This is a genomic window from Rhodoblastus acidophilus, from assembly GCF_025961575.1.
GTDB lineage: Bacteria > Pseudomonadota > Alphaproteobacteria > Rhizobiales > Beijerinckiaceae > Rhodoblastus > Rhodoblastus acidophilus_C.
In genome coordinates this window covers 57,320-104,336 of the sequence record NZ_JAOQNX010000019.1, presented here as the reverse complement: position 1 = coordinate 104,336, position 47,017 = coordinate 57,320, and the positions used below count along the sequence as shown (strand labels likewise).

At 65.1% G+C, this 47,017-nt stretch carries 47 protein-coding genes and 2 tRNA genes (1 of these 49 only partly in view); 23 read left to right on the top strand and 26 right to left on the bottom strand.

Features of this window, described 5'->3' with window-relative positions; all coding sequences use genetic code 11:
* Positions 1-264: 264 nt before the first annotated feature.
* A complete protein-coding gene (locus M2320_RS14510; protein ID WP_184429618.1) occupies positions 265-675 on the bottom strand; it encodes a MarR family winged helix-turn-helix transcriptional regulator in 411 nt (136 codons plus the stop codon).
* Positions 676-860: 185 nt separating this feature from the next.
* Here M2320_RS14510 and M2320_RS14505 point away from each other — a divergent pair, with 185 nt between their 5' ends.
* The 3 genes from M2320_RS14505 (at position 861) to M2320_RS14495 (ending at position 2,081) form a co-directional block, all read left to right on the top strand.
* Entirely contained in the window at positions 861-1,427 is a 567-nt protein-coding gene (locus M2320_RS14505; protein WP_264597893.1) for a hypothetical protein, read from the top strand.
* 97 nt (positions 1,428-1,524) lie between these two features.
* On the top strand, positions 1,525-1,731 hold the full coding sequence (locus M2320_RS14500; RefSeq protein ID WP_184429616.1) for a hypothetical protein: 207 nt from the start codon (positions 1,525-1,527) through the stop codon (positions 1,729-1,731).
* A gap of 62 nt (positions 1,732-1,793) precedes the next feature.
* On the top strand, positions 1,794-2,081 hold the full coding sequence (locus M2320_RS14495) for a hypothetical protein (protein ID WP_264597892.1): 288 nt from the start codon (positions 1,794-1,796) through the stop codon (positions 2,079-2,081).
* Here M2320_RS14495 and M2320_RS14490 read toward each other — a convergent pair.
* From M2320_RS14490 to M2320_RS14475, 4 genes are all read right to left on the bottom strand, one after another.
* A complete protein-coding gene (locus tag M2320_RS14490) occupies positions 2,006-2,668 on the bottom strand; it encodes a class I SAM-dependent methyltransferase (RefSeq protein ID WP_264597891.1) in 663 nt (220 codons plus the stop codon). The two genes, M2320_RS14495 and M2320_RS14490, sit on opposite strands and share 76 nt — an antisense overlap.
* 13 nt (positions 2,669-2,681) lie before the next feature.
* The gene (locus tag M2320_RS14485) at positions 2,682-3,998 is read right to left on the bottom strand and encodes a sensor histidine kinase (protein ID WP_264597890.1); all 1,317 of its coding nucleotides are present in this window, start codon (positions 3,996-3,998) and stop codon (positions 2,682-2,684) included.
* Entirely contained in the window at positions 3,995-4,672 is a 678-nt protein-coding gene (locus M2320_RS14480; RefSeq protein WP_264597889.1) for a response regulator transcription factor, read from the bottom strand. The genes M2320_RS14485 and M2320_RS14480 overlap by 4 nt, the downstream gene beginning before the upstream one ends.
* Before the next feature lie 68 nt (positions 4,673-4,740).
* Positions 4,741-4,965 (bottom strand): hypothetical protein, encoded by a 225-nt coding sequence (locus M2320_RS14475; protein WP_264597888.1) that lies wholly within the window; start codon positions 4,963-4,965, stop codon positions 4,741-4,743.
* 172 nt (positions 4,966-5,137) lie between these two features.
* Between M2320_RS14475 and M2320_RS14470 the strand changes: the two genes are divergently transcribed.
* Genes M2320_RS14470 through M2320_RS14460 form a run of 3 tightly spaced genes read left to right on the top strand, consistent with a single transcriptional unit; the run spans position 5,138 to position 9,628 of the window.
* Positions 5,138-6,232: an efflux RND transporter periplasmic adaptor subunit gene (locus M2320_RS14470; RefSeq protein WP_264597887.1), complete on the top strand. Its 1,095-nt coding sequence runs from the start codon at positions 5,138-5,140 to the stop codon at positions 6,230-6,232.
* 1 nt (position 6,233) lies between these two features.
* Positions 6,234-9,341, top strand: a complete 3,108-nt coding sequence (locus tag M2320_RS14465; protein WP_264597886.1) for an efflux RND transporter permease subunit — start codon at positions 6,234-6,236, stop codon at positions 9,339-9,341.
* Positions 9,317-9,628: a DUF3240 family protein gene (locus M2320_RS14460; RefSeq protein WP_264597885.1), complete on the top strand. Its 312-nt coding sequence runs from the start codon at positions 9,317-9,319 to the stop codon at positions 9,626-9,628. Before M2320_RS14465 ends, M2320_RS14460 begins: the two co-directional genes overlap by 25 nt.
* Positions 9,629-9,690: 62 nt before the next feature.
* Here M2320_RS14460 and M2320_RS14455 read toward each other — a convergent pair whose 3' ends face one another.
* Positions 9,691-11,313, bottom strand: a complete 1,623-nt coding sequence (locus tag M2320_RS14455; RefSeq protein WP_264597884.1) for a methyl-accepting chemotaxis protein — start codon at positions 11,311-11,313, stop codon at positions 9,691-9,693.
* A gap of 398 nt (positions 11,314-11,711) precedes the next feature.
* Here M2320_RS14455 and M2320_RS14450 point away from each other — a divergent pair, with 398 nt between their 5' ends.
* Both M2320_RS14450 and M2320_RS14445 read left to right on the top strand, forming a co-directional pair.
* The gene (locus M2320_RS14450; RefSeq protein ID WP_264597883.1) at positions 11,712-12,599 is read left to right on the top strand and encodes an MBL fold metallo-hydrolase; all 888 of its coding nucleotides are present in this window, start codon (positions 11,712-11,714) and stop codon (positions 12,597-12,599) included.
* 28 nt (positions 12,600-12,627) lie between these two features.
* A complete protein-coding gene (locus M2320_RS14445; RefSeq protein WP_264597882.1) occupies positions 12,628-12,900 on the top strand; it encodes a hypothetical protein in 273 nt (90 codons plus the stop codon).
* Between the two features lie 25 nt (positions 12,901-12,925).
* Here M2320_RS14445 and M2320_RS14440 read toward each other — a convergent pair whose 3' ends face one another.
* The 10 genes from M2320_RS14440 to M2320_RS14395 form a co-directional block, all read right to left on the bottom strand.
* On the bottom strand, positions 12,926-13,360 hold the full coding sequence (locus tag M2320_RS14440) for a hydrogenase (RefSeq protein WP_264597881.1): 435 nt from the start codon (positions 13,358-13,360) through the stop codon (positions 12,926-12,928).
* A gap of 114 nt (positions 13,361-13,474) precedes the next feature.
* On the bottom strand, positions 13,475-16,672 hold the full coding sequence (locus M2320_RS14435) for an autotransporter domain-containing protein (RefSeq protein ID WP_264597880.1): 3,198 nt from the start codon (positions 16,670-16,672) through the stop codon (positions 13,475-13,477).
* Positions 16,673-16,898: 226 nt separating this feature from the next.
* Complete coding sequence (ppk2, locus tag M2320_RS14430) at positions 16,899-17,825, bottom strand: polyphosphate kinase 2 (RefSeq protein WP_264597879.1); 927 nt, start codon at positions 17,823-17,825, stop codon at positions 16,899-16,901.
* A 62-nt stretch (positions 17,826-17,887) separates the two neighbouring features.
* Entirely contained in the window at positions 17,888-19,327 is a 1,440-nt protein-coding gene (locus tag M2320_RS14425; protein ID WP_264597878.1) for a carbohydrate porin, read from the bottom strand.
* Between the two features lie 12 nt (positions 19,328-19,339).
* Positions 19,340-20,047 carry an MgtC/SapB family protein gene (locus M2320_RS14420; RefSeq protein WP_184429600.1) on the bottom strand — a complete coding sequence of 236 codons (708 nt, stop codon included), beginning with the start codon at positions 20,045-20,047 and terminating at the stop codon, positions 19,340-19,342.
* A 152-nt stretch (positions 20,048-20,199) separates the two neighbouring features.
* Positions 20,200-21,834: an NRAMP family divalent metal transporter gene (locus tag M2320_RS14415; RefSeq protein ID WP_264597877.1), complete on the bottom strand. Its 1,635-nt coding sequence runs from the start codon at positions 21,832-21,834 to the stop codon at positions 20,200-20,202.
* A gap of 174 nt (positions 21,835-22,008) precedes the next feature.
* Positions 22,009-22,206, bottom strand: a complete 198-nt coding sequence (locus tag M2320_RS14410; RefSeq protein WP_264597876.1) for a hypothetical protein — start codon at positions 22,204-22,206, stop codon at positions 22,009-22,011.
* A 363-nt stretch (positions 22,207-22,569) separates the two neighbouring features.
* Positions 22,570-22,645: transfer RNA gene (locus M2320_RS14405), tRNA-Asn, on the bottom strand.
* Between the two features lie 295 nt (positions 22,646-22,940).
* Positions 22,941-23,159: a helix-turn-helix domain-containing protein gene (locus tag M2320_RS14400; protein WP_264597875.1), complete on the bottom strand. Its 219-nt coding sequence runs from the start codon at positions 23,157-23,159 to the stop codon at positions 22,941-22,943.
* Positions 23,159-23,698, bottom strand: a complete 540-nt coding sequence (locus tag M2320_RS14395) for a DUF2975 domain-containing protein (protein WP_264597874.1) — start codon at positions 23,696-23,698, stop codon at positions 23,159-23,161. Before M2320_RS14395 ends, M2320_RS14400 begins: the two co-directional genes overlap by 1 nt.
* 120 nt (positions 23,699-23,818) lie before the next feature.
* Here M2320_RS14395 and M2320_RS14390 point away from each other — a divergent pair, with 120 nt between their 5' ends.
* Positions 23,819-24,418, top strand: coding sequence for a hypothetical protein (locus M2320_RS14390; RefSeq protein WP_264597873.1), 600 nt, complete (start codon positions 23,819-23,821; stop codon positions 24,416-24,418).
* A 214-nt stretch (positions 24,419-24,632) separates the two neighbouring features.
* On the opposite strand, the gene M2320_RS14385 is transcribed toward M2320_RS14390, so the two are convergent.
* Positions 24,633-24,706: transfer RNA gene (locus tag M2320_RS14385), tRNA-Gln, on the bottom strand.
* Between the two features lie 183 nt (positions 24,707-24,889).
* Between M2320_RS14385 and M2320_RS14380 the strand changes: the two genes are divergently transcribed.
* The 5 genes from M2320_RS14380 to hflX all read left to right on the top strand — a co-directional run bounded on the left by M2320_RS14380 (position 24,890) and on the right by hflX (position 28,593).
* Positions 24,890-25,411 carry a chromate transporter gene (locus tag M2320_RS14380; RefSeq protein ID WP_264597872.1) on the top strand — a complete coding sequence of 174 codons (522 nt, stop codon included), beginning with the start codon at positions 24,890-24,892 and terminating at the stop codon, positions 25,409-25,411.
* Positions 25,408-25,944 (top strand): chromate transporter, encoded by a 537-nt coding sequence (locus tag M2320_RS14375; protein ID WP_264597871.1) that lies wholly within the window; start codon positions 25,408-25,410, stop codon positions 25,942-25,944. Before M2320_RS14380 ends, M2320_RS14375 begins: the two co-directional genes overlap by 4 nt.
* Positions 25,945-25,954: 10 nt before the next feature.
* The gene (locus tag M2320_RS14370) at positions 25,955-26,815 is read left to right on the top strand and encodes a D-amino-acid transaminase (protein ID WP_264597870.1); all 861 of its coding nucleotides are present in this window, start codon (positions 25,955-25,957) and stop codon (positions 26,813-26,815) included.
* 155 nt (positions 26,816-26,970) lie between these two features.
* Positions 26,971-27,222 carry an RNA chaperone Hfq gene (gene hfq, locus M2320_RS14365; RefSeq protein ID WP_184427553.1) on the top strand — a complete coding sequence of 84 codons (252 nt, stop codon included), beginning with the start codon at positions 26,971-26,973 and terminating at the stop codon, positions 27,220-27,222.
* Between the two features lie 9 nt (positions 27,223-27,231).
* Positions 27,232-28,593 (top strand): GTPase HflX, encoded by a 1,362-nt coding sequence (gene hflX / locus M2320_RS14360; protein ID WP_264597869.1) that lies wholly within the window; start codon positions 27,232-27,234, stop codon positions 28,591-28,593.
* 141 nt (positions 28,594-28,734) lie between these two features.
* Here the strand turns inward: hflX and M2320_RS14355 are convergent, their stop codons facing one another.
* The 4 genes from M2320_RS14355 to M2320_RS14340 form a co-directional block, all read right to left on the bottom strand.
* On the bottom strand, positions 28,735-29,349 hold the full coding sequence (locus M2320_RS14355; RefSeq protein WP_264597868.1) for a phosphatase PAP2 family protein: 615 nt from the start codon (positions 29,347-29,349) through the stop codon (positions 28,735-28,737).
* 31 nt (positions 29,350-29,380) lie between these two features.
* Positions 29,381-30,067, bottom strand: coding sequence for a cation transporter (locus M2320_RS14350; protein WP_264597867.1), 687 nt, complete (start codon positions 30,065-30,067; stop codon positions 29,381-29,383).
* A gap of 9 nt (positions 30,068-30,076) precedes the next feature.
* Complete coding sequence (locus M2320_RS14345; protein ID WP_264597866.1) at positions 30,077-31,951, bottom strand: ABC-F family ATP-binding cassette domain-containing protein; 1,875 nt, start codon at positions 31,949-31,951, stop codon at positions 30,077-30,079.
* Positions 31,952-32,123: 172 nt separating this feature from the next.
* Entirely contained in the window at positions 32,124-32,885 is a 762-nt protein-coding gene (locus tag M2320_RS14340) for a DsbA family protein (protein ID WP_264597865.1), read from the bottom strand.
* 76 nt (positions 32,886-32,961) lie between these two features.
* Between M2320_RS14340 and M2320_RS14335 the strand changes: the two genes are divergently transcribed.
* Complete coding sequence (locus M2320_RS14335) at positions 32,962-34,110, top strand: pyridoxal phosphate-dependent aminotransferase (protein WP_264597864.1); 1,149 nt, start codon at positions 32,962-32,964, stop codon at positions 34,108-34,110.
* A 128-nt stretch (positions 34,111-34,238) separates the two neighbouring features.
* On the opposite strand, the gene M2320_RS14330 is transcribed toward M2320_RS14335, so the two are convergent.
* On the bottom strand, positions 34,239-35,705 hold the full coding sequence (locus M2320_RS14330) for a hypothetical protein (protein ID WP_264597863.1): 1,467 nt from the start codon (positions 35,703-35,705) through the stop codon (positions 34,239-34,241).
* 378 nt (positions 35,706-36,083) lie between these two features.
* On the opposite strand from M2320_RS14330, the gene M2320_RS14325 reads away from it, so the two are divergent.
* The 5 genes from M2320_RS14325 (at position 36,084) to M2320_RS14305 (ending at position 40,506) form a co-directional block, all read left to right on the top strand.
* On the top strand, positions 36,084-36,758 hold the full coding sequence (locus tag M2320_RS14325) for a PhoH family protein (RefSeq protein ID WP_264597895.1): 675 nt from the start codon (positions 36,084-36,086) through the stop codon (positions 36,756-36,758).
* Positions 36,759-36,921: 163 nt separating this feature from the next.
* The gene (locus tag M2320_RS14320) at positions 36,922-37,287 is read left to right on the top strand and encodes a hypothetical protein (protein WP_264597862.1); all 366 of its coding nucleotides are present in this window, start codon (positions 36,922-36,924) and stop codon (positions 37,285-37,287) included.
* A 440-nt stretch (positions 37,288-37,727) separates the two neighbouring features.
* Positions 37,728-39,176 (top strand): copper-containing nitrite reductase, encoded by a 1,449-nt coding sequence (gene nirK / locus M2320_RS14315; protein WP_264597861.1) that lies wholly within the window; start codon positions 37,728-37,730, stop codon positions 39,174-39,176.
* A gap of 5 nt (positions 39,177-39,181) precedes the next feature.
* A complete protein-coding gene (locus M2320_RS14310) occupies positions 39,182-39,949 on the top strand; it encodes a formylglycine-generating enzyme family protein (protein ID WP_264597860.1) in 768 nt (255 codons plus the stop codon).
* Positions 39,949-40,506: an SCO family protein gene (locus tag M2320_RS14305; protein ID WP_264597859.1), complete on the top strand. Its 558-nt coding sequence runs from the start codon at positions 39,949-39,951 to the stop codon at positions 40,504-40,506. The genes M2320_RS14310 and M2320_RS14305 overlap by 1 nt, the downstream gene beginning before the upstream one ends.
* Positions 40,507-40,512: 6 nt before the next feature.
* Here M2320_RS14305 and M2320_RS14300 read toward each other — a convergent pair whose 3' ends face one another.
* On the bottom strand, positions 40,513-40,761 hold the full coding sequence (locus tag M2320_RS14300; RefSeq protein ID WP_210304468.1) for a hypothetical protein: 249 nt from the start codon (positions 40,759-40,761) through the stop codon (positions 40,513-40,515).
* 146 nt (positions 40,762-40,907) lie between these two features.
* Here M2320_RS14300 and M2320_RS14295 point away from each other — a divergent pair, with 146 nt between their 5' ends.
* A complete protein-coding gene (locus tag M2320_RS14295) occupies positions 40,908-41,261 on the top strand; it encodes a nitrate reductase cytochrome c-type subunit (RefSeq protein WP_264597858.1) in 354 nt (117 codons plus the stop codon).
* Positions 41,258-41,950 carry a NapC/NirT family cytochrome c gene (locus tag M2320_RS14290; protein ID WP_264597857.1) on the top strand — a complete coding sequence of 231 codons (693 nt, stop codon included), beginning with the start codon at positions 41,258-41,260 and terminating at the stop codon, positions 41,948-41,950. Before M2320_RS14295 ends, M2320_RS14290 begins: the two co-directional genes overlap by 4 nt.
* A gap of 243 nt (positions 41,951-42,193) precedes the next feature.
* Here M2320_RS14290 and M2320_RS14285 read toward each other — a convergent pair whose 3' ends face one another.
* From M2320_RS14285 to M2320_RS14275, 3 genes are all read right to left on the bottom strand, one after another.
* A complete protein-coding gene (locus M2320_RS14285; RefSeq protein WP_264597856.1) occupies positions 42,194-43,075 on the bottom strand; it encodes a LysR substrate-binding domain-containing protein in 882 nt (293 codons plus the stop codon).
* An 86-nt stretch (positions 43,076-43,161) separates the two neighbouring features.
* Positions 43,162-45,387, bottom strand: coding sequence for a catalase/peroxidase HPI (gene katG / locus M2320_RS14280; protein WP_264597855.1), 2,226 nt, complete (start codon positions 45,385-45,387; stop codon positions 43,162-43,164).
* A gap of 647 nt (positions 45,388-46,034) precedes the next feature.
* Positions 46,035-46,736, bottom strand: coding sequence for a Crp/Fnr family transcriptional regulator (locus tag M2320_RS14275; RefSeq protein WP_184427567.1), 702 nt, complete (start codon positions 46,734-46,736; stop codon positions 46,035-46,037).
* A 91-nt stretch (positions 46,737-46,827) separates the two neighbouring features.
* Between M2320_RS14275 and M2320_RS14270 the strand changes: the two genes are divergently transcribed.
* Positions 46,828-47,017, top strand: partial view of an NnrS family protein gene (locus M2320_RS14270; protein ID WP_264597854.1) — the start only. Its footprint extends 992 nt past the window's final position; the window shows 190 of its 1,182 coding nt (coding positions 1-190); its start codon is at positions 46,828-46,830; the stop codon falls past the right edge of the window.

The window sequence follows — 47,017 nt, the reverse complement described above, 5'->3', positions numbered from 1 at the left end:
GGCCAGCGACGAAACAAAAGTCGCATCCACAGGCCGGAGACATGACCGCACCCGAAATGTTCATACCACGCCAAGAAAACCCTTGATCTAGGGGCGCCGTCCAGACAGGACAGGAACGCGTTGCGCTCGTTCAGAGAGACCAATTTTGCAAGGCTCTTGGGCGCAACGCGATCCAGTCCCCGGATTCCGCGCCGTTTTCGCTATGGGGGTTCAATAGAACAGGCGTGGCGGAGCGTTGTTGCGCGGCGACAATGAAAGCTTTCGTCAGCCGAAGCGGCCCAACAGCTCCAGCAGCAGCGGCTTCAGCCGGCGGATTTCTTCCCGATGGATGGTCGAGAGCTTTTGCAGCAGCAGACCGGCGCGGTCGGTCAGCGCCAGCAGGGTCTTGCGGCGGTCCGTGTCCGAGGCGCGCCGCACGATCAGGTCGAGCGCCTCGAGCCGGCTGACCAGTTCGGAGGCGCTGTGCGGCTTGAGAATCAGCCGCTCCGCCACATAGCCGATGGTCGCCTGCGCCCCCGGCGCGCCCCGGATCGCCAGCAGCGCCTGGTGCTGCTGCGGCGACAATCCCACCTCATTCGCCCGCGCCTCGCTGAACGCCAAAAACGCCCGCAGCGCCGCGCGGAAATCCGCCAGTGCGGCATAGTCGCGGTCTTCGAGGCCTTTGTGCTCCGTCATTGTCGATCCGCAAATGAATAATGTCGTGACACGATATGAATCGCCGCGTTCCCTGGGAACGAGCACGATGAATCTTACACAAGATTTGACCGCGCGCCAGAAATCGCTTGTCGCATCGGCGCCCGCCGGATGGGCGCCTGTCCCGGCGGCGGTTTTGCCACGCCGCCGGTGGAAAGGAGGGCGCGATGACCGATGAATATCCCGAAACCCTGGCGCTTTGGCGCTGCATCGGCTGTGGCGCCATGGGCAATGCCGCGGAATGCGCCGGGTCCTGCGCCTTCGCAAAATCCTTCGTGGTCGAGGCTGCGCGCTACGCCGATCTGCTCGAGCATTTTGACGCCTTGCGCGCGCGGGTGGAGGCGCTGCGGTCTTGGGCGCTGGACCTTTGCGCGACCGAGGGATTCAGCGCCCTGGCGGGTTTGCGCTCGGGCGCGAAAACGCTGCTGGCGCCTGTTGCGGCGCCCCCGCTTTTTGCGGGCGACGAGGAGGGCGCCGAAATCTGGCGCTGCGCAACCTGCGGCCAGGTCGAAGCGTTTCGGGATTGCCTGGGCGTCTGTATCCGGCGCTCCGGCGCATTCGTCGAGACCTCGGATTGCGCGCTTCTGGCCGACGAGATCGCGCGTCTGGAGGCGGAGCGCCGCGGATTGGCGGCGCTGGCGCGGCAGGTCGCCTGGTCGTCGCCCAAACCGGGGCAGGGCGAGGCGATGCGGCTGGCGTTCAGGCGTGAGGCCGCCCGATTGGTGGTGGTCTGATCCCTGGGGCCGGGCCTGGGTCATCCGTTTGTACCATTTGCATTTTTAGCTAAATGTCGTATCCCGACACAACAATCCCGGTTCTGGAGGCGTTGCAATGCGTCTGGTCGCTCTGCGAGTCCATGATTGGAAGGATGTGAAGACCGCGGCCGATCGCCTCTATTTGAAAGGCCGGTCCTATGTGCTGCAGCTCTCGGAACGCGTTCATGGGCCGACGCCGCCGCGCATCATGAGCATGGCCGACATCGCCTGCTGGTTCGATGACCACCCGGAACAGATCATGGCGGCTGTCGACGGCGCCTGACGGATTTTCCCAAACGACGGCGCCTCTCGTGCTAGACTCGCGCGGAATGGGGGGAGCCGAACATGTCGGACAGACGCGAATTGTACCGCAGCTCGAATGGCGACGCGTGGTTTTTGGCGCGCGACGCCGAAGAGCGGGTTTTCGTCATTCATGAGCCGAATGCGCCCTCGGGCGGCCGGGCGTCGCAGATCGAACTGGGGGCTTTTCTGCGCGAGGGCGCCAATGGTCCCGAACATCAGGCTTTGCGTCGGCTGATCGGAACGCTGGTCGATGCTCATCCCTTCGCCGACAGGAGCTGGCGCGCGGCCAGCGTCTCCTTCGCCAGCGGGCGTTTCCGCGCCACAATGTAGGGGCCGTGCGGGTTCTGGCCGAACACGCGCTCCTCCGCAATGTCGAAACCGGCGGCGCTGATCGCCTGACGCAATTCGCTCCTGGTCAGCGCCCGCGCCTTTGGAAACAGTTTTGCCGCACGCAGGATGCGGAACAGGGCGCGTAGCGGGAGACTCATCTCCGCGAAACACCAGGTTTTTGAGATCAGCAGGCCATCGGGTTTGAGATTGGCGTGGATCGCAGCGAGCAGTTGCGAAACGTCGTCGACCAGATGCAGCAGCTGAAAGGCGCAGATCGCGTCATAGGGGCCGCCGTCGAAAGCGCTTTGTGCGTCGGCGAGGATGAAGCGCAGAGTGTCCGGCGCTTGTTTCGCCCGGGCGATGCGCAGCATTTCAGGCGAAAAGTCGGTCGCGGTCCAGGAGGCGGCATAGGGCGCGAGGCGGATGGCCGTCGAGCCCGTGCCGCAGCCGAGCTCCAGCACGCGATCCGTCGGTTTCAGGCGGCTGGCGGCGTCGGCGAGCATGGCGTCATAGGCCGCCACGTCCTTGATGGGCCGCGCGGCATAGCGTTCGGCGATTCCGTCCCAAAAATTTGCGGGGCTGGCCATGTGCCTCACTTTCTCAGCTATTTGTCCGCCGCGCCTGCGCAAAATCGAGACGCGCGGCGACGCCCATTTCGGGCACATGGGTCCAGGCGAAGCGGCCGTCGTGGATTTCGGCGATGCGCCGGACGATCTTCAGGCCCAGGCCCGGCCGTGACGTTTCCGGCGCGGGAGGGGTTCGGCCGTCGTCGAGCACGGAAAAGGTCGCGCCCGGCCCCGCCTCGACGCGGATGGTTGCGCCGTCCGGCGCATGGCGGGCGGCGTTTTCGATGAGATTGCGCAAAGCGTTCTCGACCAGCGCCTTGTGGCCCTCAAAAATCTCGGCGCCCGCGTCGACGAATTCGATGCTTTTTCCATTGGCGTAGACCAGGCCGGCGAGGTCGCCGACCACCTGTTCGGCGAGCCGCGCCGGATGGATCGTCTCCTTGGCGGAGAGCGCTGCGCCTTCGAGCCGCGCCAGATCGGTGAACTGCTCGACGAGATGGTTGAGGTCGCCGAGGTCCTGCTCGACTTTTCGCGCGCGCGGATCGGGGATTTTTTCCAATTCGAGCTGCGCTACGGCGAGCGGCGTGCGGACCTCATGGGAAATGGCGGAGGTCAGCAGTTTTTGCGAGCGCATCAGTTCGACCACGCGGTCGAAGGAGGCGTTGACCGCCTGGGTGAACCGGGCGATCTCGCGGGGCATGGCGGCGCTCGGCAGCCGCTCCGGCGACTTCAGCGGATCGAGCCGCGCCACCTGGTCGGAGGCGCGCGCCACCGGACGCAACGCCTGGGCGATAGAAAAAATGGTCGCGCCCAGGACGAAAATCAGCATCAGGCTCATGGGCAGCGCCATATGTTCGAACACCTCATGGGCCAGCACCTCCTCGGTGACGCCGTCGGGGTCGCCGAGAATGGCGATCTCCACCATCACTGGTTCGGAGCCGGTCTCGACGATGCGCCCGCCGGCGACGTGAAGCGGGCGTCCCGGCTTGATCTCCTGCATCCAGAAGCTCACCGGCTTGACGTCCATCGGCAGGAAATGCGTTTTGCACTCGCAATTGGCGTAGAGCAGCGCCCCCGACTTCACGGTTCGTACGCGCACGAGATAGCCATTGGCGGCGTCCTGGTAGCGCGCGCGCCGGTCCGGCGGCAGGCTGTAGGCGAGCGGCCCGTCCGTGCTGGCCACCCCCTTGGCCAGCGCCCTCGTCTCCATCTCGATGGCGAGACGGCCGAGATTCTGGGTGTCGGACGATGTCTTGGAGAAAACCCCGGCCAGTTGCGCCAGCATCGCCAGCCCGGCGAAAAAGGCGATGCGCCTCACCACCAGGGCCATGAGCGACGGCGCCTGGGTCACGCGCCGATCTCGCGCAGCAGGTAGCCGATGCCGCGAATCGTCTCGATCGACGCGGCCGCGGAAAAGCCGTCGAGTTTCTTGCGCAGCCGCGACATGGCGAGGTCGAGCGCATTGGTGGAGAGTTCGTCGCCGAATTCCGACAGCGCGTGTTCGAGCCGGCTTTTCGGCGTGACCCGGCCGACGTCGCGCATCAGGACCTCGACAATGGCGCGCTCGCGGCGGGTGAGGGCGATCTCGTCGTCGCCGCAGCTGAGCACGCCGCGCGCGGGATCGAAGCGCAGATGTCCGGCGGAGAGGACGACCGGGGCGGTTTCGGGCGCGCGGCGCAGCAGGGCGCGGCAGCGGGCGAGGAATTCGCCGTGGTTGAAAGGTTTGACCAGATAATCGTCGGCGCCGGCGTCGAGCCCGGCGATGCGCTCGTCAATGGCGGCGCGGGCGGTCAAGGCGAGGATCGGGGTTTGCACGCCGTTGCGGCGGGCCTCGCGGATCAGGTCGAGCCCGTCGCCGTCGGGCAGGCCGAGGTCGATCAGCAGCAGTTCGAACGGCGTGGTGGCGATGGCCTCGCGGCCGTCCCGCGCGGTTTCGAACGCGTCGATCCGCCAGCCGGCGCGGTGGACGCTTTCGGTCAGCAATTCGCGCAGGCGGGGGTTGTCCTCGATCAGCAGCAGTCTCATCTGGCCGGGCGGCTCCTCATCTCGCCATTATCTCACCCTGGCGCGCGGGCGGCCAGCCCGGTTGCGCGTCAGCGTTCGACGCAGCGGTTATAGTCGCTGTAGCAGCTGTTCAACTGCCACATCCGGCGCGGCGAGGGGCCGAACTCCTGGACGCAACTCCACTTCTTCCTTTCGCAGACGTCCGACTGCTCGGCGCGGAACTGGCGATCCAGGCCGCCCGCGGCGGTCGCCGCGCCGAGGCCCGCTGTCTGCAAGGTCGCGCACAAGGCGATGAGCAACAAGGTCTTTTTCATGGTCCCGACTTCTTCGCGCGGCGCATTTCGCCGCGTGAACAGGGTGCGCCTGGGAAGCTGTCATCTTTCTGTCAAGACTTCAGAATGCGGCGCGCGCCGCTGCGCCCCCGCCTGACAGCGAAATGACAGACGCGGCGTGGGAAAAGCCCGGGAACGAATTGGGATTTTGGTGATGTTGACAAGCGATCGGCGCCGCAATGCGTGGCGCATCTGTCTTTGGCTTGCGGCCGGCTTGGCCGTGTGGTTCGGCTCCGACCTGTCGCTCGCCGCGCAGGAGATCGCGCGGGAATTGGCGATCGCGCCGGAGCAGATGCCGCAGTTCGACGCCGGCGCCGCCGAGGTGCGCGCCGCGAAAAAGAGCATTGTCGCGGCTTTGCCGGCGACCATCATTCCGCCGATGAACGCGCGCATCGCCGTGGCCGCGCCCTTCGCCGGCACGGTGGTGAAAGTCAATGTTCTGCCCGGGCAGGCGGTGAAGAAGGGCGATGCGCTGGTGACGCTCGCCAGCCGCGATCTCTCCGAAACCATCGTGCGGCTGAAGCAGGCGGAGGCCGATCTGCTGGCGGCGGAGGTGTTGTTGAAGCGCCAGCGCGAATTGTTTCAAAAGGACCTCGTCACCGCCAACCGGGTCGCCGAGGCCGAGGCGCAGGTGGAAAAAGTGCGCGCCCTGGCGCAGGAGACGCGCCGCCTGCTGGCCATGGGCGCGATCCAGCAGAATTCCGGGGGCTACAGCCTGACTGCGCCCGAGGACGGACGCATCGTCGAGGTGCGCCCGACGCCGGGCGCCGCGCTCCAGGCCATGGAGGCCGCCGTGCTGCTCGACGCCAGCGACCAGCTCTGGGCGCAGGCGCAACTGCCCGGCGCCATGGTCGGCAAGGTCGCCGTGGGCGACAGGGTCGAATTGCCCCAAGGCGATTCGGGAAAAGTGATTTCGGTCGGGATTTCGCTCGATCCGGTGACGCGCTCGACCACACTGCTCGCGGAAATTTCCGCCAAGGGCGACCTGATGACCGGGCAGACCACGACCATCAGCGTGGTGCGGCCGGGCGCCGCGCGGGAATTCGAGATCGCCGCCGACGCCATCGCCTGGATCGGCGGAAAACCGTTCGTGTTCATCCGCGGCGAGAGCGGGTTCGCGCCGGCGCAGATCGCCATCAAGGGCCGCAACGCCGATGTCGCGACGGTGGAATCCGACGCGCTGAAGCCGGGGCAAAAACTTGCCACCAATGGCTTGGCGCAGCTCGAACATATGATGTCCGGAAACTAGAATGCTGCGCCGCCTCGTCGAATTCTCGCTGTCGCAGCGCCTGTTCGCGCTGCTGGTCGCCGTGCTGGTCGCGGGGGCCGGCGCTTACGCCTTCCTGCGCATTCCCATCGACGCCTTTCCAAATATTGCGCAGGTGCAGGTCAAGATCATCTTGAAGGCGCCCGGCATGACCCCGGCGGAGGTCGAGACGCGGGTGGTCGCGCCGCTGGAAATGGAGCTGCTCGGCATTCCGCGCAAAACCATTTTGCGGTCCTCGGCCAAATATGCGATCGCCGACCTGACCGTGGATTTCGAGGACGGGACCGACATTTATTGGGCGCGCCAGCAGGTGGCCGAGCGTCTTGCGGCGGCGCGTCCCGACCTGCCCGAGACGATTTCCGGCGGGCTCGCGCCGATTTCGACGCCGCTCTCCGACGTGTTCATGTTCACGGTCGAGGGCGAGGGCGTGTCGCTTGCGGAGCGGCGCACCTTGCTCGACTGGACCATCCGGCCGGCGCTGCGCACCATTCCCGGCGTCGCCGACGTCAATGCGCTCGGCGGCCATGTCCGCGCCTTCGAGGTGACGCCGGATGCGCGGCTGCTCGCCGCCGCCGGCCTCAGCGTCGCCGATCTCGTCGCGGCGATTTCCGCCAACAACCGCAATGATGGCGCGGGCCGGCTGAGCGACGGCGAGAAGGCGCTGGTGGTGCGCTCGGAAGGCGCGATCCAGACGCCGGGCGATCTCGAACAGATTGTGTTGAAGACCGAGAAGGATCGGGTTTTGCGCGTCGGCGACGTGGCCCATGTCGCGATTGGCGCGCTGACCCGCTATGGCGCCGTCACCCAGGATGGCAAGGAGGCCGTGCAGGGCCTGGTCATCGCCTTGCGGGGCGCCGACGCCAGCGCCGTGGTGAAGGCGGTGCGCGAGCGGCTGGAGGAACTCAAGGGGAGTTTGCCGCCCGGCGTGACCGTCAATGTGTTTTATGATCGCGCCGACCTGATCCAGGGCGCGGTGGGCACGGTGAAGAAGGCGCTGGTCGAGGCGACCGTGCTCGTCGTGATTCTGCTGCTGCTGTTTCTTGGCGACTTGCGCGCGGCGGTCGTCGTCGCTGTCACCTTGCCGATGGCGGCGCTGGTGACGTTTCTGGTCATGTCGGGGTTCGGCATGTCGGCCAATCTGATGAGCCTTGGCGGGCTCGCCATCGCCATCGGCCTGATCGTCGACGCCGCCGTGGTGGTGGTCGAGAACAATGTCGAGCGGCTGGGGGCCGATCGAAAAGGCATTTTGCCGCGCCTGCATCTGATCTTCGAATCCACGGCGGAAGTGGCGACGCCTGTCGCCGCCGGCATTATCATCATCTGCCTGGTGTTCCTGCCGCTGCTGTCGCTCCAGGGCCTGGAAGGCAAGATGTTCGCGCCGGTCGCGCTCACCATCGTCTTCGCGCTGAGCGGCTCGCTGCTGCTGTCGCTGACTTTGATCCCGGTGCTGTCGTCGCTGGTGCTGAAAATTTCAGGCCATCGCGAGCCGCTGCTGATGCGGCTGCTGACGCCCGCCTATCGCAAAATCCTCGCCTTTTCGCTGAAGCGGCCGCAGCCGGTGATGGCGCTGGCGGTCGCGGGGCTGGTGGCGGCGGTGGTCGGCTATTTCGCCGTGGGCAAGACCTTCATGCCGACCATGGACGAGGGCGCGATCATTCTGCAGACAACAAAACTGCCGTCGATCAATCTCACGCATAGCGCCGAGCTGGATCAAAGGATTCAGAAGGCGCTTTTGGAAAAGGTTCCGGAGGTCGAGCGCGTCATCACCCGCGTCGGCGCCGACGAACTGGGCCTCGATCCGATGGGGCTCAACGAGGCCGACAATTTTCTCGTGCTCAAGCCGAAGGACCAGTGGCGCGTGCGCGACAAGGACTGGCTGCTCGGGCAATTGCGCGACGTGCTGGCCGGCTTTCCCGGCGTCGAATTCGCCTTCACCCAGCCCATTGAAATGCGCACCTCCGAAATGCTGACGGGCTCGCGCGGCGATCTGGCGATCAAGATCTTTGGGCCCGATCTCGCCACGCTTTCCGATCTCGCCACCCGCATCAAGGCGACATTGCTGAAAGTGCCGGGCGCGGCGGAAGTGGTGACGCCGGCGGCTGGTTCGGTCGACTATCTGCAGATCAAGCTCGACCCGCTGGCGCTCGGCCGCGCCAAATTGTCGGTGAGCCGGGTGCAGGATGAATTGCGCGCGCTGTTGGAGGGTGCGCAGGCCGGCATTGTTCTCGAAGGCCATCGCCGCACCCCGGTGCTGGTGCGCGGGCCCAAGGAGGTGCGCGAGTCCCCCGAAGATTTCGCGCTGATGCAGATCGCCGCCGGCGACGGCGGCGTGGTGCGCGGCGGCGATGTCGCGCAACTCGCGCGCACCTCCGGGTTTGTGAAGATCGACCGCGAGGACGGCTCGCGCTTCGGCCTGGTGCAGGCCTATGTCAGTGGCCGCGACCTCGTCGGTTTTGTCGCCGATGCGCAAAAGGCGGTGGCGGCGCAGGTTCCATTGCCGCCCGGCTACCGTCTGGTCTGGGGGGGGCAGTTCGAAAACCAGCAGCGCGCCGCCGCGCGGCTCGCCATCGTCATTCCCATCGCGCTCGGGCTGATTTTTGTCGTGCTGTTCGCCACGCTCGGTTCGGTCAAACATGCGCTGCTGGTGCTCGGCAATGTGCCCTTCGCTCTGGTGGGCGGTATGATCGGGCTGTGGATTTCGGGCGAATATTTGTCCGTGCCCGCTTCCGTCGGCTTCATCGCCCTGCTCGGCATCGCCGTGCTCAATGGGCTGGTGCTGGTGAGCTATTTCAATCAGCTCCTGGCGGTCGGCGCGACGCTTGACGTCGCCGTGTTCGAGGGCGCCGTGCGCCGGCTGCGTCCGGTGCTGATGACGGCGAGCATCGCCGCGCTCGGCCTTGTGCCCTTGCTGTTCGCGGATGGGCCGGGGTCGGAGATTCAAAAACCGCTGGCGGTCGTGGTGATCGGCGGCCTGATCACCTCGACGCTGCTCACGCTGGTGCTGCTGCCGATCTCGTTCCGGCGCTTCGGCGGGTCCGCCTCACCGGCGCAAATTCGGAAAGCCCAATGGACCGAGACCTCTGCAAACTGACCCTCGTCTATCCCGTCGCGGCCGAGGATCGGATCATCGATGTTCTGCTGGACGCCGAGCCGTCGCTGCCGGGCTTCGTCAGCTGGCGCGCCGAGGGTCATGGCGGCGGCTTCGACAAATGTTCGGCGCGCGAAAAGGTGCGCGGGCGCATCGAGCGCGGCATGCTGGTGATGGTTTTGGCGCGCGCGCGGCTGGACAGCCTGCTCGCCGATCTGCGTGAAAACTGCGCCATCCCGCATCTGGCCTATTGGGTTGAGCCGGTCGAGCGTTTCGGCGCCTATGCTTGACGCGCGGAGAGCGCCGCCGACATCGCGTCGGGCGGCGCTCCCCTCAGGTTCTTAGGCGTCTGTCACGCGGCGCGGACTTCGCGCAGAAACGTTTCGCATTCGACGCGCAGGCGCTCGGTCTGCTCGGCAAGTTGCGACACCGCCCGCAGCGTTTCTTCCGCGGAGACGCCGGTGTGCTGCGACGCCGTCTGCACCTCGTCGATGATGCGCGCGAGATCGCCCGCGAGTTTCGAGGTGTCGTGAACGTTGCGGGCGATTTCCGTGGTCGCCTGGCCCTGCATTTCGATCGAGCCGCCCACCGATTCCGCGATGCCGTTGACCTCGTGCGTGGCGCCGCTCATTTCCAGCAGGCGCGCGCTCGCTTCCTGCGAGGCCTGTTGAATGGCGGTGATTTTCACGGAAATGTCGGCGGTCGCCTTCTGCGTCTGATCGGCCAGCGTCTTCACCTCCGAGGCGACCACGGCGAAGCCGCGACCGGCCTCGCCGGCGCGCGCCGCCTCGATCGTCGCGTTCAGCGCCAGCATGTTGGTTTGCTCGGCAATGCCCGAGATCAGCTCCGTCACCCCGCCGATGGAGCTGATGATCGAATCGAGCTCCTCCATGCGGGTCTGCGTCAGCGCCGCGACCTCGGCCGCGGCGGAGGACACGTCCCGCGCCCGCGCCATTTGCGAACCGATTTCTTCGGCCGAATGCGACAGTTCCTCCGCCGCCGCGGCGACCGACTGGACGTTCTGCGAGGTCGTCATCGCCGCCGCCGAGCCCTGTTTCGCCTGGTTGCCGGCGTGACGGGCGTTCTCGACCAAGGATTGCGCCACCGCCTCCATTTCCTGGGCGGAGCTGGCGACGCTGCTGACCACCGCGCCGACGGCGTTTTCGAAATGCTGCGCCAAAGCGAGCATGTCCTCGCGGCGGGCCGCCGCGGCCGCCTGGCGTTGCTTTTCGCGCGCCGCCTCTTCCTCGCGCGCGAGTTCCGCCGCCTTGACCTTGAATTTTTCCACGGCGCGGGCGATGCCGCCGATTTCGGTCTTGGCGTCGAGACCGGGGAGGACGACGCTGAGATCGCCTTCGGCCAGTTTCTCCATGGCCGCGGAGGCGCCGCGCAATTGCTGCGAGATCGACCGGGCGATCAGGAAGGCGACGCCGCACAGCAGGAGCAGCAGCGGGCCGATGATCAGAGCGAAATGACGGAACACGCCGAGCACTTCGCCGCGCAGGTCGTCGGTATAGGCGCCGGAGCCGATGTAGAAGCCCAGTTCGGGGAGCGGCGCCGCATAGCTGAATTTTTCCGAGCTGGCGGTTTCGCCGGGCTTGGGCCAGGAATATTCGACCTTGCCGCTCTCGCCCTTGCGCGTCATGGCGAGCAGGTCGTTGAAGAAATAGCGTCCCTGCGAATCCTTGATCTGGTCGAGGGGCTTGCCTTCGAGCTGCGGCGTGGTCGGCAGCAGGCGCGCGGCGCCGTCGAGATTCTGGATGAAATAATAGCCGTGCTCGCCAAAGCGCGCGGGACGCAACAGCTCCACCACGTCATTGGCGGCGGCCGCGCCATTGCGCTTGTACATGCCGCGCGCGATCGAGGCGGCGGCCTCGACCTCATGTCGCAGCTCATTTTCCCGCGCTCCGTAAAGCGCCGAATTGAACTGGACGAGCGCGACGCCCGCGCCGATCAGCGTGATGATGATGGACATGACCCCAAGCGCCATCACCATTTGCACGACGGAAATTCGTTCACGAAGTCGATTGAACGACACCTGCTTTGCTCCGTTTTCAAAGGGATTTGACACAACCCACCGCGCTTCCCAAACACGAAGCGGCGTCGCATGCTTTCGTCGTCCCGCAGTCTTGCGCGTGAAACCGGCTGCGTGACGGCCCTGCGGTTTGCCGCAGGAATGCGATGAATGAATATGCGTTTGATAAACTTGCGTAAAACTGACGTCTTTCCGTTAGCGGAGATCTCGCTTTATTTTCATGGGACTACACTTGAACTTGGCAATAGGGGCGCGAGCGTCCTCAGCGGCAGGCCGCAGGAACCCGAATTCGGGGGACGCGTTGTGATATTCGCCGATTGGAATATAATGGTTCCGCCATGACCGAGCCGATGCGGATCAGCGCCTTTTTCGACGAGACCAGCCATACTGTGTCCTATCTCGTCGTCGACCCGGCGACGCGCGCCGCCGCGATCATCGACGCGGTGCTGGACTACGATCATCGCGCCGGGCGCGCCGACGTGACTTCCGCGGGGCGCATTCTGGCCGTTGCCGAACAGCTTTCGGCCAGGGTCGAATGGGTGCTGGAAACCCATGTTCACGCCGACCATCTGACCGCCGCGCCCTGGCTCAAGGCGAAGACCGGCGCCAAGACCGGCATCGGCGCCGAGGTCGCACAGGTGCAGAAAATCTTTCGGCCGGTTTTCGACCTTGCCGACGTTTCGCTCGACGGCGCCGAGTTCGACCGGCTGTTCGCCGATGGCGACCATTTCGCCATCGGCGGCCTCGACGTCGAAGTGTTGCACACGCCGGGCCATACGCCGGCCTGCGTGTCCTACCGGATCGGCGACGCGGTTTTTGTCGGCGACACTGTGTTCATGCCGGATTATGGCGCCGCGCGCGCCGACTTTCCCGGCGGCAGCGCCCGCGCGCTCTACCGCTCGATCCGCCGGCTGCTGGCGCTGCCGCCTGAAACCCGCATGTTCCTCTGCCACGATTACAAGCCGCCGGGCCGGGACCATTTTGTTTGGGAGACGACCGTCGCCGCGCAGCGCGCGGAAAATGTGCAGGTCCATGACGGCGTGAGCGAGGAGGAGTTCGTCGCGATGCGGCACAAGCGCGACGCCGAACTCGCCGCGCCCGAATTGTTGCTGCCCTCGATCCAGGTGAACATCAGGGCCGGGCGGTTTCCGCGCGCGGAGTCGCAGGGCGCGCGGTTCCTGCGCATTCCGGTCAAGCTCGCGCCGGAGCTCGACGCGGTCGTTTAGGGGCGAGTTCATTCGAGGAGGACATGTCATGAAGATCGTTTTGATGGCCCTTTCCGCCGCCGCGCTGATTGCATCGCCTCCGCTGGCGCAGGCCCAGCGCGGACCGGTCGCCAGCGCTTGCGCCAGCGACATTGAGACCTATTGCAAGGGCCTGCCCCATGTGAACCGGAGGGTTCGTGAGTGTCTGGTTCAAAACAAGGACAAGGTCTCCGCCCCCTGCAAGCAGGCGCTGGACAGCACGGGCGGCGGGCGCGGCTGCGGCCCTGGCGGCGCATGCGGAGGCGCGGGCCAAACGCAATAGACCGCGACGGGACAAGTCCCGGTCGTCAACCGGGGTCGCGCGGCGCCGATTTGCGCAAGCCCCAGAGCGCCAGGAGCGAGGCGCTCACCATGGCGAGCCCGACCGTGGCGAAGCCGGCCGTGACCAGGCCCTCTTGCCAGGGCTGTGCGCCATGGCCCGCCGCGGTGATCGGCGAGAGCGCGGCCGTTCCTATGACCGCCGCGAGGGTGGTGAACGCCCAATTGCCATAGGCGCCATAAAGGAAGGTCCAAAACGTGAGCGCCTTCTGGCGCGCGGTCAGCCGAATGTCCGGCCAGATCGCCCCCAGCGCGACCAGGAAGGCGCCGTTCATGACGCCTTCAAGGTGGGCGGCCAGTCCCATGCGAGGATTGCGAAACTGGCTTTCGACCAGGCCGGTCAGCAGGCCGAGCAGAAACAGAAGCATGGCGTGCCAAAGCAGGCGCCGCTTGACCTCGTCCATTGTTGTCCCCGCGCGCAGGTTTCTTGAGATGAATCTAACTCGAAACGCCAGCGCTGGCGGGAAAAAGTGAACCGCCGGCCCGGGGGCCGGCGGTCGTTCTTGCAGGCGGTGTGCTTAGAACGCGTAACGCGCGCCGATCTGGCCGCCGTAATAGGAGACTGAGGGGGCGAACTCGCCGGTGAATTTGGCGAACACCGAAAGCGGGCCGCCATTGGTCAGGTCCACATTCGCCTTGACCTGGGCGAGATTGGCCGCGGCGCGCGGGCCGGCCACGGTGAAGTCGGCGCCCGGCAGCGCGATCAACTGGCCGTTGACGTTGCGGTCGGTCGAAAACTCATGCACCCAGGCGAGACTCAACGAGGGCAGGGCGGTCACGCCATTGCCCAGCGCAGCGGCGCCGGAGAGCTTGAAGCCGAGGAACAGGGGCGCGGAAAGCGTGGTCTGCGCATTGGTCGAGAGCTGGAACGGGCTGGTCCCGCCGGTCGCGACCGTCTCCGTATAGGCGCCGCTTTGCAGCGAGGCGATTTCGGCGGCGACGAACGGCGTGACCTGATAGTCGCTGAAGTTGAAGACCCGGCCGAGCTCCAGGCGGGTGCGCGCTTCCCACGAGGAATAGGAGGCGTTCAACTGCTGGCTGGCGAGGCCGCCGAAGCCGCTGACCCAGCGCTTGCCGCGGTTGCTGTTGACCGAAAAGGTCTCGGAGCCCTCGACATAATAGCCGTTGCCGAGCAGGGCCGCCGTGTAGAGGCCGGCGTTGAAGGCCGAGACGTCGCCGGAGGACGCCAGCGAAGTGTTGTAGTGGGAGGCGCCGCCGCCGAGCGCCACGCCGAGCAGCCAGTTCGGCTGGATGAGATAGTCGAGACCGGCGAGGCCGCCATAGGTCGCGCCGTCATAGGAGGGGCGGCCGCCTTCGGCGCCGATATTGGCGCCGCCGCCGAGGAACGCGCCCCACATGCGCCAGTCGCGGGTCGGCGCCGGATCCTTGAGCGAGATCGGCCCCTTCTTCGGCTCGCCCGCATAGGAGAGCACATGCGAGACGCCGGTGGTGTCGGGGCCGGCGCCCATCAGGCCGAAGGTCGCCTGGTTGGCGATGGCGTCGGCGACGCCCGCGCCCTGCTGGAGCGCCGCGACCGTCGCCCCGGCGCGGCCCGCGCCGCCCAGCGCGTCAAACGTCGAGCCGGTGGCGCCGCCGGTGATCAGGCTTTTGTAGAGGCCGCTGGCGTCCTTGAAGCCCGGCGCATTGGCCGAGGCGTCGATCGCAGCAGCCACCGCGCTCTGGTTGTGCGTCTGCGCGACGCCCACCATATTGGAGGTCAGCTTCAGGTCGAGCTCGCTGTTGTTGACGGCGAGATTGGCCTTTTCATAGGCGAGCGCGGCGCCGGTGACGGCGACCGAGCCCAGCGAGACCGCCTGTCCGGCGTCGGCCTGGACCAGCTTGTAGGTTCCGGGCAGAGCCGCCGTATTGCCCAGGGCGACGGCGGCGCCGTTTTGCAGCGTCACCGCGCCGCCCTTGACCGTGAGCGCCGATTTGGTGTCGGTGGTCAGCGACGACCCGCTCTGGAAGGTGAGGTTGCCGGCGATCACGCCTGCGCCGCCGAGCGCGCCGCCATTCGCCACGGTGACGTCGGTGTTGACCTTGTCGGTCGAGGCGAGCGTCAGCGCGCCGGTGACGCCGGAGAAATAGCCGGCGGCGTCATAGAGGTTGATGCGGGTCCAATAGCTGAGCTGCGTGCCGTAAAAAGCTTGCAGCGCCTGTCCCTCCGTATTGGCGATGATCTGGTTGATCGTGCCGGTGGTCAGGTCGGCGAGGGTTCCGGAGGTTCCGCCGGTCACCGCATTGGCGAGCGCCTGGGCCTGCGCATTGCCCTGGCCGCCATAGAGCGTGGCGAGCAGGATCGCGGCCGTGTTGCCCTTACCGTCGTTCAGTTCGCGCGGCGCCTGCGCATAGGAATAGGTCGGCATGCCATAGGTCATGCGGTACTGGTAGATCGCCGCATTGGTGGCGCCCTGCGACGCATAGGTCGAGGTGGAATAGCTGTTATAGGGATTGGCTGCGGCGCAGGCGGCGAGCGATCCGCCGCAGCCGCCGGTCTGGGTGTTGAGATAGCCGTTGAGCGATTGCGCCGCGCTGACGAATTGACCGTTGAGGTTCAGCACGGTCGTGCTGCCGTTGGCGTTGGTGTAATAATAGGGATTGGTCGCCTGCGTCGAGCCCGTCGCGGCGGTGGCGCTCAGCAATTGCACGAGATTATATTGCACGAAGGCGCGGCTGGCGACGATGTCCAGCGGATAATGCACGCCCAGCGCGATGCGGCTGTTGCCATATTCGGAACCGCTCAGGATCATCGACTGGAAGTACTGGGGCGTCAGCATGCCGACCAGAATCGAATCGGTGAAGGCATAAGTCGTGTGGCCGCTGGGGAAGGCGGGATTGGTCGTCAGACCGGTGATGGCGTTCGGGTCGAATTGCTTGATGCTGTTGGCCGCGACCTGCACGGGGCGCGAATCGCCGTAAATGTTCTGGTTGGTCTGCGTGTTGTTCACGCCATAAGCGACGTCGTAAACGCTGTTGGTGGTGTTGGGCAGGCCGTTCGCGCTCGGAATGGAATAGCCCGCCGGGGCGACCGCCGTGCTGGTTCCGTTGGTGGTGCCGTTGGCGAAATAGAATTTGGCGACGCCGAGATCGGTGGAATTGAAATTATAGGCGTTCGCCAGAAGATTGACGACGTTCTGCGTCTTGTAGGCGCCGGTCAGCGCCGGGTTTGCGGTCGCCGTGCTGGTCGCCGTCACGTAGGAGCCGTTGGCTGCGGTCGAGGTGACCGCATAGGGGCTCACCGCCGTCTGGTAGGCGGCGCCGAGGCTGCCGAGACCGCCATAGGTCTGGTATCCCGCGATCGTCCCATTGACATTGGTCTGGGTCAGGTTGCCGCTGCCGCTGAAGGCGACGCCGTTCTGGATCGCCTGCGTGGGCAAGCCGCCCGCCAGATTCGCGGCCGGGCCGTAATAGGACAATACGTTGTTCGACAGCGTGATCGAACCCGACGCGGCGCTGAAGATCGTCTTCTCGCTGATGGCTTCGGCGGCGTAGACGCCGGACGCCGCCGCCGTATTGTTGGTGGCGATCGTCCCCTGCAGGTTGGCGCTCAGGGTCGACGCGCCGACCTGCGACGCGTTCAGGCTCAGGAACGGCGACAGCAGATTGAGCACTGTGGCGTCGGAGGCGGTGATCACCGTCGACGCCGCGGCGGCGGGCGAGGCCGCCAGACCGGCGGCAAGAATGAGAGTCAGAGAGGAAATGTCAGCGCGACGCATCAATAAAGCCCCGATTCAAGCTGTTGCACTGGGGCTGACGTTTAGGGATGGCGCATACCGCCTTTACGACAAGTTTGATAAGTGGGGTAATTTTCCGGTCCTGTTGCGCTGCGGCAACAGCTAAGCTCAAGCCAGGACTTCGAAGGCGTCAAACGGCCGGCGGGGAGGGGCGCCGGCCGTTCTTCCTCGGCGCCGGCGCCGAAGCGCCGGCTCGATCTGGCTTCGGCTAAAAACGTTTCGGCACGTGCATCTCGTCGGGGATGGGCGTGCGGCAATAATCGGGGTGATGGGTGCGCGCCGGCAGTTCGACCTCGGGGCGCACCACCTCTTGATAGGGGAATTGCGTCAGCAGATGCGAGATGCAATTGAGGCGCGCGCATTTCTTGTCATTGGCTTCGACGATCCACCAGGGCGCCTCGGGAATATGGGTGTGCTCCAGCATGGATTCCTTGGCCTTGGTGTAGGCCTCCCAGCGCACCCGCGATTGCAGGTCCATCGGCGAGAGCTTCCATTGCTTCAGCGGATCGTGGATGCGCATCTCGAAGCGGAAATGCTGCTCGTGGTCGGAGATCGAAAACCAATATTTGATGAGTTTTATGCCTGATCGCACCAGCATGCGCTCGAATTCGGGGGCGCTGCGGAAGAATTCCTCCACGTCGTCCTCGGTGCAAAAGCCCATCACCCGCTCGACGCCGGCGCGGTTGTACCAGGAGCGGTCGAACAGAACGAGTTCGCCGCGCGCGGGCAGGTGGGGCGTGTAGCGCTGAAAATACCATTGGCCCTTTTCGCGCTCGCTCGGCGCGGGCAGGGCGACCACGCGGCAGACGCGCGGATTGAGGCGCTGGGTGATGCGCTTGATCACTCCGCCCTTGCCGGCGGCGTCGCGGCCTTCGAAGATGATGACGGCCTTTTCGCCTTTGGTTTGAATCCAGTCCTGCAGTTTGACCAGCTCGCGCTGCAGCCGGAACAGCTCCTTGAAATAGACGGAGCGCTTGAGGGTCGAGACCTCGGGATGGTCGCTGGCGTCGTCGAGCAGATGGGCGAGACGCTCGTCGTCGATTTCCTCCTCGAGCTCTTCATCGAAACTGTCGAGCATTTCCGCGCGGATGCGCGCGGCATTGTCCTGCCTCGTTGGATTGCGATCTCTGGTCATTGCTTCTCTCTGGTCGATGCGGCCAAGCTCATCATCGGCAGATTACAAATGAATGACGGGCGCTAATACTGAATCGTCGTGCGCAGGCCGACCACCAGGGCGTTGGGAATGGGCCGCAGCGGTTCGTTCGGCTCGGGCGCGCCGCCCCCGGGGTGGATCACATATTGCAGGCTTGGCTGCACCAGCAGGCCCGTCGCCGCCTTGATGGAATAAGTGGCTTCGAGGACCGACTCGAAGCTGCGCGCCGGCCGCGCCTTGCCATAAAAGCAGGCGTCGAGATCGGCGGCGCGCGCGGCGGGACTGATCCGCGCCAGCGTTGCGAGAAAGGCGAACTGGTCGTCGGGACGATCCGGGACCACGCCCTGGAAGCTCACGCCGCCGTCCGCGTAGAAATCGATGATGTTGCGGTCCGGCGGCGTCCAGGCGATGCGGCCGAAGGCGAACACGCCATCGTCCGTCTTCCCCGGCTTTCGCCAGACCTGCTGGTCGACGACGCCATAGACCGCGAAATCGGTGCTGTGCTGAAGCGGCGGGCCGGCGTTCGGGTCCCAGATCGACAGGCCGTTGCGGGCGAAACGTTCGTCGGCGAACCGGCCAAAATGTTTCCAGGCCCCGAGGCGCAGCGTTCCCGGCGGCAGAGGGCCGGTTTCCGCGCCATATTTGAATTGCGCCTCGCCGATGGCGAAGGGCGCGTCGGCGATGCGGAAGTCGAGGCCGTAGGGGTTGCGCTTCTGCGGATCGCCGGGACCGGGACCGGCGGGATCGCCGTTGAACACGGCGGCGAGCAGAGTGACGTTGTCAGTCGCCGTGAATTTGACCCGCGCCGCCGGGGTGGCGAAGGGATAGACGATTCCGCCGCCGGGAAGGTTGGCGGTCGCGATCGGCGGCCAGCCGAACGTTCCGCCAATGCCGATGCCGAGATAGGGCGTGAGGAAGAATTCGCCGTCGACCGCGAGTTGGCCGACGCGCAGCGACAGCCGGTCGGTGAGTTTTTGTTCGACCCAGACTTCGTTGAGCCGGGTCGTGGCCAGCGCCTCGATGTCGGACACCGCCGCATAGGAGCCGATGAAGGCGCCGGTCAGGCCGACGCCGTGGATCTGATAGGTCGAGAGCTGGAACAGCGCGCCCTTCCAGCCCGTGAGCGCCTCGGGATCGAAATTGGCCACCGCCTGGAGGCGGCCGATATAGGCCGGACCCGTCTTCAAGCCGCCGGACACATTCGCCATGGGATCGGACTGGTAGGTAAAGGCGAAGGCCAGACCCTTTTTCGCCAGAGCGGGCCGCAGCCCGTTCCAGCTCGCCAGCGGCTCCGGCAGCAGCGCGCCGATCGACTGCTGGCCGATATTGGCGGCGGCCGACAGCGGCGTGTTGACGTCGTCGGCGGGATCGCGCGGCGCGGCTTCTTGCGCCGAGGCGGCGGTCGCCCCGAGCGCAAGGACGAGCGCCGCCTCACGCCAGCCGCGGCAAAATTGAAAACGGCTGCGCCGGGTGAAAACGATCATCATGCGTCTCGATTATTCTTCTGCGTTCGACGACCAGCTCGCATGCGAGACGCGCGGCGAAGCCGCGATTTTTTCCGCCGCCGCGTCCAGTTCCGCCGGCTCGACCGCCGTGCTCACCAGCGTGGCGACGACCTCGGTGATCTCATCGGAGCGTTCGACCACTTCGACGTCCCGGATCGGATAGCTGGCGGCCTCCAGCACGTCGATGACGCAGTCGCGCACCTCGCCGACATGTTCGGCTTCGGTCATCACATGCACTTCATAGGTGGCTTCCGACGTCCGCTCGTCGAAGGGCGCGCGGTTGATGGCGTCCACCAGCGGACGCAGCAGCGTATTGCCGGCCAGCACCGCCGCCGTGACCACCACCGCCTCGACGACGAGGCCATAGCCCGCCAGCGCGCCGATCGCGGCGGAGCACCACAGCGTCGCGGCGGTGTTGAGGCCCCAGACCTTGCTGCCGTCCTTCATGATCGCGCCGGCGCCGAGAAAGCCGATGCCCGACACGACATAGGCGGCGATCTGCGCCGCGCCGGTCGGCCCGTTGATGCGGCAGCCCAGCGAGACGAAGGTCGCCGCGCCCACGGCGACCAGCACATTGGTGCGCAGGCCGGCGCTGCGCTGGCGGTATTGCCGTTCCGCGCCGATCAGGGTCGCCAGCACGAAGGCGACCGCGACGCCGATCGTCAAATCCATGGCCGGGCCGATGTCGAATTTGATCATGGTTCTGTTCCGAAGGTCGGGCGAGATGCGCGCAAGGCGGCGTTCCCTCGGCCTCGCGGCCGCAGGTCGCCATGCGCTGTCCATGTTGCAGTTGGATGACAGCCGGAGCGTCTCCGGCTGTCGGGTTCAGAGTTTTGAGGGCTCCGCCCGCGTCACTGCGCGGTGAGCGCGAGCATCACGATCCGCCACAGCACCAGTCCGCCCGCGATGACCAGGTAGAGGCGCAGCACGATCATCCACAGGCGCGAGGTCTTGGAGAGCTTCGCCGGCGGCAGTTTGGAGAGCGGCGGCATCCGCCAGGCGGCGCGCAGTTCGGGATCGATTTTCTTCACAATTTCCCCCTTGGTCCTCAGGGCGACAGTCGCCAGGGCGCCGAGCAGGACCAGGACGCCGCCGCCGCCAAGGATCGCCAGGATGACATTTTCGTCGGTGGCGTCCGGCAGCATCACGGACGCGGTCAGGATGATCGACAGGATCACCAGCACGCCGATCACCGCGCTGGTGAAGACATTGAGTCCGCGTCCGTTGACCCAGGGCCCGAGCACGTCCTTGTCGTTGCACAGCAGCAGCAGGAACACGGTGGCCGACGGCAGCAGCACGCCCGCGAGCGTCTGCACCGCATTGGTCAGCAGGCCGAGCGGCGCGCCGGGGGTGAGGACGAGACCGGCAGCGAGGACGATCAGGCCGAAGTAGACGACATAAAAGCCTTTGGCGTCCGAGGGTTTCCTGTGCAGCGAATGTTTCATCGACAGCACGTCGCCGAGCGCATAGGCCGTGGACAGGGACACGGCGGAGGCGCCGATGATGCAGGCGTCGATCAGGGCGAGCGCGAACATCACGCCGACCGCGCGTCCCGCGGACTGCTGGAGGCCCGCCGCGACCGCGCCGGCGTCGGTGAAATTGCCGAACTCCGGCTTGCCGGCGAAAGCGGCCGCGGTGAAGGCCATCATCGCGACCGCGCCGACGATCACCAGCACGATGCCGAGCCACAGATCGGCCCTTTCATAGGCCATGAAGCGCGGCGTGATGCGCTTGTCGATCACATAGCTCTGCTGGAAGAACAGCTGCCAGGGCGCGACGGTGGTGCCGACAATGGCGATGATCAGCAGCATCACGTCGCTGAGCTTGGCGCCCTCCGGCAATTGCGGCGTGACGAAATCACGCGCGATCTGCGCCATTGGCGGATGGATCGCCAGGAACACCGGAATGAGCAGCAGGCTGCCGGCGACCAGCGCCATCGAGAAACGCTCGAAGCGGCGGAAATCGCCGGTGCTCGCCGCCGCCATGATCAGGATCGCGGACAGCGACACGCCAAGCGCCTTGGAGACGCCGAGATAGTCCAGCGCCAGGGCGATGCCGATGAATTCGGTGACGATGGTCAGCGCGTTGAGCAGGAACAGGTCGATGACCGAAAACGCGCCCCAGAATTTGCCGAAGCGCTCCAGGATCAGCCGGGCGTGGCCGACGCCGGTGACCGCGCCCAGGCGCAGAACCATCTCCTGGTTCACATAGAGCACGGGGATGAGCAGCAGCAGCGTCCACAACAGGGTCGTGCCGTAGTTCTGGCCGGCCTGCGTGTAAGTGCCGAAGGCGCCGGCGTCATTGTCGCCGACCATGACGATCAGGCCGGGACCGATGATGGCGAGCAGGGTTTGCAGGCGATGGTGCCAGCTTTGGCGCGGGCCGTTGTCGTGATGCAGGATGGTGCCGAAGGCGCCGCGGATGTGGCCGACATGCTTGTCGTCGAGCACGGCGCCGGCGTTGGGCCGATCGATGGTGGCGTTCATATTCGTCTCCTGGCGGCTCGCCACGGCGCCGGCCAGGAGCGACGGAGGTCGCTACGCGCCGAAGCCGCGCCGAGGGCGCGCCTTTTGTCTTGCGATTGAGATTTTCAGGGGATCCGCCTTCCCGCGCGGGGAGGCGGAGCGACTAGGGCCGTCGTTCAACAGGGTCTCCAGGGTTCAGGCGGCGAACCGCGATCGGGACGAGGGAGGCTCCGCGCCTTGCAGGCCGGTATCGGCGGTTTCGGGGCGCCAGCGCGCGACCAGTCGGCCGGACGCGTCGCGCGTCCAGCGGCAGGTCAGGCGCGGTTTTACGCCCGCGCATGCGGAGCGTAAGGGGCGACGCAGGTCGCCCTTGCGGGGGAAATTTACAATCATGTCTCGCCTCCGGCTGTCGGGCCGGACGGCGAGCGACACGGGCGTTAACGCCTGGCGTCCCTCACGCGGCCGGCGCCGCGAGCCCTTCACGATGTTGCAGCGAGGCTTTCCCGCATTGCGCCGGGATCGCTCCGCCTGAGGGGGTACTGCCCATGTGTCCTTGACTGGGTTGGGAAAACGACGCGCCGATGGCCCGCCGATGGGCGTGCCTTTGCTCCCGAATATTTCCGCTGTCAAGGGGGAGGTCCAGGCCGCAACCTCCGGTCCTGCTGGGGGAATTGGGCTGTTTTCGGACTGGTTTCGGCGCGAAGCGACGCCTGCCGGCCTGCGCCTGGCGGGCGCTTTTTGGTTTTTGTGTTGGAATGGCTCCCTGAGCAGGACTCGAACCTGCGACCCAGCGATTAACAGTCGCTTGCTCTACCGGCTGAGCTATCAGGGAATGGACGTTGCCTAACCGACGGAACGATCGGGGTCAACCGGGGAAGGCGCCATCGTCACAAGTTTGACACAAGCATCGGGCATATAGACTGCAATTCCAAGGCGAGCTCGGATGTACAGACGCCCTTGGAGCAGAGGCCCCGCACGGTGAAAACCGATCGCGGGGTTTTTTCATGCGCGCGCGATTCGGCCGGGAGGCGCGCAGAGGGCTGGCGGCGGGCGTGTGGCGCGACCGTCGTTTGAATCAACCGCCGCGAAACGCCATCGCAGATCAGCAAGCGCTTTCCGAGCAGATGTCATTCCCCCGCCGGTTCTGGACGATATTCGAGGAGATCGCCAGGCTGGCAGTCCAGCTCGGCGCAAATCCGTTCAAGCGTTTCAAAGCGAACGCCTTTCACCTTGCCGGATTTCAGCAGCGACAGGTTTTGTTCGGCGATCCCGATGCGGGCGGCGAGATCGCGCGAGCGCATCTTGCGCTTGGCGAGCATGACGTCGAGGTTGACGATGATCGGCATCAGACGATCTGCGCGTGATCTTCGGCCATTTCGGCGGCCGCAATAAACACTTCGCCCAGCGCGATGGCGATGGTCCCGGCGAGCAGGCCGAAGAAGAACAGCGAGGGAAAGCCGATCGACAGCAGCCGATGCCCCGCGCCCAGGTTGAGCGACAGGATCAGCGCTTCCAGCGTGTGGTCCAGCACCGCCGCCGCAGCGGCGCCGATCAGGCAGAAGCCGGTCCGGCGCAGCCACAGGGCCGGCTCGGCGGCGAAAATGCGGCCCGACAAAAACACGCCGAACAGCCGCCACAGGCAGTAGAGCGCGGCGAGGCCAGCGCCGGCGGGCAGCAGGTTCGAGGCGAAGCCCGCCACAAGCTGCGAGTCCGAAAAGCCCCCAAAAACCTCGCCCCAGATCAGGCGCGCATTCAGGGCGACCTTATCGGGATGGGTCCAATGCCAGAGGGTGACGCCGACGATCCACAGCGCGCAGGCGGCGGCGAGCGCGCGCGCCATTTTCGAAATGCGGGCGATCCGCCGGCTCGGTTCATTCACGGTCATGTCGGTCTCCAGCTCGACGCGGCGGCTCGGTTCCGCAGCGTAGGCCAATATTGACGCGATAATTTTTTAATGTCAAACATGAAAAATATCATCTGAAAGCGTAGGTGTTTCATGAAGAGAATGGCTCGCATTTCCGCGCTCGCGCTCACCGGCCTCTTGCTTTCCGGCTGCTGGCATACGCCGATTTCGGCCTTGGCGCGTCTGAGCAAGGTCGACGCGCTCGCCCTCGATCCCGGCGCGCTGCGGCTCGCGGCGCGCGCGCCGGACTGGCTGGAGGCGGCTCCGGGTCACGTCCATCTGAAGGCGACGCTTCACGCCGGCGAAGCCGACGAAAAGGAGATCGTGTTCGATCTCGTGGATAAGACGACGCCGGCGGATTTGCGCGCGCTCTCCGGCGAGGCGCGCGCGGGATCGCATCTCGTCGTCTTCGCCGCGAGCCCCGCCGACGCCGCGCGCATCGGCGAAATCCAAACCCGCGCCCGCGCCGATAAGGCCGCAGGCGTCGCGCACAAGGGAAAGCTGCAGTTTTACGCGGAGCCGTGCCGGCGCGGCGATCCGCCGCCCGGCCCGGCCATGGTCGATCTCTATCTGAAGCTCGGCGCCAACGAGGATTTCTTCAAAGTCTATCAGGACGTCGACCTGCGCGATCCCGATACGCTCGGCGGCGAGCTCGAGAGCGCGATTCCCCTTTGCGGCAAGCTGACCCAGCGCGCCAGATGAGGATGTGAGCTCACGCGGCGGGTCGCGGTTGACGCCGTCTCCGCCAAACACGGCGCGCCTTTGTGGTCCCATCGATATCTGGCCGACATCCAGGATGTATGTCCTGGCATCATGGACGTCGCCGCCTGCTGCCACACCAAGGGGGTGAGGACGAGCGAGGCCGTGCGACTGTCGGGCGCGCTGGCAAGAAAAGCCTTCAGATTTAGGGAGGGGTTGGCTGGGGAACCTGGATTCGAACCAAGATTAACGGAGTCAGAGTCCGCTGTTCTACCATTGAACTATTCCCCATCGTCGCTGGCCGTTGGCCGCGTCGAGGTGGGTTCAGATAGCCAAGACCGCGACGATGCGCAAGCGTAAAAATATCGCTCGACGCCACCTCTCGTTGAAAATCGTCCCTCGCCCTTTGACAGCAGGCGTCGCGCCCGCCACTTTGCCAGCCCAATCGGCGCAAGCCGCTTGAGGCGGCGGACCATGACCCGAATCGACCTCTTCCTCGGCTTCCTCAAACTCGGCGCCATCGGATTCGGCGGCGTCGGGCCTTTGACCCGGCGAATCGTCGTCGAGGAGCGGCGCTGGCTCGATGAGGCCGAATTCGCCGCGCTGCTCGGCCTGTGCCAGGCGCTTCCCGGCGCCAATGTCTGCAATTTCGCCCTCATGCTCGGCGATCGCTTTTGCGGGCCGAGCGGCGGGCTTTGCGCGCTCGCCGGGCTGCTCGTCGCGCCGCTCGCCTTTCTGCTCGTCATCGCCAGCTTTTTCGCCGCCTTCGCCCATCATCCCGATCTGCGCGCCGCCCTGGCCGGCGCCGCCGCCGCCGCGGCCGGGCTCGCCTTGGGAACGGCCTTGAAAATGCTTAAAAATTTGCCGCGGACGCCGCTGCTTCTCGGCGTCGCGGCGGTCGCCTTTGCCGCCGTCGCCCTGGCGCGGCTGCCCTTGCCGCTGGTGCTCGGCGTGCTCGCGCCCGCAAGCTTCTTTTTCGGGCGGGGGCGGTCGTGAATGATTTGGCCTTCCGCATCTTTTTGCGATTCGCCGGCCTGTCGCTGCTCGCCGTCGGCGGCGCCGCCGCCGTGCTGCCCGAGGCGAATCGGCAGTTGGTCGAGGGCGAACATTGGTTCTCCGCCCAACAATTCGCCGAGATTTTCGCCATCGCCCAGGTCGCGCCGGGGCCGAACGTGATCGTCTTTCCGCTGTTTGGCTGGACCCTCGCGGGCTGGTCGGGTTTTTTGGCGGCGACGCTCGGCATTCTCGGGCCGTCCTCGATTCTGGCGCTGGGTCTCGCCCGCACGTTGCGCCGCAATGCCGAGGCGCCCTGGCTGAAGCGGTTGAAGGGCGCGCTGATTCCGCTGGCTGTGGGCTTGATGGCGGCGAACGGCTATGTGCTCGCCCGCGCCGCCGACGCCAATCTGTTGTTGGCCTGCGTCACCTTTGCCGCCGCCGGCTTTGTCGTCTATTCCTCACGCAGCCCGCTCTGGGCCATGGCGGCTGGCGCCTTTTTGGCCGTGGCCGCGGGGCGGTTGGGATGGATGTGAAGGGAAGACCATGAGCCGCGTCGCCTATGTCAATGGACGCTATCTCCGCCACGCCGAGGCCGGCGTCTCCATCGACGACCGCGCCTTCCTGTTTTCCGACGGGATTTATGAGGTCATCGAGGTTTTTGACGGCGCGCTGTTCGATGAGGCCGGCCATCTCGACCGGCTCGCGCGCTCGGCCGCGGAATTGCGCCTGAACTTGCCGATGGGCGAAGCCGCGCTGAAATTCGTGCTGCGCGAAGTCGTGGCGCGCAATCGCGTGCGTTTTGGCCATGTCTATCTTCAGGTGACGCGCGGGGCGGCGCGGCGCGAGCATTATTTTCCCAGCCCCGGGACGCCGCCCAATCTTGTCATCACCGCGCGGCCGCATGATCCCGTTGCCGGTGACGCCAAGGCGCGCAAAGGCATCGAGGTGATCACCCTGCCGGACATTCGCTGGAAGCGGCCTGACATCAAGACCGTGAGCCTGCTGCCCAATGTTTTGGCGAAGCAGCAGGCCAAGGAGGCCGGCGCCGGCGAAGCCTGGCTGGTGGGCGCCGATGGTTTCATCACCGAGGGCGCGTCGAGCAACGCATGGATCGTTGATGCAGAGGGATCTCTGATCACCCATCCCGCCGATTCGTCGATTCTGTGCGGAATCACGCGGACGCGGCTGTTGGCGATCGCCCGGGCGAAGGCGATTCGCGTGATCGAGCGCGCCTTCACCGTCGCTGAAACCTATGCCGCCCGCGAGGCGTTCATTTCGGGCGCGACCACGCTGGTTCTGCCGGTGGTTCGCGTGGACGGCCGGATGATCGGCGACGGCGCGCCCGGGCCGACAGCTTTAGGTTTGCGGGCCGTGTTCCACGATCCCGTCGCCAGTCTAGGTTAAATATGCTTCATAATTATGGCCTGCTCGAAAGAACACCTTGCTTAAACGTCGGGCTTGAGCATCTAATGAGCGGCCGCGCCATGGGCAGCGCGGCCTGAAGCAATACGTCGCCAAAACCGTTCCCCACGGGCGTCAAAAAGTGAATGGAAAAAAACATGGCGGTCGAACGAACCCCAAATCTACAGGACACATTCCTTAATTTCGTACGCAAGAACAAGATCCCGCTGACCATCTTCCTGGTGAATGGCGTGAAATTGCAAGGCGTTGTCAGCTGGTTCGATAATTTCTGCGTGCTGTTGCGGCGGGATGGGCACTCGCAATTGGTCTACAAGCACGCCATATCCACGATCATGCCGGGACATCCGATCCAGATGTTCGATCCGGCGGAGGAAGCACAGGACAAGTAAGGTCGAGATTTGAGCGAAACCGAGGTTTTTGGCGGCGGGGTCTGGACGCAGAAAAGCGACCGGACCCGGGCGCTTGTGCTCGGCCCCTATCTGACGGAACGCGCAGCGGTTTATGCTGAAGGTGCCAAGCCGTTGCGCGGGCCGGAAGCGCGGCTGGACGAGGCCGAAGGGCTGGCTTTGGCCATCGATGTCGAGATCGTTGGGCGCGAATTGGCGTTGCTGTCGCAGATTCGCCCCGCCACCTATCTCGGCAAGGGCAAGGTGGAGGAGATCGCCGCTCTGGTGAAGGAGCGCGAGGCCGAACTGGTGGTGGTGGATTGCGCTTTGTCGCCGGTGCAGCAGCGCAATCTGGAAAAAGCCTTTTCCGCCAAGGTCATCGACCGCACCGGGCTGATTCTCGAGATTTTCGGCGAGCGGGCGCGCACCAAGGAGGGCGCGTTGCAGGTGGAGCTCGCCCATCTGGCCTACCAAAAATCGCGATTGGTGCGGTCCTGGACCCATCTGGAGCGCCAGCGCGGCGGCTTCGGTTTTTTGGGCGGCCCTGGCGAGACCCAAATCGAGACCGATCGGCGCCTGATTCAGGAGCGCATGACGCGAATCGAGCGCGACCTCGATCAGGTCAAGCGCACGCGCGGGCTGCATCGCAAAAGCCGGCGCGAGGTTCCGTTCCCCATTGTCGCGCTGGTCGGCTACACCAATGCCGGAAAATCCAGCCTGTTCAACCGGCTGACCAAGGCGGAGGTGTTCGCCAAGGATTTGCTGTTCGCCACGCTGGACCCCACTTTGCGCGGGTTGAAACTGCCGCATGGCGGCAAGGTGATTCTCTCGGATACTGTGGGGTTTATTTCCGACCTGCCGCATATGCTGGTTTCCGCCTTCCGCGCCACGCTGGAAGAGGTTTTGGAGGCCGACGTCATCCTGCACGTGCGCGACATCTCGCATGAGGATGCGGAGGCGCAGGGCGAGGATGTGCAAAAAATTCTGGCGGAGCTGGGAATCGATCCGCATGATTCGCGGCTGATCGAGGTCTGGAACAAGATCGATCTGCTGCCGCTGGAGGAGCGCGACCGTTTGCGCGAGATGGCGGGGCGCAAGCCTTTGGACGAGCGGCCCTGCGCGGTTTCCGCTGTCACCGGCGACGGGATCGAGGCTTTGCTCGAGGGGATCGAGGCGCGGGTCGGCAGCGGCCGGGCGCTGTTCGAAATTTTGCTCGACGCCGCCGATGGCGAGGGGCAGGCGTGGCTCTACGCCCATACCGAGGTGTTGAAGCGGCAGGCTTTTGATGATGGCGCGGCGTTCCAGGTGCGGGTTGCGCCGGAAGCGCGCGCCAGGTTGGAGCGGCGGTTTCCGCGCGCGCGGGATTTGAACTGAGTCAGACCTTCGTGGACCGCCCTCGTGCTTCGAGACGGCCCTTTCAGGGCCTCCTCAGCATGAGGGCTATTTTTTAGGGGCCGCCCTCACCCTGAGGAAGCCGCGCAGCGGCTGTCTCGAAGGGCGAGGGCGGCCCACGCATCAAGCCGCTTTTGGCAACTCCACTTTGGCCAGAAAACCCCCGATCAGCCAGCCCAAAAGGCCGCCGGTGAGGATGTCGCTGAGCCAGTGTTCGTCAGCGCCGATCAGGCCGATGGCGACCGCAGGCATCAGCGCCACGCAGAGAAACCGCAGGCGCGGGGCCAGCACCCAGAGCGCGCCGCAAAAGGCCGCCGTCACCGTCTGATGGCCGGACGGGAAGGACGACCAGCCGAGGCCGCCGTGGAACGGCGCGAAATAATAGGCGTGGTCGGTGATGAAGCTCGGATTGCCGTTGGTCCAGGTTTCCGGCCAGGTGCGGCCGAACGCGAGTTTCAAAAGATCCTTGGCGCCGATGGCGGTAAGCACCGCCAGGCTGAGGCGCAGCAGCGCCGCCTCGGGGCGGGCGAGGCGGCCGAAGGCGAAGCGCGCGCCGCACCAGAGCAGGCCGAGCATCGCCAGGAGCTCCATGGGTTCGACCACGCGAGTCACGTTGTGGAAGGTTTTTCGGACACCGTGGAACTGCGCATGCGCCCACAGCGCCAGCGGCTGATCGAGATAGGCGATGGACAGCGGGATCGCGGCGAGCAGGATTATGAGGGCGGCGGCTTTTTTCATGCCCGCCATTCTGCCCGCAATGCGTGACGATTCAAACGGCGTCTTGGCGATATTCGGCCCAGGCGTGACGCAGGATTTGCGCCGATGACGTCAAGAACACGCCGGCCATGATCCCGGCCACCGCCAGGTCGGGCCAGGCCGTCGCCGTGCCCCAGACGCCGAGCGCCGCCGCCATGACGATGACATTGCCGATGGCGTCGTTGCGCGAGCACAGCCAGACCGAGCGGACATTGGCGTCGCCGTCCTTGTAGGGCATGAGCAGCAGGACGGAGGCCAAATTCGTCGCCAGCGCCAGCGCGCCCACCGCGCCCATCACCTCGGCTTTCGGCAGGCCCAGGATCAGCGTCTGATAGACCGTCGAGCCGAACACCCACAGCGCCATCACGGAGAGGGACAGGCCTTTGAACAGCGCTGCGGTGGCGCGGGTGCGCAGGCTGGCCCCGATCACCGCCAGCGACAGGCCGTAGGTGACGGTGTCGCCGAGGAAATCCAGCGCGTCCGCCTTGAGCGCCTGCGAGCCGGCCCATTGCCCGGCCGCCATCTCGCCCAAAAACATCGCGCCATTGAGGGCGATCACCGTCCACAGGATGCGCTTGTAGCGCGGGTCCATGCCGTCGAAGACCGGCACGCCGTCGCCGCAGCAACACGCGTCCTTGACGGGGGCCGGCTTGGCCTGCGCGCCGCAGCACGTCTGGCTTTCGCAGCAATGATCGGCCATCACATGCTCCTACCCGTTCACCAGCGACTCGTATTCCGCTGACAATTCAAGCCATTCCTCTTCCGCCGCGGCAAGCGCCTTTTCCAACTCGCCGCGCTGCTGCGACAGTTTTGTCGCCTCCGCCGGATTGCGCTCGAAGGCGCGGGGGTCGGCGAGCATCAGGTCGACCTTGGCGATCAGGCCGGAGAATTTTTCCATCTTCTCTTCCGCCGCCTTCACCTTTTTCAGCAGCGGCGCCGCCTCTTTTCGCGCCTGCGCGGCGTTGCGGCGGGCTTCCAGTTGCGCATTGCCGCCGTTGCCGGCCTTTTCCTTGGGGCCGCGCGCCTGGTCGAGGACGTATTTGCGGTAATCCGCCATGTCGCCGTCGAACGGTTTTACGCATCCGTCCGCGACCAGCCAGAGCCGGTCGGCGCAGGCTTCGAGAAGATATTGGTCGTGCGAGATCAGGATGACCGCGCCTGAAAATTCGTTGATGGCTTCGGCCAGGGCGGCGCGGCTGTCGATGTCGAGGTGGTTGGTGGGCTCGTCGAGGATCAGCAGATGCGGGCCGGCGAAAGTGGTGAGGCCCATCAGCAGGCGCGCCTTTTCGCCGCCAGACAGTTCGGCGACGCGTGTGTCCGATTTGCCGCCGGGAAAGCCGAACTGGGCGGCGCGGGCGCGCACGCGGGATTCCGGCTGGTCGGGCATCAACCGCTGCACCGCGAGATAGGGCGTGTCCTTCTCGTTGAGGTCGTCGACCTGATGCTGGGCGAAAAAGCCGGCCTCCAATTTGGAGGAGCGCTTCATCACGCCGGACATGGCGGGCAGGCGGCCGCCCAACAATTTGGCGAAGGTGGACTTGCCGTTGCCGTTCGCGCCGAGCAGACCGATGCGGTCGTCGTCGGCGAGCGTCAGATTGAGTTTTTGCAGGATGACGCGGTCGTCATAGCCGACGCTCACCCCTTCGAGCGCGATCAGGGGCGGGGAGAGCGGTTTTTCCGGCGACGGGAAATTGAAGGGCAGCACCTCGTCGTCGACGACCGCCGACACTTGCTCCATTTTCTCCAGCATTTTGAGGCGGCTTTGCGCCTGGCGGGCCTTGGTCGCCTTGGCGCGGAAACGGTCGACAAAAGCTTGCAGATGCGCGCGCTTTTCTTCCTGCTTTTTCAGGAATTTGGCTTGCAGCATGCGGGCTTCCGCGCGCTGCTTGGCGAAGGAATCGTAATTGCCGCGGTAGAGAACCAGTTTCGCCTGTTCGAGATGGACGATGTGGTCGCAGACCTCGTTGAGCATGTCGCGGTCATGGCTGATGACCATTGTCGTCGCCGGATAGGTTTTGAGATAATCGTTGAGCCAGAGCGCGCCTTCCAAATCGAGATAGTTGGTGGGCTCGTCGAGCAGCAGCAGGTCGGGGCGGGCGAACAGCACGGCGGCCAGGGCGACGCGCATTCGCCATCCGCCGGAGAATTCTTTGAGCGCCCGGTGCTGGGCGGCTTCGTCGAAGCCGAGGCCCGCCAGAATTTCCGCCGCGCGCGCCGGAGCCGCGTGGGCCTCGATGTCGGCGAGGCGCACGTGGATTTCGGCGATGCGGTGCGGGTCGGTCGCCGTTTCCGCCTCGTCCAGCAGGGCGGCGCGCTCCTTGTCCGCGGCCAGGACGAAATCGATCAGGTTGCCGTCGCCGCCGGGGGCTTCCTGCTCGACGCTGCCGATGCGCGCGCCGCGCGGCAGGCTGGTCGTGCCGCTCTCGGCGGCGATCTCGCCGCGGATCAGGCGAAACAGGGTTGTCTTGCCGGCGCCGTTGCGGCCGACGAAGCCGACCTTGCCGCGCTCCGGCAGCAGGACGCTGGCCGAGTCGAACAGGATGCGGGGGCCGAGGCGGTAGGTGAGATCGGTGATTTGCAGCATGGAAATGATTGGACGGTCGGGGGGGACGTCAGCTTCAAGACGTCATGCCCGGGCTTGTCCCGGGCATCCACGCCGAGCCGCGAGGCTCAATAACTGACAGTTCGCGCTGTATCGCCGCGTGGATGGCCGGGACAAGCCCGGCCATGACGGCATCAGCATTGCGGCGAAGCGATCAGCACTCGGTCTTGCCGCATTTGCCCATCGCGTCGACCTTCTTTTTCAGCTCGTCATAGCCGACCGCGCCGACCACCACTTCGTCGCCGATGACGTAAGACGGGGTGCCGTTGATCGACAGGCCTTCGGCGAGCTTCAACACGCCCGCGAGCTTGTCCTTGATCTCGGGGTCGGCGGCGTCCTTTTGCAGCCTGGCCATGTCGAGGCCGACCTCCTTGGCCGCGGCCAGCGCCTGCTCGCGGCCGATCTTGCCCTTGGTCATGATCAGTTTCTGGTGGAAGTCCCAGAATTTCTGGCCGGACGCCTGTTTGCGCACGCCGGAGGCGATCTGCGCCGCGTCGACCGAATCGGGGCCGAGCACCGGGAAATCCTTGAGCACCACGCGCAGGTCCGGATTGGCCTTGATCAGCTTGGCCAGGTCGTCGAGCGCGCGTTTGCAATAGCCGCAATTGTAGTCGAAGAACTCGACCAGCGTCACCTTGCCGTTGGGATTGCCGACCACCGCCTGGAAGTCGGAGTTGAAAATCTCTTTGCTGGCGTGGGCGATGGCGGCGCGGCGCAGGTCATTCTCCTCCGCCTTGGCCTTGCGCTCCAGCTCCGCCGCGACATCGCGCAGGATTTCGGGATGGGTGAGAAGATAATCCTTCACGATCCCCTCGATTTCGCCCTTTTGCGCCGGCGAAAATTCCGCCGCGCCGGCCGGCAGGGCGAACAGGAGGCCCGCGACAATCGCGGACGTGAGCTTGCGCGGATGCGACATGGACAACTCCGAAGGAAGTAACTAACGCTCCATAGCCTATTCCCGGTCTCGGGTCGAATTGGGTTCTTTTCTCGCCATGTCCAAAAGACTTACCCCCGCGCGGCGGGCCGCCATCGCTCCTTTCCTCGCCATGGACGTGATGCGCGAGGCCGCGCAATTGCGCCGCGACGGCCGCGACATCATCCAGATGGAGGTCGGCGTCCCCTTCGCCGGGCCGCCGCGCCTCGCCCGCGAGGCCGCCATCGCCGCGCTCGACGGCCGGGCGATCGGCTATACCGACGCGCTGGGCTTGCCGTCGTTGCGGGCGCGAATCGCCCGGCATTATCATGACGCCCATGGGGTGAGCGTCGATCCCGAACGCGTCTGCGTGACCACGGGGTCGTCAGGCGGCTTCATCATGGCGTTTCTCGCTCTGTTCGACGCGGGCGCTCGCGTGGCGATCAATTGTCCGTCCTATCCCTGCTACCGCAATATTTTGGGGGCTTTTGGCGTCGAGACCGTGGACTTGCGCGGCGTGAGCGGCGTCACCCCCGAACAGGTCGAGGCCGCCGACGACGCGCAGAAACTCGACGGGCTGCTGCTGATGAACCCGTCCAACCCGACCGGCGCGCTGCAAAGCGACGAATCCATGCGGGCGATCGCCGAGCTTTGCGACAGGCGGGGTATCAAATTCATTTCAGATGAGATTTATCACGGCCTGACCTACGAGCGTCCGGCGCAGACGGCGCTGGCCTGGTCGCCGCAGGCGGTGATCGTGAACTCCTTCTCCAAATATTATTGCATGACCGGCTGGCGCGTCGGCTGGCTGGTCGTGCCCGAAGGGTTTTCTCGGGTGATCGAGCGGTTGCAGCAGTCGCTGGCGATTTCGGCGCCGACGCTCGCCCAGATCGCGGCGGAAGCGGCGTTTGACGCGACCGAGGAGTTGGAGGCGGTCAAGGCCGGCTATGCCCGCAATCGGGCGATCCTGCTCGACGCCTTGGGCGGCATGGGCTTCGATCTCGCCCCGGCCGACGGCGCCTTTTATGTCTATGCCGACATTTCCAGGTTTTCGCAGGATTCGCTTGAGTTTTCCAAGGCCTTGCTGGAGCAGGCGGGCGTCGCGGCGACGCCCGGGGTGGATTTCGATCCGACCCAGGGCCATCGCGCGCTGCGCTTCTCCTATGCCGGCGCACAGGTTGATATGGTCGAGGCCATGCGCCGGGTGAAGGTTTTTGTCGGGCGATAGCCGGCTGCTGCAAAACCCGTGGACCGCCCCCGCCCTTCGAGACGCCCGCCAGGGCGGGCTCCTCAGGGTGAGGGCTAATTTATTGTTTTAGATAATAAAATCCCGCGCTTGGCGAAGCGCGGGATTTGTCACTGGACTGAGTTCGACGACAGCAGGGCGTCCCAGGCGGCGAAGAGTTTTTCGAGATTGGCGCGCAGCGGGGCGAAGGCGAAATTTTCGCTGCCGACCTGCGTATAGCGCCAGGCGAAATCGGTGATCTGCGGCGCGGAAAGACAGAGCCGCAGCGCCTCGCGGTCGCCGATCTGCACGGTCTGGCCGAGGTGCAGGCCCTGAAGCCGCAGCGCGCGCAAAACCTTTTCGGTCGCGCCCTTTTCGGCGCCGCGCATGAAAATCGGAATGAGCGTGGGTTCGCCGGCGCTGGCGTCCATTTCGAAGCGGGGCAGGGCGAGAATCTGGCGGCGCGTTTCCCCCTGGAAGCTGGTTTTCGCCGCCTGGATCAGGACGGGGTCGAGCGCGCAAAACGCCTCGAGTTCGGCGAGCGCCGCCTCCCAGCGCAGGCCGAGGCCGGCGTTGCAGCGGGCGCCGAACGGGCCCTCGATCCGCTCGCGCAGCAGCGGCGCCCAGTCGTGCAGGGCGAAATGATCGGCGAGGCCGTCCGGCCAGGGGATTTGCGCATCGTCGGCCAAAAAATCTTCCGGGACCAGCAGCGCGCCGGAAAAAGCCGGCCCGCCCAGGAATTTCGAGCCGGAGATCATCACCAGGAAGCCGGCTTCGAGGTCGGCGAAGATTTGTTCGGGCGGACAGCGGAGCTGGCAGGCGTCGACGACCACCGTGACCTCGCCGGGATTGTCCTGCATGAGTTTGGCGGCGCAGGCGCGCGAAATGGCGGAGAGGCCGGTTTTCGAGCCGTCGAGCAGGTGAACGAGCGTATGGGCGCCGCGCGCCCGCGCCACGCGGACCAGCGCGGCGGCTTTCGCATCGATGTCGTCGACGGGGAGGGGCGTTCCCGCGGCGTCGCGCAGATGCAGCGTCGCCAGGGCCACGGCGGCGAAGCCGTCGAGCGGAAAACCGGCGCGCGCCGCGCCGAACGGGGCGCTGTTGAGAAAATGGCGGCCCGCGGCGGCGAGCGGCGCGCCGCGGCCGGTTTCATCGGGGCCGACCAGGATGTTGACGATTTTCTGGCCGGGTTTGGCGCGCGCCTGGGCGAGGACCAGCGCCGCATATTCGGCCTGCGTGCCGGAGGCGCAGAACACGACTTGCGCGCCGCGCGGCGCCAGCAGGTTGAGCAGGCGGCGGCGCAGGTTGGCGAACCAATCCTCGGTTTCGCCGGCAAGCAGGACGAAGGGCATGGCTTCCGCCGCCGCGGCCCAGCCGCGCGGGGAAATGCCCGAGGCCGTGGAGGATGAAAACCAGACTTGCCCCTCCTCGGGGCGCGGTTGCGCGGCGTAGCGGTTGCGGCCGTCGCGCGCGAGCGCGATGCGCTCGTCGCCGCCGCTGGCGAGCATCATCGCCAGCAACGGCTCGCCGGTTCCGGCGCGAAACAGCGGCGCCAGGCTTTGGGGGCCTGCGGAGGAGCGGACAAGGGGTTGGCTCATGGGGTCCCGCGATCAGTATTTCAGGCGCCTCGGATGAAGCGAGGACCCTATTTTTTGACGCGAAGCTTGCCCGCAGGCGCCCAAGCCGTCGGGGAAGCCAAAATAATTTCCTTTGTGTTAATGGAGAATCGCTTATCCTCGATTCAGCGAGGAGCGGGTCATGGCGTGTGAGATGTGCTTAGACCAAGCCAAGGCCTCAAGTAGAGGCCAAGATCAGGCGCTTCGCGCGAGTCCACTGCATTTGCGTAAGCCTCCGTCGTGCTCTCCCCCCTAGGGGAGGGCGCGCGATACTCTGACTTGAGGAGACAGCGCGTGGGTAAGCAACTTGCTCGAAAGCGGAGCCGAGGCTCCCGGGTTCAACACAGAGACGCCGAGATCATCGAGTTCAAGGGAACGAAATTCCAGCACGACCGCAGCCCGCCGCCGATCAAACCGTTAAATCCCACTCAGGCCGAATATTTGGCCGCTTTAAAACATTCTCAGCAAGTCGTCGTTCTGGGCCCCGCCGGGGCCGGCAAGACTTTTATCGCCGCCACCTATGCCGCCGATCTGTTCCGGCAGGGGCGCATCCAGAAAATCGTCCTCACCCGTCCCAATGTTCCCTGCGGCCGCTCGCTCGGGTTTTTCCCCGGCACTTTGCAGGAGAAATTCGCGCCTTGGGCTGTGCCGATCGCCGAGGCGATCAAGGAGCGCATTGGCGACGGCGCCTTCGACATCGCCGTGAAGCGCGGCGATATCGAAATGGTGCCGTTCGAGGTGATGCGCGGGCGCACCTGGAAAAACGCCTTTGTCTTGCTCGACGAGGCGCAGAACACCTCCGTGATGGAGATCAAGACTTTTCTGACCCGCATCGGCGAGGACTGCATTTCGGTGGTCAATGGCGATATCGGCCAGTCCGATATTCGCGAGACCTCGGGATTGCGGCGGATGATCGACCTGATTCGCGAACATGATTTGCCGGTGCCGGTGATCGAGTTCGGTCTCGACGACATCGTCCGCTCCGGCCTGTGCGCCATGTGGGCGCGGGCGTTCGAGGGGGATGTTCGGGTTTGAGTTTTGGGGGGCGCCCCGTCTGAGTCGGGCGGGGCGCCCCCCTTTCTCGCGCGGTTGCAATCAATTGCACGGCGCTCACGCATGAAAAAATCCTGCAGCGATCAAGCGTTGCCTGATCTCCGTCGAGGCGCCAAACTCCGGCTTTGCTTTGTCAGGAGGGCGAATGACGACGTCGGTTCCCATGATCGCCATCTTCACGGTCGCCACCGTTCTCGGCGCCTGGTGCCTCATTCTTCTGTTCGAACGGGCGCGCAAGCCGGTGGTGATCGGTCTGCACCTGCTCGCCGGCATGGCCGGACTCGAGACCATGGTCGCCACCATCCATATGAGCGGACTCGACGCCGATTCCCCCGTGCGCAGGTTCGGGATCATGGCCGCCGGGTGGTTCGCCGTCGCGGTGTTTTCGGGGCTGATGATTCCCCTGGTGTGCAAGGGCCGTCCGCAAGCCGCCAACCTGATGCTGGTCGTCCATATCGGCAGCGCCACTGTGGGGTTCTGCCTGGCGCTGGCTTTCGCGGGGCAGATTTAGCTCCAGGCAGGCGGGTCGCCCGCGCTGTCGGGAGCCAAACCACAACAAATCCCGCAGCAGTTTGCGCTTCGGCGCCGCTTGGATGGACGGGACACGCCCGCCCATGACGACATCATGGCGGCCGCCCAAAAAATCCCGTTCCGATGGCCATGGTTCGAGACGGCTGCTTCGCAGCCTCCTCACCATGAGGGGGCTCTCTCTATGGAACAATAGAGTGCCGAGCTCGAGCCGGGGACAGGAACGCGCCGCGCGCCTTGCGCGCAACGCGATCCTGTCCCCTGCGCGTCTTGGTCGAATTTTTCTTAAGTCCGCCATTGGTTTAGCCAATTTCCTCCGCTTGTTTGCGCTTCAACAACAGCCGCGCGGGGGCGTCAGCTAGGGTCCCGGTCGCACAAGGCGCGGCGGTTCCGCGCCCACCGATTTCGGGGAGAGCGTGGACAATGGCCAACAAACTTCTTCTTGCCCTCATGGCGTCGACCATGATGACCACAGTGGCGCTCGCCGCCAGCCGTGACGAGAACCGGGCCGAGCCGGTCGTCGGCGAAGAAAAGGCCATCCTCACCGACGCGCCCAACGTCCCGCCGGCGATCACCCGCAAAAACGCGACGAAAGTCGTCGTCCATCTCGAAGTGAAGGAAGTCGAGGGGCGTCTCGCCGACGGCGTGCAATACACGTTCTGGACGTTCGGCGGCAAAGTGCCGGGCAAGTTCATTCGCGTGCGCGAGGGCGATCTGGTCGAGATGCATCTCGACAATCATCCCGACAACAAAATGCCGCACAATATCGACCTGCACGCCGTCAACGGCCAGGGCGGCGGCGCCGGCGCCTCGCTCACCGCGCCCGGCCACAGCTCGGTGTTCTCGTTCAAGGCCACCAATCCCGGCCTTTACGTCTATCATTGCGCCACCGCGCCGGTCGCCATGCATGTCGCCAATGGCATGTACGGCCTGATCCTCGTCGAGCCCAAGGAGGGGCTGCCCCACGCCGACAAGGAATATTATGTCATGCAGGGCGATTTTTACACCAAGGGCGCCAATGGCGAGCAGGGCCTGCAGCCCTTCAGCATGGAAAAGGCGATCGCCGAAAAGCCTGACTATGTCGTGTTCAACGGTTCCGTCGGCTCCATGGTCGGCGACAAGGCCATTACCGGCAATGTCGGCGAGAACGTCCGCATCTATTTCGGCGACGGCGGCCCGAACCTGACCTCGTCCTTCCACGTCATCGGCCAGATCTTCGACAAGGTCTGGGCTGAGGGCAATATGAGCACGCCGGTCAGCAACGTGCAGACCACCATGGTGCCGGCGGGCGGCGCCGCGATCGCCGATTTCAAGCTCACCGTGCCCGCGACCCTGATCCTGGTCGACCATTCGCTGACCCGCGCCTTCAACAAGGGCGCGCTGGCGATGATGAAGTCGGTCGGCCCCGAGGACAAGCTGGTCTATTCCGGCAAGACCGACGATCTCGTCTATCAGCCGGAAGGCGCGGGCGTGCGCGTCGCCGATGCGCCCGCCGCCGTGGCGCCGGTCGCCAAGAACAAGGCGGAGCGCATCAAGATGGGCGAATCCGTCTACGCCAACAATTGCGCGGCCTGCCACCAGCCGACCGGCGTCGGCGTGCCTGACGCCTTCCCGCCGCTCGCCAAGTCCGACTATCTGAAGAACGACAAGGCCAAGATCATCAAGACGGTGACCGGCGGTCTGTCGGGAAAACTCACCGTCAACGGCAAGGCTTTTGATGGCGTCATGCCGGCCTGGGACCTGCCCGACGAGGACATCGCCAATGTGCTGACCTATGTCTACAACAATTGGGGCAATGCTGGCGGCGAAGTCACACCGGCCGACGTCAAGGCGCACCGCGTCGCCGTCGACCGCAAGGCTGCGGCGGAGTGACCCCAATGGCTCGGCGCATGGCGATCATGGCGGCTTCCTCCCTGTTGGCCCTCATGCCCGCTTGCGCCGAGCCGATGGCGCCGGTTCCGGCCGGCGCCTACACCCCCTTCTTCAAATTCATCCCCGCCAAGGGGCAGCGGGCGACGGAGCCGCGTCCGGTTGGGATCAAGGCGTTTCGGCTCGACCGCTTTCCCGTGACCAATGCGCAATTCGCCGCCTTTCTCGAGAAAGCGCCGGATTGGCGGCGCGGCGCCGCGCCGCGGCTTTTCGTCGATCCCAACTATTTGCGCCGCTGGCGCGACGGCGCGCCGCCAAAGGGCGAAGACAATGCGCCGGTGACCAATGTGTCCTGGTTCGCCGCGCAGGCTTTTTGCGAATCTTTGGGCGCGCGGCTGCCGACCACCGACGAGTGGGAATATGCGCTGGCCGACGCCGGGCGGGGGCAGGCGCAGGTGACGCGCGCCTCGCTCGACTGGTTCGCCAAGCCCAATGGCGCGCGGATCGGCGATGTCGGCGGCGCCCCCAACGGCTATGGCGTGTCCGACATGATCGGGCTCGTCTGGGAATGGACGCAGGATTTTTCCGCCACCGGGTCGGGGACCGAGCAGCGCAACACGTCCAGCAAGGACGATGCGGCCTTTTGCGGCGGCGGCGCCGCCGGGGTGCGCGATCCCGCCGATTATCCCGCCTTCATGCGCTACGCGCTGCGCGCCAGCCTGAAGGCCAGTTACGTCCAGGACAATCTGGGTTTTCGTTGCGCAGGAGACGAATGATGTGGCGCGCTTTGTTGCTGGCCTGGGCGATTTCCTACGCCCTGTCCTTTCCCGTCATGGCGAATGACGCCATTGCTCCGCCGAGCGGGACCTCCGTGTACACTCTCGGGGCGCGCTGGACCGACCAGGACGGCCATGCGCTGCGCCTGCGCGATTTTTCCGGGCGCAAGGTGTTGGTGGCCATGGGCTACACGTCCTGCCCGGACATTTGTCCGCTGATCCTCGCCAATATGGCGGCGATCGAGAAGGCGGCGCAGGGCCGAAGCCTGCGCTTCGTTTTCGTCACGCTCGATCCCAAGGTCGACACGCCGGAAAAATTGAAGGCCTATGCCGACGCCCATGGGCTCGATCCCGCCTCCTGGACGCTGCTCAACGGCGACGACAAGGCGGTGCGCGATCTCGCGGCGGTGTTGGGGGTGCGCTACAAGGCCAACGGGGAGGGCGGTTTCGACCATTCCGCCATCCTGACCCTGCTGGACGAGGGCGGCGAAATGGTGATGCAGAAGCCCGACATGCAGGTCGATCCCAAGGATTTCGTCGCCCACATGCCGCGTTGACCACGATCAGTGGTGGTGGAAATGCCTGCGGCAGGCCGGCGAGAGCTGCTTGACGTGGCGCTGCATGCAGGCCGTGATCGCGTCGACATTGGGGATATGCGCATGGCACAGGCGCCGTGCGTCGCGTTCGCAATCGTCCGTGCGCTGACGCATCTGGTCGCGCTGCTGTCTCAAATTCGCCGAGGCCGGAGCGGTGAAGGCGAGCGCCACGAGCAGGGCGACGCCGATCTTCAATCCTGAACTGGGCTTGAGCATCCAAACATCCTTTTCGAAATGGGGCCGTCGTGTATGGCTTGAGCATTGGCGCTGAGTCAATTCGTCGCAGGCGCCGGGCGAGCCTTCATTTGGCCATAGCTGCGCCTTAGCCCTGACTCGCTCGCGTCCTGCGCGGGGAGGGGTGTATGTCTGTGAATTTCAAATCCAATTTCGTTCGGGCGGCCGCCGCCGCTCTCCTTCTGTTCTCGCTTCCCGCCGCCGCCGCGGACGGCTCGGAGGCTGCGGCCCCTGCGGAGCCCACGCCGCCGCTGGTTCCGCACACCACCGCCGACCACAAGATCACCCGCGATCGCAACGACTGCCTGACCTGTCACCAGCCGCCGGCCAATGAAATGGCGGGGGCCAAGGCGGTCTCCGATTCGCATTACGTCCATCGCAACGGCGAGCGCCTCGACAAAATCCTGCCGACGCGCGGCTTCTGCACGCAGTGCCATACGCCGGCGCCCGACGCCAAGCCGCTTCCGGGAGGCAAGTCATGACCGAGATCAAGGAGAGCGGACGGCTCGCCCGCGCCTGGGCCTGGTTCTGGTCGCCGAACGCGCGCTGGTCGCTGGGCGCCATTGCGCTGGTCTGTTTCGCCGCCGGCATCGTGTTCTGGGGCGGATTCAACACCGCGCTCGACGTCACCAGCAGCGAGACCTTTTGTATTTCCTGCCATGAGATGAAGGACAACGTTTTTGAGGAGCGGCGCGGCACGATCCATGACGCCAATCGCTCCGGCGTGCGCGCGACCTGCCCGGATTGCCACGTGCCGCACGAATGGGTGTGGAAGGTGAAGCGCAAGATCGAGGCGACCTTCCACGAAGTCCCCGGCAAGATTTTGGGCACGGTGGACACGCCGGAAAAATTCGCCGCGCATCGGCTCGCCATGGCGCTGAACGAATGGCGGCGGTTGAAATCCACGGACAGCCGCGAATGCCGCAACTGCCACAATTTCGAGCACATGGATTATGGCGTGCAGACCAAGGCGGCGGCGGCGACCCACAAGGCGGGTTTTGCCGCGGGCAAAACCTGTATCGACTGCCACAAGGGCATCGCCCACACCCTGCCGGACCATGCGGCCGAGGCCTATCAGGTGCTGGAAGACGAACTCGCCGGCAAGGGGGAGGGCGTCGCGGCCTATCTGAAGGGGCTGGAGGCGAAGGCGCCGGCGCCGGCGGCGAAGTGAGGACGGACAGGCGACGGCGCTCCACCTCGGTTTAGAGGCCGCCGACCCGCGTCTCTCGCCGGTTTCGCCTCAGAGCGCGTTCGGTGAACGCCCGAACGCGCTCTTGTTTTGACGCATTGTCTTCACGCGAACCGGCGGCGCCTCGCTCTTTCGACTCGCATCTCCAACCGGCTTGCTCCGCAGGCGGAACTGGCGATGGTCGCGGCCACGCGCTGATCCTACGCATGCGCCGGCCATCAATGTTCAGGCCAGATGCGCCGCAATGTCGCCGATCAGCTGCGCATGAAGGCCGTTGCGACGCCAAACCAAACTGATGGCGCGTTTGTAGCCTTGCGGGGACTTGATCGGGATATAGGCGACGCCGTCGTTGTCGCGACGCGCCATTTCCGGGATCAGCGTGACGCCCGAATTATGAGCGACCATGTGACGCAACGTCTCCAGGCTGGTCGCCCGGAAACTGTTGCGGTCAACGCCGACCCCGGCCTTGTTGCACGCTTCGATGATCGGAATGTTGAGGCAGTGCCCCTCGTCGAGAAGCAGCCAATCGTCGTCCTCGATCTCGCCGGGATGAATCGCCTCGGCGCAGGCCAGGGCGCGCTTGCTCTGGACGGCGAGATAGAGGTCCTCCTCGAACAGCAGCCGATGCTCGTGTTCGAGCGTCGCCGCGCTGGGAACGACCAGAATGGCGGCGTCGATCGCCCCCCTGTCCAGTTTGGCGATGAGCGCATCCGTCTTGTCCTCGAGAATCTGCCACCGGATATTGGCCTGCGCGTCAAAGCGGGCGATGCTTTCGAAGAAGCTTGGCAGGTAATAGGGGGCAATGGTCGGAATCACGCCAAGCGTGATCAGCCGGGGGCGCTCCCCGCGCGTAATTTCATGCGCATATCGCCTGATCTCGGCGGTTTTTTCCAAAATCAGCCGCGCATTGGCGATGATGAAAGCGGCGTCCTCAGTCGGCGTCACGCATTTGGGGGTCCGTTCAAACAGCACGACGCCGAGAAAATCTTCGAGCTTCTTGATCTGCAGGCTCAAGGCCGGCTGGCTGACATTGCAGACATTCGCCGCGAGGCTGAAATTTCTCTTGTCGGCGAGCGCGACGAGATATTCGAGATCGCGGATATTCATTGCCATTTCCTTAGGTCAAATTGCGGCCCCGCGAACGGGAGAACGGCCGGGGCGGCGGCAACCCTGCGCCCCGGCCCATCATGTCGTCAGTTGCGCTGCAGGTCGAAACGATCGAGGTTCATCACCTTGGTCCAGGCGGCGACGAAATCACGAACGAATTTTTCCTTCGCATCATCCGAAGCATAGACTTCGGCCACGGCCCGCAGCTCCGAATTCGATCCGAACAGGAGATCGACGGGCGACGCCGTCCATTTCACCTTGCCGGACTTGCGGTCGAGGCCCTCATAGACGCCCTCGTCCTTGGCGGACTTCACCCATTGCGTCGACATATCGAGCAGATTGACGAAGAAATCATTGCTCAACTTGCCGGGCTGCGCGGTCAGGACGCCCAATTTCGAATGGCCCTCATTGGCGTCCAGCGCCCGCAAGCCGCCGATCAGAACGGTCATCTCGGGAACGGTCAAGTCAAGCTTGCCGGCGCGGTCGATCAGCAGTTCGCCCGGCGACTTGTCATTGCCCTTGCCGTAATAATTGCGAAAACCGTCGGCGGTCGGCTCCAGCACGGCGAAGGAGGCGGCGTCGGTTTGTTCCGCCGTCGCATCCGTGCGGCCGGGCGTGAACGGCGCCTTGACGTCGTAGCCCGCCTTTTTGGCGGCGTCCTCGACGGCCGCGGAGCCGCCAAGCACGATCACATCCGCCAGCGAGACCTTCTTGCCGTCCGAGCGGCCCGCGTTGAACGCGCTCTGGATCGCCTCCAGTTTGGCGAGCGCCCGGGCCAGTTCCTCGGGATCGTTGACCGCCCAGGCGTTCTGGGGCGCGAGCCGGATGCGGGCGCCATTGGCGCCGCCGCGCTTGTCCGTGCCCCGGAATGTCGCCGCCGCCGCCCAAGCCGTGCGCACCAACTCCGCATCCGACAGGCCTGATGACAGCAGGCTCGCTTTCAACGTCGCGACATCCGCCGCGTCGATCGGCTTGGTGTCGGCCTTGGGCAGCGGGTCCTGCCAGATCAGGTCCTCCTTGGGGACATCGGGCCCGAAATAGCGCGATTTCGGCCCCATGTCGCGATGGGTCAGCTTGAACCAGGCTTTGGCGAAGGCCAGCTTGAACTGCTCGGGATCGTCATGGAAACGCTTGATGATCTTGCTGTATTCCGGGTCGAATTTCAGCGCGAGATCGGTGGTGAACATCATCAGCGGATGCGCTTTCGACGGATCGTGCGCGTCGGGCACGATGTCCTGGGCGTCCTTCGGCATCCATTGCGTGGCGCCCGCCGGGCTCTTGGTCTGAACCCAATCGTGTCCGAGCAGATTGTCGAGATATTGGGTGGTGAAGTTGACGGGATCGACCGACCAGGCGCCTTCGAGGCCGCTGGTGATGGTGTCGGCGCCCTTGCCCGAGCCGCATTTATTGGCCCAGCCGAGTCCCTGCTGTTCGATGGGGGCGCCGGCTGGGGCGGGACCTACGCATTTTTCCGGAGAGGCCGCGCCATGCGCCTTGCCGAACGTATGGCCGCCGGCGATGAGGGCGACGGTTTCCTCGTCATTCATGGCCATGCGGCCGAAAGCCTCACGAATATCCTTGGCGGCGGCGAGCGGATCGGGTTTGCCGTTCGGACCTTCCGGATTGACGTAGATCAGCCCCATCTGCGTGGCGCCGAGAGGTTTCTCCAGCTTGCCGTCGGCGCCGCGATTGTTCGAGAGAAACTGGGCGCCGGCGCCCCAATAGACCAGATCCGGCTCCCAATCGTCGGCGCGTCCGCCGCCGAATCCGAAGGTCTTGAAGCCCATGGATTCGAGCGCGACATTGCCTGTGAGCACCATCAGGTCGCCCCAGGACAGTTTCGCGCCATATTTCTTCTTGACGGGCCAGAGCAGGCGGCGCGCCTTGTCGAGATTGGCGTTGTCGGGCCAACTGTTGAGCGGTTCGAAACGCTGCTCGGCGCCGCTTGCGCCGCCGCGTCCGTCAAAAATCCGGTAGGTTCCCGCGCCGTGCCAGGCCATGCGGATGAAAAACGGCCCATAATTGCCGTAATCGGCCGGCCACCAGTCCTGTGACGTGGTGAGGACGGCCTTGATGTCCTTCTTGACCGCCGCGAGATCGAGGCTCTGGAAGGCCTTGATATAGTTGAAGTCGGGGCCGAGCGGATTGGACTCGGCGGCGTGGCTGCGCAGCTGGGACAAGTCGAGCTTGTCAGGCCACCAGAACTGGTTCGGCCGCGGCGCGCCGTCCGCCCAAGCCGACGCGTTCGCGCCCAAGACGATGGCGGCCGAAGCGCCGGCCGCCAAAAAGTAATTCTTCAATCGCGACTGCATTGCCTTGTCCTGTCTCGTCGTTCATTTTGAGGAAATGACGGCCAAGGATTAGCAATCGAATATAGTTTTAGAAAAATATATTGATCTTATCGCCGCAATAAGCCGCGCTTATTGCGAATTGCAGAACGGTTTTCTGCTGGCGGCAACGCAAGAAATAGTCCGGAATGATCCGGAAACACACGCAAGGTCGCGCGGATCACCGTGGCGAAACGCGCTTGAGCGCTTCCTCGCGCTGGAGGGCGGAAAATCCCGATGTCGCGTTGCGCCTCACGCAGAGGTCAGGCCAGTTCGGCCCTTTCCCCGGCGACCGCTGTTGACGACAAATGTTTGCGCCGAATCTCGCCTGTTGGGTTGTGGTGGGGCGTTTTTTTCCGTGAAATAGCTGCTGATTCCGTGAAATTTCTGCGCGAAACGGTGCAAAAACCGTTCGATTCTTGCGCATGCACGCGGGCGGTTGTGTACGAGATGTGCCGGTGAGGGCGTTTGGCGCCGGTTGGGCGCGCGTTAGCTCGAGCGGCTTTTTTTCTAATTAAAACAGGGTTTCACGGTCGTTCAGGCAACCGAGATGTTTCACGTGAAAACAAAACAGGAACAAAATCTTGTGTTTTGCGCGTTTTCACCTGGAATTGCGACATTACTTTCGCCGCTTATTCGCTCTCGACGCCCTTGGCGATGGCCTGCAAACCTTCCTCATTGCGCACTGTGAGGCGCTGGCGGCCGCATTCGACCAGGCCGAACGCCTCCCAGGCGCTGAGCGTGCGGCTCACCGTGTGCAAGGTCGAGGCCGTCATCTCCGCAAGATCCTGGCGCGACAGCGGGAAGTCGATCTTTACGCCCTCTTCGGACGGGCGGCCCGCCTGGTGGGCGAGTTGCAGCACCGCGCCGGCGATGCGCTGCTCCACCTTTTGCGTGGACAGGTCGAGGATGCGCTGCTGGGAATCCTGCAAGCGCGCGCCCAGCGCCCGCATGGCGTTGACGGCGAGCGCGGGATAGCGGGCGATCATGCCGGCCCACAGCGAATTCGGCCAGGACAGGGCGAGCGAATCGACCGCCGCCGTGGCGGTGCCGGGATAGATGTCGCACTGGATCGCCATGGCGACGCCGAACATGTCGTCGGGATTGACGAAGCGGACCACCATCTGCTGGCCCTGCGGGTTGAGCCGGGTCACGCGCAGCCGTCCGTGCAGCAGCAGGAAGAATTTTTCGGCCGGCTCGCCCTGGCGGAAGGCGACCTCACCCTTGGGAATGCGGAAAGACTGGGCGTGGGCGAGGATGTCGTCGAGCGCCGCGCCGTCGAGCCCGGAAAAAGCCGGGGCCTCAGCGATCAGCGAACGGTCGAGATGCGGCATTCTTCCTCCCGGCGTCTGTTTGTCGGCGCGCAAACTTGGTTCTTTGGCGAGGGTTTATCAGAGGACACGCCCATCACCAAGGGAGCCGTTCATGTCCGAATCCGCGCCGAAGCGCCGTCGTTACGAGGGGCCCGCCCTCTTCAGCATGGGGTTCCGCCCCTTTTTCCTCGCCGGCGCCTTTTGGGCCGCGGTGGCCGTGATGCTTTGGCTGCCGCAATATTTCGGCGAGCTGACCCTGACCACGGCTATGCCGCCGATGGATTGGCACGCCCATGAAACCG

Excerpts from the sequence above, each read along its gene's own strand:
- M2320_RS14410 (WP_264597876.1), bottom strand. The coding sequence starts at position 22,206 with ATGATTGTAAATTTCCCCCGCAAGGGCGACCTGCGTCGCCCCTTACGC.
- M2320_RS14350 (WP_264597867.1), bottom strand. The coding sequence starts at position 30,067 with ATGGCCGATCATTGCTGCGAAAGCCAGACGTGCTGCGGCGCGCAGGCC.
- M2320_RS14285 (WP_264597856.1), bottom strand. The coding sequence starts at position 43,075 with ATGAATATCCGCGATCTCGAATATCTCGTCGCGCTCGCCGACAAGAGA.
- M2320_RS14495 (WP_264597892.1), top strand. The coding sequence starts at position 1,794 with ATGTCGGACAGACGCGAATTGTACCGCAGCTCGAATGGCGACGCGTGG.
- M2320_RS14275 (WP_184427567.1), bottom strand. The coding sequence starts at position 46,736 with ATGCCGCATCTCGACCGTTCGCTGATCGCTGAGGCCCCGGCTTTTTCC.
- M2320_RS14320 (WP_264597862.1), top strand. The coding sequence starts at position 36,922 with ATGACGACGTCGGTTCCCATGATCGCCATCTTCACGGTCGCCACCGTT.
- nirK (WP_264597861.1), top strand. The coding sequence starts at position 37,728 with ATGGCCAACAAACTTCTTCTTGCCCTCATGGCGTCGACCATGATGACC.
- M2320_RS14310 (WP_264597860.1), top strand. The coding sequence starts at position 39,182 with ATGGCTCGGCGCATGGCGATCATGGCGGCTTCCTCCCTGTTGGCCCTC.
- M2320_RS14390 (WP_264597873.1), top strand. The coding sequence starts at position 23,819 with ATGGCTCGCATTTCCGCGCTCGCGCTCACCGGCCTCTTGCTTTCCGGC.
- M2320_RS14335 (WP_264597864.1), top strand. The coding sequence starts at position 32,962 with ATGTCCAAAAGACTTACCCCCGCGCGGCGGGCCGCCATCGCTCCTTTC.
- M2320_RS14490 (WP_264597891.1), bottom strand. The coding sequence starts at position 2,668 with ATGGCCAGCCCCGCAAATTTTTGGGACGGAATCGCCGAACGCTATGCC.
- M2320_RS14295 (WP_264597858.1), top strand. The coding sequence starts at position 40,908 with ATGTCTGTGAATTTCAAATCCAATTTCGTTCGGGCGGCCGCCGCCGCT.
- M2320_RS14455 (WP_264597884.1), bottom strand. The coding sequence starts at position 11,313 with ATGTCCATCATCATCACGCTGATCGGCGCGGGCGTCGCGCTCGTCCAG.
- M2320_RS14415 (WP_264597877.1), bottom strand. The coding sequence starts at position 21,834 with ATGAACGCCACCATCGATCGGCCCAACGCCGGCGCCGTGCTCGACGAC.
- M2320_RS14370 (WP_264597870.1), top strand. The coding sequence starts at position 25,955 with ATGAGCCGCGTCGCCTATGTCAATGGACGCTATCTCCGCCACGCCGAG.
- M2320_RS14420 (WP_184429600.1), bottom strand. The coding sequence starts at position 20,047 with ATGATCAAATTCGACATCGGCCCGGCCATGGATTTGACGATCGGCGTC.
- hfq (WP_184427553.1), top strand. The coding sequence starts at position 26,971 with ATGGCGGTCGAACGAACCCCAAATCTACAGGACACATTCCTTAATTTC.
- M2320_RS14470 (WP_264597887.1), top strand. The coding sequence starts at position 5,138 with ATGTTGACAAGCGATCGGCGCCGCAATGCGTGGCGCATCTGTCTTTGG.
- M2320_RS14395 (WP_264597874.1), bottom strand. The coding sequence starts at position 23,698 with ATGACCGTGAATGAACCGAGCCGGCGGATCGCCCGCATTTCGAAAATG.
- M2320_RS14345 (WP_264597866.1), bottom strand. The coding sequence starts at position 31,951 with ATGCTGCAAATCACCGATCTCACCTACCGCCTCGGCCCCCGCATCCTG.
- M2320_RS14460 (WP_264597885.1), top strand. The coding sequence starts at position 9,317 with ATGGACCGAGACCTCTGCAAACTGACCCTCGTCTATCCCGTCGCGGCC.
- M2320_RS14435 (WP_264597880.1), bottom strand. The coding sequence starts at position 16,672 with ATGCGTCGCGCTGACATTTCCTCTCTGACTCTCATTCTTGCCGCCGGT.
- M2320_RS14355 (WP_264597868.1), bottom strand. The coding sequence starts at position 29,349 with ATGAAAAAAGCCGCCGCCCTCATAATCCTGCTCGCCGCGATCCCGCTG.
- M2320_RS14480 (WP_264597889.1), bottom strand. The coding sequence starts at position 4,672 with ATGAGACTGCTGCTGATCGAGGACAACCCCCGCCTGCGCGAATTGCTG.
- M2320_RS14330 (WP_264597863.1), bottom strand. The coding sequence starts at position 35,705 with ATGAGCCAACCCCTTGTCCGCTCCTCCGCAGGCCCCCAAAGCCTGGCG.
- M2320_RS14445 (WP_264597882.1), top strand. The coding sequence starts at position 12,628 with ATGAAGATCGTTTTGATGGCCCTTTCCGCCGCCGCGCTGATTGCATCG.
- M2320_RS14300 (WP_210304468.1), bottom strand. The coding sequence starts at position 40,761 with ATGCTCAAGCCCAGTTCAGGATTGAAGATCGGCGTCGCCCTGCTCGTG.
- M2320_RS14290 (WP_264597857.1), top strand. The coding sequence starts at position 41,258 with ATGACCGAGATCAAGGAGAGCGGACGGCTCGCCCGCGCCTGGGCCTGG.
- M2320_RS14340 (WP_264597865.1), bottom strand. The coding sequence starts at position 32,885 with ATGTCGCATCCGCGCAAGCTCACGTCCGCGATTGTCGCGGGCCTCCTG.
- M2320_RS14305 (WP_264597859.1), top strand. The coding sequence starts at position 39,949 with ATGTGGCGCGCTTTGTTGCTGGCCTGGGCGATTTCCTACGCCCTGTCC.
- M2320_RS14475 (WP_264597888.1), bottom strand. The coding sequence starts at position 4,965 with ATGAAAAAGACCTTGTTGCTCATCGCCTTGTGCGCGACCTTGCAGACA.
- katG (WP_264597855.1), bottom strand. The coding sequence starts at position 45,387 with ATGCAGTCGCGATTGAAGAATTACTTTTTGGCGGCCGGCGCTTCGGCC.
- M2320_RS14500 (WP_184429616.1), top strand. The coding sequence starts at position 1,525 with ATGCGTCTGGTCGCTCTGCGAGTCCATGATTGGAAGGATGTGAAGACC.
- M2320_RS14465 (WP_264597886.1), top strand. The coding sequence starts at position 6,234 with ATGCTGCGCCGCCTCGTCGAATTCTCGCTGTCGCAGCGCCTGTTCGCG.
- M2320_RS14380 (WP_264597872.1), top strand. The coding sequence starts at position 24,890 with ATGACCCGAATCGACCTCTTCCTCGGCTTCCTCAAACTCGGCGCCATC.
- M2320_RS14400 (WP_264597875.1), bottom strand. The coding sequence starts at position 23,159 with ATGCCGATCATCGTCAACCTCGACGTCATGCTCGCCAAGCGCAAGATG.
- M2320_RS14440 (WP_264597881.1), bottom strand. The coding sequence starts at position 13,360 with ATGGACGAGGTCAAGCGGCGCCTGCTTTGGCACGCCATGCTTCTGTTT.
- M2320_RS14505 (WP_264597893.1), top strand. The coding sequence starts at position 861 with ATGACCGATGAATATCCCGAAACCCTGGCGCTTTGGCGCTGCATCGGC.
- M2320_RS14510 (WP_184429618.1), bottom strand. The coding sequence starts at position 675 with ATGACGGAGCACAAAGGCCTCGAAGACCGCGACTATGCCGCACTGGCG.
- M2320_RS14425 (WP_264597878.1), bottom strand. The coding sequence starts at position 19,327 with ATGATCGTTTTCACCCGGCGCAGCCGTTTTCAATTTTGCCGCGGCTGG.
- M2320_RS14450 (WP_264597883.1), top strand. The coding sequence starts at position 11,712 with ATGACCGAGCCGATGCGGATCAGCGCCTTTTTCGACGAGACCAGCCAT.
- ppk2 (WP_264597879.1), bottom strand. The coding sequence starts at position 17,825 with ATGACCAGAGATCGCAATCCAACGAGGCAGGACAATGCCGCGCGCATC.